Source organism: Rhizobium sp. CRRU65, from assembly GCF_048551595.1.
GTDB classification, from domain to species: domain Bacteria; phylum Pseudomonadota; class Alphaproteobacteria; order Rhizobiales; family Rhizobiaceae; genus Rhizobium; species Rhizobium leguminosarum_J.
The window spans coordinates 1-56262 of the sequence record NZ_JBLYZH010000015.1 but is presented as its reverse complement, the minus strand read 5'-3'; the positions used below and the strand labels follow the sequence as shown (position 1 = coordinate 56262).

Here is a 56262-nt window from a genome sequence, read left to right as displayed (position 1 = left end):
CCTTGAGATCGTCGGGCGTAAAGCCGGCGCGCTGCAGCACCCGGATCGGCCGGTAGGTCAGAAGCTCGCCGACGGCGTCCGCCGCCCCGGAGACCGCGAGATCGATATCGGCCATCAGCGGTTTATCGTAGGTGGCGGGCAGGATGAACGTCCCCTGCCCGAGACCGACCGACCGACCGGAGGGGAAATAGGAGGTGCCGCTCTTGATCGCGATCGTCGCAACCGGGCCTGTCAGGTCGAAATGCGCTGACGTGTCGCGGATCGGCGGAATGTCGCCGGCGACGTTCATCCGCGCGCCCGTGATGTCGAAGCCGATGCGGATCTGGTTGGCGTCGAGCTTCAATCCTTTTCCGCCGGCTGCCTCGTCCAGCCTGCCGAAGGGAATGAAGACGGAAATGGAAGCGTCGGTGACGGTGCCTCCGAAGAGATTGCCGTGCACCCAGGTGCGCACCTTGGGCGCCATCCAGAACGGCCAGAGCTGCTTGATCGCAATCGTCTGCAACTGCGCTGACTGGCCGGCGAAGCTGATCTCCGGCGATTTGTCGCCGAGTTTGACGTGCAGTGATCCGTAGAGCGCGCCGAGCGGGCTGGAAACGGTTATGTTGGGAAACTGGAACTCACGGCCGGCGACCATGTAGCGCCCGGTCGCCTGGATGTCGAAGGAGAGTGGCTCCTCGCCGGAGCCGCCGGGGGCAGCCGTGCCGCCACTGACGAGCAGGTCGATGCCGAAGCCTTTGCCCGCCTGCGGGTCGAGCTTGTCGAGATCAATCAGCGCGCCATTGATGGGAAGCGTAGTCGCGCCGAACCGGGCGTTCGATCGGGCAATCTCGAGCTTCTGCTTGGCGAAATCGTAGACGAGATTGATTTGCCCGCCCGAGAGCTGCTGCGGATCGCCGTCCGCATAGATTTGGCCAGGATTGATGTCGACCGTCGCCGTCAGCGCCGGCTGCGCGCCATCGCGCGCCCGGGTGGCCGACACTGTCAGATCGGCAAAGGCGCTCAGTCCTTGCCGGATCATGCCCTGATCGTTGCGTTTCAGCGCGAAGGGGGTGAGGTCGGCATGTCTGAGCGTCGCCACGACTTTGGACACGTGGCCGTCGTCTTTCTCGGCCCGCACGTCGAGCTCCGCCACTTCGCCGTTGAGCGCGACTTCGCCGGTCAATTGCAGCGAGGACGGGCCGGCATGGGCAAAGACGAGATTGTCGATGACGAGCGACAGCGGACCGTTGGCGGTATCGGCAAGCTTGATGTCGAGGCCGGAGATGCGCACCGAATTGGTCGAGCCGCGCGTCACGATGCTGTCGAACATGTCGAACTGCGAGAAGATCTTTTCCATCGCCGCCGGCATGGCGTCGATGCGCAGATCGTCGAGCTTGACGGCATTGCCGGAGGGCAGAAGCGCGGTATCGAGCGCAATATCCTCCGCTTCGATGTCCGCGACGGCGATACGGCCGCGGAAAAGCTGCAGCGGATCGAGCCCCAGGCGCACCGAACCCGTCGTCGACAGGTGCTGGCCGCTCTCCTGGTCGATCATGTTGACGTTGCGCGCTTCCAGCGCCAGCCGGAAATCCGAGGTGAAGCGGATGACGGTGGAACCGACCTCGGCGCGATAACGCGGTCCGGCTACCCCGTTCAGCGCCGCCTGCGCCTGCTGCGACAGCGGCTTGTCGAACATGCCGCTCTCGACGGTGAAAACGATGCCAGCGAGAATAACGAGGATCAGCCCCAGAAATCCGCAGGTCAGCTTCGCCGTGCGGCGCATCGGCGAACGCGGCGGCGGGCAATGGACGATGATCGGATCCTCGGCCTGGGCGGACGGCAAGCGGTCCAGCGCAACGATATCCTTCTTGCGAAACGTGACCTTTTCGCCGCGGATGGCTGACATGCGCCCTCGGGCTCTCCCTTTAAGTGAAGAATTGAACCCGGCCATGCTGGACGGGTATCCGTCCACTATATAATTCGGGGAGAGAAAGTGTCATCCACAAACCCGGCAAAAGAAAGGTTTTCCTAATGGCGGTTCCCGGCATCGGCGTTTCGGCCCCTGATTTCAACCTTCCCCGCGACGGCGGCGGCCGCGTTTCGCTGGCCGAATTCCACGGCAAGCCGCTGGTGTTGTTCTTCTATCCCAAGGACGACACGACGGGCTGCACCGCCGAATCGCTGGCTTTCACCGCGTTAGCAGCCGAGTTCGAAGCGGCGGGTGCTGCCGTCATCGGCATGTCACCCGATTCGGCCGCTTGCCATGACAAGTTCATCAAGAAGCACCGTCTTTCGGTGGCGCTCGCCTCGGACGAGGAAAAGACGACGCTGCAGGCCTATGGCGTCTGGAAGGAAAAGAGCATGTACGGCCGCAACTTCATGGGCGTCGAGCGTACCACTTTCCTGATCCGCCAGGACGGCACGATCGCCACCATCTGGCAGAAGGTGAAGGTGCAGGGCCATGCCGAAACCGTGCTCGAGGCCGTGAGGAACCTGGCAGCGTGATAGGGGATCTGACGATAACCTCGCTGCGCGGCGGCGCCATCGATGCAATCTCGTCCGCCGATCTCGACCGCAAGACGGCACTTGCACAGGAAAGCGCCACCCGCTGGTTTGCGCGCCGGGTGTCGCTGCGCTCCCCGCTCGATGCAGCCCTGCCCGACAGGCCCGGCCGTCCTGAGAAACCGGTGCTGACGCCGCCGACCCAGGTGGAGAAGCGCTCGCTGCATACGCTCAAAGGCCGGATCGCCCTGCTCCATGCCATCGCCCATATCGAGCTCAACGCCGTCGATCTGGCGCTCGATATCGTCGCGCGATTCGCGACCGAGCAGGTGCCGAATTCCTTTTTCGACGGCTGGATGCTGGTCGCCTTCGAGGAGGCGAAGCATTTCCGCATGGTGCGCGCCAGGCTCAACGATCTCGGCGCCGATTACGGCGATCTTCCCGCCCATGACGGGCTCTGGCAGGCAGCCCATTCGACGCGCAACAATCTGACGGCAAGGCTCGCCGTCGTGCCGCTGATTCTGGAAGCTCGCGGCCTCGACGTCACGCCGTCGCTGCAGGCGAAAATGCGCCAGACAGGCGATCTCGAAAGTGCTGCGGTGCTCGACGTCATCTACAATGACGAGAAAGGCCATGTCGCCGTCGGCGCCAAATGGTTCCGCTTCCTCTGCGCCCGCGAGAAGCGCGATCCGGCAAAGGCCTTCCAGGAGCTGGTGCGCGCCAACTTCCGCGGACCGCTGAAGCCGCCCTTCAACGATCTTGCCCGCGCCGAGGCCGGGCTGACGCCGTCCTTCTACCGCTCGCTCGCATCGATCAGCTACGCTTGAAGTCACTGAAATTTATGACGCGACGACGACAATGAAAGCATTCATTAACCATAACGGTGTCTAATTTCCGAAAGAGGCGTAGAGCATCAATCGGGAGAGCCTGCGTGAACAGCGGACATCAGCACCGGGTATTCGGCAGGCGGGCGCAGGAACATATCCTCATCCTCGCAAGCGGCGACAAAGTCCGCCATATGACGGTCCGGCCGTGGATGGCCGCGCTTGCCTTCTGCTTCGTCGGCGTCTTCTCGATCGGCTACCTCCTGGCCACGTCCTATCTCGTGCTGCGCGACGACCTGATCGGCGCCACCATGGCCCGCCAGGCCCGCATGCAGCACGACTATGAAGACCGCATCGCCGCCCTCCGCGCCCAGGTCGACCGCATCACCTCCCGCCAGCTTCTCGACCAGCAGGTGGTCGAAGACAAGGTCGACAAGCTGATGGAGCAGCAGATGGCGTTGACCTCGCGCCATGGCAAGCTCGACAATCTGCTCGACCGGGCCGAAAGCTCCGGCCTGACGGAAAAGGACGGCGCCCTGCCTGCGCCGTCTTCGCCCGTTCAGTCCTATGCGCCCGATGTCAAGGACAAGCGTGCTTCGCTCTCCGGTAGCGGCATCGAGGCGATCGAGAAACAGCTGGCGAACGGCGCCCCCGCCGATGCGACGCCCGACAATTCGACGCTTGCTTATGTGCCGGCCACCGACACCGTCGGCGATCGTGCCGACCGCATCTTCTCCAAGGTGACGCTGTCGCTTAAAGATGTCGAACAGGATCAGCGCAGCCGTGTCGAACAGCTGACGAGCGATGCCGGCAATGCCGCCAATGCCATCGAGACCGTGCTGACCCGCTTCAAGATTCCGGTACCGGAAGAGACCGCTGCCAAGAAAGACGATGACGATGCCGTCGGCGGCCCCTATGTCGAGCCCGAAAGCAACGACGACTTCAACAATTCTCTGGTGGCGCTCGACGGCGCGCTGACTCGTCTTGAGGAGGTCCGCAGCACCGCCGAATCCCTGCCCTTCCGCAATCCCGCTATCGGCAAGGACGTGACCAGCCCCTTCGGCAATCGCCGCGATCCCTTCCTCGGCCGCCTCGCGCTCCATTCCGGCATCGATTTCCGCTTTTCGCCCGGCGAACGAATTCGCCCGGCGGCACCTGGAAAGGTAGTTTCGGCCGGCTGGACCGGCGGCTACGGCAACATGGTCGAGGTCGATCACGGCAACGGCATCTCGACGCGCTACGGGCATATGTCGGAGGTTCTGGTCAAGGTCGGCGACACGGTCGGCCGTAACGATGTCATCGGCCTCGCCGGCAGCACCGGTCGCTCGACGGGCACGCACCTGCACTATGAAGTGCGCCAGGACGGCCATGCCGTCGATCCAGTATATTTCATGAATGCCGGCCTTAAACTCGCCACCTATATCAAGTAACTCCTGCCCGGTAACCAACGCTTCACTCTGCAATGGGTGCGGCGTCTCTATTTCTTGACTTGCCGGCCATTCGGGGCTATGTCGCGCTGCATTGCGGCATGCAATCCCGCCGACTCGTTCAGAGCTCGGCCGAACGGAATGGAAACAGTTTTCCCTTTGACGACATTTGCTGACCTTGGCTTAAGCCAAAAAGTGCTATCCGCTGTTACGGACGCGGGCTACACGATCCCCACGCCTATTCAGGCGGGAGCCATCCCGTTTGCGCTTGAGCGCCGCGATATTTGCGGTATCGCGCAGACCGGCACTGGCAAGACGGCATCCTTCGTGCTGCCGATGCTGTCGCTTCTGGAGAAGGGCCGTGCGCGTGCGCGCATGCCCCGCACGCTGATTCTCGAACCGACGCGCGAACTCGCTGCCCAGGTCGCCGAGAATTTCGAGAAATACGGCAAGAACCATCGCCTTAACGTCGCCCTTCTGATCGGCGGCGTTTCCTTCGAGGACCAGGACCGCAAGCTCGAACGCGGCGCCGATGTACTGATCTGCACCCCCGGCCGCCTTCTTGACCATTTCGAGCGCGGCAAGCTGCTGATGAGCGGCGTCGAGATTCTCGTCATCGACGAGGCCGACCGCATGCTCGATATGGGTTTCATCCCCGATATCGAGCGCATCGCCAAGATGATCCCGTTCACCCGCCAGACGCTGTTCTTCTCGGCAACCATGCCGTCGGAGATCCAGAAGCTCGCCGACCGTTTCCTGCAGAATCCCGAACGTATCGAGGTCGCAAAGCCGGCTTCCGCGGCCGAGACCGTGACACAGCGTTTCGTCGCCTCCCACGGCAAGGATTACGAGAAGCGAGCGGTTCTGCGAGAACTCGTCCGCGCCCAGACCGAGCTCAAGAACGCCATCGTCTTCTGCAACCGCAAGAAGGATGTCGCCGATCTCTTCCGGTCACTCGAGCGTCATGGCTTCTCGGTCGGCGCCCTGCATGGCGACATGGACCAGCGTTCCCGCACGATGACGCTGCAAAGCTTCCGTGACGGCAATCTCCAGCTTCTGGTCGCTTCCGACGTCGCCGCCCGCGGCCTCGATATCCCTGATGTCAGCCACGTCTTCAATTTCGACGTGCCTATTCATTCCGAGGATTACGTCCACCGCATCGGCCGCACCGGCCGTGCCGGCCGCTCGGGTGCCGCCTTCACGCTCGTCACCAAGCGCGACACTAAGTTCGTCGATGCCATCGAGAAGCTGATCGGCGAAAAGGTCGAATGGCTGAGCGGTGACCTGACGTCGCTGCCGCCGCCGGCAGAAGACAGCCGGGACAGCGAACGCCCGCGCCGCAACGGCCGCGAGCGTGGCGCCAGAGATGGTGCAGGCCGAGATCGTGCGCCGAGAGAGAATGGCGACAAGGATCGTGGACGCGGACGAGGCAATCGCGCCGCCGCGAGTCATAAATCTGATAACGACATACAGGATAATGGCGTCGACGTGATTGAAGCAGCACCAGTAAAGGCCGACATCGTGAAGAACGAGCGCAAAGCAGAGCAGAAGCCGCAGAACAACGCGCGCAACAGTCGGCCTTACCCGGCAAACGACGACAGCCGCGACCGCCGCCGTCATCGCGACCACGACGATGGCCCGACCCCTGTTGGATTCGGCGACGATATCCCCGCCTTCATGCTGATCGCCGGCAGCGCCAAGGTCTAAGCATTATCATGGGTAGGCCCGGCATTGATTTTCCGGGTCTCGGCGTTGGCCTGGTGATTCTGCGCGACGCCAGGATCCTTCTTTACAAACGCATGCGACCACCTGAAGCCGGCTATTGGAATATCGTTGGCGGCAAGGTGGATCACATGGAGCCGGCTGAGACTGCCGCGCGCCGCGAGGCCGAAGAAGAAACCGGTCTGACGATCGGCCGCATCGAACGAATCGGCATGACCGAACAGATCATCGATGCCGACCGCCAACACTGGATCTCGATTCTCTATCTCGCCCGCGACGTCAAGGGCGAGCCGCAGCTGACCGAACCGGACAAGCTTTCGGATTTCGGCTGGTTTCCGCTGACGGATTTACCCGAGCCACTGTCGGCCTTCACCAAGGCGGCGATCGCAGCCTTGTCGCCCGCTGAACGCGGCTAACTATTCGGCGCGAAGCGACGCCTCATAGGCAAGCCTCACCCATTTCGCCATCAGATCGGGATCGTCGTAGGCCTCGTCGGGGATCGACCAATAGGGCATTTTTACCGGCTTGCCCTTCTTGCCCTCATAAGTCCATTGCGTGGCGCCGGCAGCGGCAAATTCCGGGGCGCTCGTCTCATCGGCCTTCAGCAGCATCTCGTCGCGCACTTCAAGCGCGATGATCCGCCCGAGATGATAGATACCTTTGCCGCCAAACATGCGCTTGACCGTGACGGGGCCGAGCCCCTGAAACATTTCCTCGATCCCGGCATTGTCCATTCTCTACTACCCTCGAAATGCTTCCGAAAGGATGCACGGCGCTCTTATCACAGCGCGTGATAATCCCGGTTCATATAGATGAGCGCCGGGTGCTTTTCGCTGAAGCGGACAGCCGCGACCTCGCCGAAGATGACATTGTGCGTCGGCATTTCCTTGATATCGATCACCCGGCAATCGAAGGCGGCAAGTGCGTCGGCTAGCACGGGCGCACCGGTGGCAAGCATCTCGAAACGGGCGCTGGCGAAACGGTCGTCATTGGCAAGCGACGTGCGCCCGGAAAAGGCATCGGCAACACCCTGATGGTGGGCGCCGAGCGTGTTCAGCGCGAAAATGCCGCTGCGAAAGAAGATCTCGTTCTTCGGATTGGTGTTGTTGAGGCAGATCAGCACCGAGGCCGGATTGTCCGAGACCGAGCAGGCGGCGGTGATGGTGACGCCGCGGCGCAGCTCGCCCATCGCCGTCGTCACGAGCTGCACATGGCCGGCATAACGGCTCATGGCATCGCGATAAAGGCCGGGGTCGATATGCTGCCTGTTCAACACCTGCTTCTCCCGTACGCGCTTACTCTGTCTGGATCCACTTGCTATCGCGCCAATATGGCGAGCATCGGTTACCTTTTCTACAATAGGACCGGTGAAAAGCGCTGTGTTGCGCTTGTTTTTCTTTGACGATCGCGGCCTTGCGGATAAAAGGGCATGGACGATGGCTAGGGATCTCCGCCTTTCATGATCAACCTGCGTGGCATAGCAGCTTTTCTGGCGCTGCTGGGAGCGGCGGCTGAAAGCCATGCGGCCGGCTTGACGATCGGTGTCGTCGCCCCTCAGAACGGACCGCTCGCCCTCCTCGGCGCCCAGATTGCCGCCGGCGCCGGTTTCGAGATCCAGCAATCCGGAAATACCCTCGTCGCCATCAACGAGACCTGCGAGGACAATAGCGGTGCCGCGATCGCCGATGCGCTTGTCAATGCCAAGGTGCAGGTCGCGGTCGGCTTTCTCTGCAGCGAAACGCTGGAAGGCGCGCTGCCGAAGCTGAAGGACGCCAATATTCCCGCGATCACCGTCTCCGTGCGCTCCCGCATCCTGATGGAGGATGCGCTGAAGAACGGTTGGCCGCTCTTTCGGGCAGCGCCCGCCGACGGTGCCGAAGCGGCAAAGATCATCGAGGTGATCTTGAAGGACTGGGCCGCCGATCCGATCGCCTTGATCGAGGACGGCACCATCCATGGTCGCGAACTGACGGAAGCGGTGCGCAATGCGCTGGAGCAGAACGGCCTGAAGCCGGTCTTTACCGACACCTACCGGCCGGGACAGGAACAGCAGATCGCCCTCGTCCGCCGCCTGAAACGAGCCGGCGCCACCAGGGTCTTCATCGGCGGCGACCGCAACGATGTCGCCGTCATCGCCCGCGACGCCAAGGTCGAGAACATCCAGCTATCCATCCTCGGCGGCGATGCCATGCGCGCTGCCGACCAGCCGCTGCCGCTGGATGCCGGCGTGCGTGCCGTCGCCCTGCCCGAATACGCCATCCTGCCGGAAGGCACGGCTGCGGCCGACGCGCTACGCGCCAAAGGCATCGAGCCGGAAGGTTATGTCCTGCGGTCGCTGGCCGCAGCCCTCATTGCCGGCCAGGCCGGGCAAGCCGCCGCTGCGGCGGGCAAGCCCCTCCAGGAGACGCTTCTCGGCACGACATTCCAGACAGCGGTCGGCACCATTGCCTTCACCGGTGCGCATGAACTTTCGCAAAATCCCTACCGCCTGCTCGAATGGCGGGGCAACGGCTTTTTTCCACCGGCCGCGCCGACGCAATGAGCGGCGCGCCAGCCTTGAATTCGGGCCCGGCGCTCAAATGGCGGCCCATACGGAGTAAGATTTGATGACGCTGCCCATTCGCATTGCCCCCTCGATCCTCGCGGCGGATTTCGCCAGGCTCGGCGAGGAGGTGCGCGACGTGACGGCCGCCGGCGCCGACTGGATCCATCTCGACGTGATGGATGGGCATTTCGTGCCGAACATCTCCTTCGGCCCCGATGTCATCAAGTCGCTGCGCTCCTATACATCGGCCACCTTCGACTGCCACCTGATGATCTCGCCGGTCGACGACTATCTCGAAGCCTTCGCCAAGGCCGGCTGCGACCGTATCACCGTCCATGCCGAAGCCGGACCGCATCTGCACCGCTCGCTGCAGACCATCCGCAATCTCGGCAAGAAGGTCGGCGTGACGATCAATCCGGCGACGCCGCTCAGCGCTATCGAAAACGTGCTCGACGATGTCGATCTCATCCTGATCATGTCGGTCAATCCAGGTTTCGGCGGGCAGAAATTCATTCCGGCGATGGCGAACAAGATCGCGGCGGCGAAATCACTGATCGGTGACCGGACGATCGAACTCCAGGTCGACGGCGGCGTCACGGTGGAAACGGCGCCTGCGATCGCGCGGGCGGGCGGCAACGTTCTCGTCGCCGGCTCGGCAATTTTCAAGGGCGATACGGTCGAGGATTATCGCCGGACTGTCGCCGATCTGCGTCAGGCAGCCGAAGGGGCACGAGCATGAACAAACGTCTGATCATCGGTGGCATGCTTGCTGCCGCATTTGCCGGCCTGCCCGGCCTGTCACTTGCCGGCGACATCGCCAATATCCAGCCGATCGGCTTTTCCGCGGACGGCAAGGTCTTTGGATTTCAGGAGTTCGGCATCGAGGAGAGCGGCAACCTTCCCTACTCCAACACCTATTTCATCGATACCGAAGACGGCCACTATCTCGAGGGCACGCCCTTCCATACCGAACTGACCGATAAGGACGCCAATCTCTCCAAGGCGCGGCGGCAGAACCTGACGGCGGCGCGCAGCCAGATGGACAAATACGATCTCCTGACCAATCCCGGCCTGATCGCCGCCTTCAATCCGCCGACCGAACTCGGCTCCCCTTCGAAGACGATCCGCTACACGACGCTTGCGACCGACGGCCCGCCGAAAGCGCCTTACACGCTCTCGCTCGGCGAGATGCCGGTGCCGACGCCGAAGGATTGCGCTGCAGTCGACAAGCGGGTCATCAGCTTCAGCCTGCAGATGATCGAGAAGGAAGGCGCTCCGAACCGGCAGGCGGCGCGCCAGGCCACCGCAGTTCCGGCCGAGCGCGTATGTTCCGTCGAATACCGGATCGGCGGCGCCGTGGTCTATCAGCCGGAGGCCGGAAACCAGGTTCACATCGCCCTCGTCCTGGCCTTCGATGCCGACAGGAACGGACGCTGGATTGCCGTTCCGGTTCATCCCTGAGCATGGATCGCCCGAGGACGGATCGCCCCAGGATGGATCGTCTAAGAGCTGCACGGCCGCCCTATCCCGATCTGATTGCCGGTGCGTTGCTTTGGGGCATGCAGATGCTTGCCGCCGCAATGCTCGGCCTTTACCTGCGCAACGGCCTGCAGACGAGCCGCCTTGCCGAGATCGCCGCACTCTATTTCGCCGGCGGCCTGTTCGCCTGGCCGTTCGCCCTGCCGGTCGCCCGCTTCCTCGCCTATGGCAGGCAGCCGGAAGCACGTTTTGCCGCTTTTTTCGTAACGCTGACAGCGGCCACGATCCTGATGACCGCCTTCCTCTTCGCCATGGAATACCGGATCTTCTATTCGCGCTGGCACGCCCCCTTCGGCAGTATCGTCTGGGCCTTCCAGTTCGTCTTCACCAGTATCAGCGCCGTCTACCAGTTCCTGGTGATCGGCCTGCGTCTCTTCCTGCCGCTCGGCCTCGTCTGCCTTGTCGCAAGCAGCTATCATCTTGCCAAACGCATGCGTTGAGATTGCCGCCCGTCTTTGCTACAGGGGCCTAAAGCAATTTCAGCAAAAGTGCCCAGCGGTTTTGCGTCCGGAATTGCGTCTTAGACGCTCAAACCTCTTGAAGTGAAGGCAGCCGCCCATGATCCCGCGTTATTCCCGGCCCGAAATGGTCGCCATCTGGTCTCCCGAAACCAAGTTCCGCATCTGGTTCGAGATCGAGGCGCATGCCTGCGACGCGCTGGCCGAACTCGGCGTCATCCCGAAATCGGCGGCAAAGACGATCTGGGAGAAAGGCGGCGCCGCCACCTTCGACGTCGACCGCATCGACGAGATCGAGGCCGTCACCAAACACGACGTCATCGCCTTCCTCACCCATCTCGCAGAGATCGTCGGCCCGGATGCACGCTTCGTCCACCAGGGCATGACCTCGTCCGACGTGCTCGACACCTGCTTCAACGTCCAATTGGTACGCGCCACCGACATCCTGCTTACCGATATCGACCGGCTGCTCGAGGCGCTGAAAAGCCGCGCCTTCGAACATAAGGACACTGTCACCATCGGCCGTTCGCACGGCATCCATGCCGAGCCCACCACCTTCGGCGTCAAGCTGGCGCTTGCCTATGCCGAATTCGAGCGTTGCCGCCAGCGCCTCGTCGCCGCCCGCGAGGAAGTCGCGACCTGCGCCATATCGGGCGCCGTCGGCACTTTCGCCAATATCGATCCGCGCGTCGAGGAACATGTCGCCGAGGCCCTTGGCCTCAAGGCCGAGCCGGTTTCAACGCAGGTCATCCCGCGTGACCGCCACGCGATGTATTTCGCCACCCTCGGCGTCGTCGCCTCGTCGATCGAGCGGCTGGCGACCGAGATCCGCCACCTGCAGCGCACCGAGGTGCTGGAAGCCGAGGAATATTTCTCGCCCGGCCAGAAGGGCTCTTCGGCCATGCCGCACAAGCGCAACCCGGTTCTGACCGAAAACCTCACCGGCCTTGCCCGCATGGTTCGCTCCTACGCCATGCCGGCGATGGAAAACGTCGCTCTTTGGCATGAGCGCGATATCTCGCATTCCTCGGTCGAACGCATGATCGGCCCAGATGCCACGGTGACGCTCGATTTCGCCCTGTCACGGCTTGCCGGCGTCATCGAAAAGCTGCTGGTCTACCCCGAGAACATGGAAAAGAACCTCAACAAGTTCCGCGGCCTCGTCCATTCGCAGCGCGTCCTGCTGGCGCTGACCCAGGCCGGCACCTCCCGCGAGGATGCCTATCGGCTGGTCCAGCGCAACGCCATGAAGGTCTGGGAACAGGGCAAGGACTTCCTGGAAGAACTGCTTGCCGATGCCGAAGTCCGCGCTGCCCTGTCGGAAGAGGACATCCGCGAAAAATTCGACCTCGGCTACCACACCAAACACGTCGACACGATTTTCCGGCGGGTGTTTGGGGCGGCGTGAGCGGGCTTGAGATCGGTGCTTATCGATTGAAGCGAGCGATAAGCTCGACGTCTGCTTCGGAAGTAGCGCTTTGGATCTCAGTGATGATGATATCCCCACGCCCGGCCGACGCATTTCGCGTTTTTGGATTTGATGAGAGGTGAAAGTCGCCCCCTGCTTCACGGTTCGCTATGACCGGATTCAGCCGCTGACGCAGTGACGCCTGCCACCCAAAACACAATATCAACAATGACAACAGAGATTCTCATGAAGAAAGCATTCATTCTGTCGGTTGCCACGATGTGCGCCAGTGCAGCGTTGACTAGTTGCACGACGACCGGTTCGGATGGATTGTCGCGTCATCAAAAAAATGTCACCGCGGCAAGCGGTGAGCGCACCAAGCTTGGTGTCGCCTTCAGCCTCAATCCTGACTGCAGCGCAAAAGCAGTACCAGAGGTCCGCATTCGCGAGTCCCCTAAGCATGGCAAAGTGGAGAGCCTGCGCGAACTCGCGTTCCCCAACGGCAAGGGCGAATATAAGAAGTGCAATGGTACAAAGGTGCTTGCCACGGTAGGGTACTACACCTCTGACAAGGGCTTGGCGGCAAGGACAGAATTGTTGTTCGCACGTCCGATAAAAACGGCCATGTCGACGAAGGTGTGTTGAACATCACCGTTGTCGAATAGTCGTGCTGCGATGGCGGCCCGGCATGGTGATCTGAGGATGCCGCCGGCCCAAGAACCAAACTTCGACTGTGAGAACTCCCGTGAACATGCGACACGGGATTTTCTTTGTTCGGCCCTCCATCTCCTTGCGGGGGGGGGCATGCCCAAGCTCAGGGAGATCAAGACCTCCGCACGCTGATCTCAGGCAGTCGGTAAGCCCAATAAAATTAGTCGACCGATCTCTACCTCTGCTTCACCGGCTTGGCTGAAACCCGTCGTTTGCGCACTTCCGCCTTTTTCGACGGTGTCGCATTTGCTGCTTCGGTTGACTCCTCTGTCCTGCAAGCCTCCGTCTCGCCCCTGCCCTTTGCGGCCTTGGCGACCAGCTCGTCGAGACGTTTCAGCTCCTCCTCGTCGAGATTCTCGATGCCGATGAAACGGTTTTCGGCATGGCTGGTCAGGATGATTTCGTTGAGCTTGGCCTGGATCGCTCGCGTGTCGCGCGTTTGGGCGTTCTGCAGCACGAAGACCATCAGGAAAGTGACGATCGTCGTGCCGGTATTGATGACCAGCTGCCAGGTTTCCGAATAGTCGAAGAAGGGGCCGAGTGCCGCCCAGATGACGACGGCAATCAGTGCCAGGATGAAGATGACAGGCTTGCCCGCCCATTCCGATACCTTGGTTGCGAAGTGGGCAAACAGATGCTTCATCGTCACCTCAAAGATCCTCCCTCGAAGTCTCCAGAGCACGATGCCGACGACATCATGCTCTCGGCTAAACAAACTCCGAGGCAGGTTCGAGGTTCCCCCCGGAATCGAGATTCCTCCCGGTCCGGGATTCCCCGCAGAAAGCGCCGTGGTTACGCTGTGGCTTCCCGCGCAATCAGCTTGCGATAGAGATGCCAGGTCGCATGGCCGAGGATCGGGATGACGAGCGCAAGCCCGGCAAAGACCGGGATCGTGCCGATGAGGAGTAGCGCGGCGACAATCAGGCCCCAGAGCAGCACCGGCACCGGATTGAGAATCGTCGCGCGGATCGACGCCGTGACGGCAGCGACTGCCCCGACATCGCGGTCGAGCAGCAGCGGAAAGGTGATCACGGTCATCGCCAGCACGACGAGCGCAAAGACGAAGCCGGTGAGATTGCCCCAGATGATCAACTGCATGCCCTCTGACGTGCCGAAGACCTGGCGGAAGAAATCCCCCATGCTGCGCGGAAAGACCTCGCCGAGCAGATTGCTATAGAGCGTCTGCGCCGTCACCAGCCAGACGACGAAGAGGCCGCAGAGCATCAGCCCGACCGCGACAATCGACGGCAGCGCCGGTGAATGGCGTACGTCCAGCGCATGCGTCCAGGACGCGTCGAGGCCGGCCTCGCGCCGGCGGCTGATCTCATAGAGGCCAATCGCTGCGATCGGGCCGATCAGCACGAAACCCGCCATCAGCGGGAAGACCATCGGCAAAAGGTTGGCGCCCGAGGTCCACAGCGTCAGGAAGACGCCGGCGATCGGGTACATCAGGCACAGGAACACATAATGGGACGGTTTCTCCATGAAATCTTCGTATCCGCGCTTTAGCGCGTCGAAGACGTCAGCGATACCGATGCGATTGACAACGGGCCGCGCCAAGCTTTCGCTGGCACCCGTCATGACATGAAATGCCGCCATGGTTTTCTCCTCCTCAGCCGAGACCTGATCGGCGGCGGACAGCATCGGCGGGCAAGCCGATACGAATTCCGCAACCGGCACTGGAGCAATATAGCAACTTTCAACGCCTGTGTCGCTCTCTCCCTTGACACTCCCTCTTGACATCTTGGACCAGCTTTCTCACATCGGCGGCACTATGAAAGCCTCAGACGCAGATATCCTCATCATCCCCGGTTACACCAATTCCGGCCCGAGCCACTGGCAAAGCCGCTGGGAGGCAAAGCTCAGCACGGCGCGGCGCGTCGAACAGGCCGAATGGACGAAGCCGGTCCGCGAGGACTGGATCGCCCGCATCGCCGAGGAGGTGAACGCCTCGACCCGCCCGGTCGTCCTCGTCGCCCATTCGCTGGGCGTGCCCTCGGTGATCCACGCCATCCCGCATTTCCGCAATCGCGTGGCGGGCGCTTTCCTCGTCGCCCCGCCCGATGTCGCCAATCCCGACATTCGCCCGAAGCACCTGATGACTTTCGGCCCCTATCCGCGCGATCCGCTGCCCTTCCCGTCGATCACGGTGGCCAGCCGCAACGATCCGTTCGGCAGCTACGAGCATGCCGACGATGTCGCCAGCAGCTGGGGCTCCTTCCTCGTCGATGCCGGCGAGTCCGGTCATATCAATGCCGATTCCGGTCACGGCCCGTGGCCAGAAGGCACCATGGTCTTTGCCCAGTTCCTCGGCCGGCTCTCCCCCTGATCGAGGAAAAGGCGCTATCCCGCTTGTTGAGCAAGTGCTTTCTAAGTCTTTCTTAATGGAATGACAGCAGACTGCGCCGAGGTGAGATAAGCGAGAATGCCCGTGAAGAAAGCCCATCCAGAGGCCGGTGATCCGCATGGCGATGCGGCTGAGGCAGGTATCGGCAATGGGCCGACCGACGATTCCGACCTGGCAGAGCGGGAAACCCGCTGGAACCATGCGCTGGTCGGCTCGGGCCTTGGCGTATGGGATCACAACTACCGTCTCGACCGGAAATATTACTCGCAGACGTGGAAAACCATCCGCGGCATGGCACCCGACGAAGAAGCCGCCGGCGAATACGATACCTGGCTGCAGTTGGTCCATCCCGATGATCGCGATTTCGTCGTCCATGCGATCGACCGGCAGAATGCCGGCGATCCGCATTACCAGATCTTCGAATATCGCGAGCGTCACAAGGATGGCCACTGGGTCTGGATCGAGTGTCGCGGCGCCTGCGTGGAATGGGACGAGAATGGCGTGCCGACGCGCATCGTCGGCACGGATACCGATATCACCGCCCGCAAGCAGGCCGAGGAGACGCTGTCGCGTCTGTCGCGCCGGCTCGATCTGGCGCTGGAGATTTCCCGCATCGGCGTCTTCGAGGCGGATATCGAGCATGATACCGTCGAATGGGACGACCGCCTCATTGCCATTTACGGGCTGCAGGGCGCCTCACGCCAGATCGCCAGCGACGCCTGGGCGAAAAGCCTGCATCCCGACGACCGCGAGCGTGTGCTTGGCTTGTCGGACCGTAGCGTCGAAAGCGGCAGTGATTTCCAGCAGGAATACCGCATCATCCGCGGCGACGGCGCCGAACGCGTCATCCGCGCCCGCTCGGCCTTCTTCATCGACGGCAACGGCCACCGCAAGCTGATCGGCGCCAACTGGGACGTCACCGAGGAAGTCGCACTGCGCAACGAGCTGCGCCGTGCCAAGGATCTGGCCGAGGCGCGCAACCGCGAGCTCGAAGCCGCCAAGGAGAGCATCGAGCATCTGGCGTTGCACGATTACCTCACCGGCCTGCCGAACCGCCGCTATCTCGACAAGATGCTGGACGAGCGTGCGGCCGAATGCCGGGCCAAGGGCATGGCGATGGCGATCCTGCATATCGATCTCGACCGCTTCAAGCAGATCAACGACACGCTCGGCCACCGGGCCGGCGATGCCATGCTGCAGCATGCCGCAAGCGTGCTGAGAACGTCCGTCCGCGCCGTCGACTTCGTGGCCCGCATCGGCGGCGACGAATTCGTCATCCTCTGCATCGTCGATCCCGCATCGAAGAAGATCGCCAGTCTTGCCGAACGTGTCATCCGCGAATTGCGCAAACCCGTCAGATATGAGGGACACGATTGCCGTTTCGGCGCCAGCATCGGCATCGCCATCGATAGCGGACCGACGCTCGACGCCAAGCAGATGCTGCTCGACGCCGATATCGCCCTCTACCGTGCCAAGGGCCTGGGCCGCAACCGCTTCGAATTCTTCTCGGCCGCTGCCCGCCGCGACATCATCTCCGCCAAGCACCTTGCCGACGAGATCTTGATCGGTCTTGAGCGCAATGAATTCGTGCCTTTCTATCAGCTGCAGTTCGATGCCCGCACGCTCGATGTCGCAGGCGTCGAAACACTTGCCCGCTGGCAGCACCCTGTGCACGGGCTGCTGACGCCCGACCGCTTCCTCGACATTGCAGAGGATCTCGACGTCGTCTCGACCATCGACGCCCTCATCCTGGAGCGTGCCATTGCCGACCGGAAGGTGTGGCTGAAGGACGGGCTGGCGATCCCGAAGATATCGGTCAACGTCTCCGCCAGGCGGCTCGCCGATCCCGATCTGGGCAAAAAGCTCCGCGCCTTGAAGATTGAGCCCGGCACCTTCTCCTTCGAGCTGCTGGAATCGATCTCGCTCGACGATTGCGACGAGGCGGTGGTCGCCAACCTGAAAAAGCTGCGCAAGCTCGGCATCGACATCCAGATCGACGATTTCGGCACCGGCCATGCCTCGATCGTCAGCCTGCTGCGCCTGAGCCCGAAGACGCTGAAGATCGACCGCGAGCTGATCCGCATGCTGCCGCAATCGGCAGAGCAGCGCAAACTGGTCGGCTCGATCATCGATATCGGTCGCTCGCTGAACATCCTCGTCATCGCCGAGGGCGTCGAGACGGCGGAGCATATCCGCATTCTCGAAGAACTCGACTGTGACACGCTGCAGGGCTATGCGCTCGCCCGGCCGATGCCGGCCATGCAGATCCCCTCCTTCATCCGCGCCGGAAGCTGGCGCCACGGGCAAATCGCCGCTCGCGCCTTGCAGGCGCAGCTTCGCCGCGCCCTGCCAGGCAGAGCCGCCAAATAAAAACCTGCATAAGCGGCCCGCCATTTCGCCTTCATTCCACCGTAGAGGAAAAGGCGCTAAACTGGTCTTGCGAATTCATTCGATTCTCTTGGCAGTATTCCGTAAAATCGGGAACCGGGCCGCGAAATCCGGAAACCAGGGAAGGAGCGACAGGCGGATTGTGAAACCATCTCTTTTCCTTTAAGGGGACGCCACGAGATCGATCCACTCGCGCTATCCCAAGAGCGCCAACAATAGAGAATGACCACGATGAACCGTCGCCGCCGTATCTACGAGGGCAAGGCAAAGATTCTGTATGAGGGCCCGGAACCGGGTACTTTGATCCAGTTCTTCAAGGACGATGCCACTGCCTTCAACAAGAAGAAACACGAAGTCATCGATGGCAAGGGCGTCCTCAACAACCGCATCTGCGAATATATCTTCAGCCATCTGAACAAGATCGGCATCCCTACTCATTTCATCCGCCGGCTCAACATGCGCGAGCAGTTGATCAAGGAAGTGGAGATGATCCCGCTGGAGATCGTCGTGCGCAATGTCGCGGCCGGTTCTCTTGCCAAGCGCCTCGGCATAGACGAAGGCGTCGTGCTGCCGCGCTCGATCATCGAATTCTATTACAAGTCCGACGCGCTCGACGATCCGATGGTCTCCGAAGAGCACATCACCGCCTTCGGCTGGGCAAACCCCGCCGAGCTCGATGACATCATGGCGCTTGCCATTCGCGTCAACGACTTCATGACCGGCCTCTTCCTCGGCGTCGGCATCCAGCTCGTCGATTTCAAGATCGAATGCGGCCGCCTCTTCGAAGGCGATATGATGCGCATCATCCTCGCCGACGAGATCTCACCGGACAGCTGCCGGCTCTGGGATATCGAAACCCACGAGAAGATGGACAAGGACCGCTTCCGCCGTGACCTCGGCGGGTTGCTCGAAGCCTATTCCGAAGTCGCGCGCCGTCTCGGCATCATCAATGAAAACGAGCCTGTGCGCGGCACCGGCCCGGTTCTCGTCAAGTAAGGCAGGAAAGACAAAGTGATCAAGGCTCGTGTCACCGTCACGCTGAAAAACGGCGTTCTCGATCCGCAGGGCAAGGCTATCGAGGGTGCGCTTGGCGCCCTCGGCTTCTCGGGCGTCGGCCATGTAAGACAAGGCAAAGTCTTCGACCTGGAATTGGAAGGCGCCGACAAGGGCAAGGCCGAGGCTGACCTCAAGGCCATGTGCGAAAAACTGCTCGCCAACACGGTGATCGAGAACTACGCAATCGCGATCGACTGATGATCACAGACCCGTCGTCTGGCGGACTTTGAGGATTTGGCGTCATGATGAAAGCAAAGCTGGAGACGGAAGTCTCGAAATATATGAGCTATGTTTTGCGTCATGCGCCTGATGTCGCGGGCTTGACGCTTGATAGCGAGGGTTGGGTGTCGTTTGACGAACTCGAAAAAGCGTTGGCGTCGAAATACGACGTTTCCCGCGCCGATATCATCGAGATTGTCGAGAACAATCCGAAGAAGCGCTTTACGCTTACCGATAACAGAATTCGCGCAAACCAAGGTCATAGCGTCGACGTCGATCTCGCATTGAACCAGGTTGAACCGCCCGCCGCTCTTTTTCACGGCACGTCTCTGACGAACTGGCAGTCGATCGAGCGCGAAGGCTTGAAGAAGATGCAGCGGCACCACGTTCATCTGTCGGCGGATGTCGAAACGGCGAAAATCGTCGCAACGCGCCGCAAGGGTGAACATATCATCCTAGGTGTGGACGCGGCCCGCATGTTTTCAGAAGGTCATTCTTTCTTTGTCTCCGACAATGGAGTATGGCTCGCCGAAAGCGTTCCAGTTCAATATCTTTCGCGAAACGCAGGGACCCCATGAAATCAGCCGTCGTTCAACTTCCGGGCCTCAACCGCGACCGCGACATGATCGCCGCCCTGACCAAGATCTCCGGCCAGGCACCGGTAACGATCTGGCAGACGGAAACCGAGATCCCCGATGTCGACCTGATCGTCATCCCCGGCGGCTTTTCCTATGGCGATTATCTGCGTTGCGGCGCGATCGCCGCCCGCATGCCGGTCATGCAGGCGATCATCGACAAGGCTGCAAAGGGCGTGAAGGTGCTCGGCGTCTGCAACGGCTTCCAGATCCTCGTCGAGGCTGGCCTGTTGCCCGGCGCGCTGATGCGCAATTCCTCGCTGAAATTCGTCTGCCGCGAGATCAAGCTCGAAGTCGTCAATGCCGAGACGGATTTCACCCGCGCCTATGCGCAGGGTCAGGTCATCCGCTGCCCGGTCGCCCATCATGATGGCAATTATTTCGCCGACGATGCGACGCTGGCTGCGATCGAAGGCAATGGCCAGGTGGTCTTCCGTTATGCCGAGGGCACCAACCCGAACGGCTCGATCAACGATATCGCCGCCGTCATGAACGAAAAGGGCAACGTGCTCGGCATGATGCCGCATCCCGAGAACCTGATCGAGGCTGCCCATGGCGGCTCGGACGGTCGCGGCCTCTTCGCCTCGGCGCTCGACGTCATCGCCGCCTGAACCTCGGCCCACGAAAATCCTTCTGTTCGGACCTGGAGCAATCGATGCGCCCTCGCCTCTCCGTCGCACACGCCGCCCTGTTGACCGCTATCGCAGCCATGGTGGCAGCTTGCCAGACGCCGGCGCCGACAGGCCCGAACCGCGCCGCACTGCCGACGATGGAACGCGTGGCGCTCGGCGCCAATGCCTGCTGGTTCAAATCGGGCGATCCGGCCTTTGCAGCCTACAAGCTCGCGCCGGAACTCAATTCCTTCTCCGGCCGTCCGCGCATCCTGCTCGTCCATAAGGGCAGCCCGGAAAGCCGGCCGCTGCTCGTCGTGCAGGCGGAGGGAAGCCCGTCGCGCCTTCAGGCCTTCGGTCCGATGATGCAGGAACCGGTCGCCGGCCGCATCACCACCGACGTCAATCGCTGGTCCAGCGGCAACAAGGCCTGCAGCTGATTGTCCCGCTGACGGCGCCGCGCGTCTTCCAAGACGCACAAAGGGCGCTGCAACACTTTGAATGCCGGATATTTTTGCTGAAATCGATTCCGTTTTAAGGAATTGTGCAGCAGCTCGAAAGCACGTTCAGTCCCAGAAAAACGACTTGCCGACTTCGCGCGCGGCGTCGGACTGCGACACGCCGATATCCTTGAGCGCGGTCGCAGTCAGCTCCCTCAGCGCGCGCCGGCCTTCCCGCTTCTGATGCCAAAGAAGAATGGCAGCCCAGATCCGGCCCCGGCGTGTCGTCACCTCGGCAGGCGCGGCGGGAAGGATAATCTGCCTCCTGTCTTCGTAAGAGACAATCGGTACAATCGGCATTTTGATCTCAGGTAAGGCAGACATTCCAGGAATCCTCTCGGCTTGCCATTAGAATTGACTCATACTCTTGACCGATACAATGTGCCAATATATACAATTGTCACCATGACAAATTGGCTTCCCGATATTTCCCGCGGTTCCGGGCCGGTCTATCTCCGGCTTGCCGACAGCATCGAATCCGCCATATCAAGCGGCGCCCTGCCCGCCGGCAGCAAACTGCCGCCGCAACGCAACCTCGCCTATGATATCGGCGTGACGATCGGCACGATCGGCCGCGCTTATGCGCTGGTACATGAGCGCGGCCTGGTCGCCGGCGAAGTGGGGCGCGGCACCTACGTGCTGAACCGCTCCGAGACGCAGCCCGGCGAACAGATCGATCCGCTGACTGTCTCGCTCGGCGGCACCCGCGTCCAGGATGCGCCTGCGGACAAGATCCGCTTCGACACGACAGCCGCGCCCGATCTCGGCCAGGGCAAGATCATCGCTGGCATCCTCGCCGAGATCGGTGAGCAGCACCTTGCCGAAATCTCTTCCTATTCCCGGAGTTTCCCGCGCAACTGGTTCGAGGCCGGCCGCCTATGGCTTGCCCGCAGCGGCTGGACGCCGGAGGTCGAAAATATCGTGCCGACGCTCGGCGCCCATGCGGCAGCGATCGCTGTCATCGCCGCCGTCTCAGCGCCGGGCGACAAGATCGTCTTCGAGGATCTCACCTATACCCAGGTTAGCCGCAGCGCCCGCCTTCTCGGCCGCCGCACGCTGACGGTCGATTCCGATGAGCTCGGCGTGATCCCCGAGGATTTCGAGCGGCTCTGTCAGCAGCAGCATCCGAAGATCGCGTTCCTGATGCCGACCGTCCACAATCCAACGCTGGCGATCATGCCCTATGAGCGGCGCGTGGCCATCGCCGCAATCGCCAGAAAACACAGTGTCTGGTTGATCGAGGACGACCTCTACGGCGGCATGGCCGACGACGATACGCCGTTGCTCGCCTCCATTGCGCCCGATCGCACCTTCCTCGTCAACGGCCTGTCGAAATCGGTCGCCGCCGGCGTGCGCGGCGGCTGGGTCGCCTGCCCGCCGCATTTTGCCCAGCGCATCAAGGTAACGCACAGGATGATCACCGGCGGCCTGCCCTTCATCCTGGCGGAGACCTGTGCGCGCCTCGTCGAAAGCGGCGCGGCGCACGAGATTCGCAAGGCAAGTGTCGAGGAACTCTCCCGGCGCGTCCGTCTGGCCCGCGAACAATTGCAGGGCTTCGATTTCGAATCGCACGTACACGCGCCCTTCCTCTGGCTGAAACTGCCGGAGCCCTGGATGTCCGGCACCTTCAAGAATGCCGCCTTCCGCGACGGCGTGCTCGTCGACGACGAGGACGAGTTCAAGGCGGCGCGCGGAGAGAGGCCCTATCATCGCGTTCGCATCGGTTTTTCCTCGCCGAAGACCGGGCAGGAACTGATCTCGGGCCTGATGATCCTGCGCCGTCTGCTGGAAAACGGCGGCTCCGCCTATGATGGCGAAATATGACGTGTTGCAAATACACGCCATAAATCGGAAAAAACGCTGACGCCTATTCGGAGCGCTTTACCGACTCAACCTCCATGTTACCTCTTTGTTGTTCCCGTCTGACGCGAATCAAAGGACAGCAAATGAGGGTCGACTTCGGAAAGATCGCGTTGCGTTTTTTGGGTATGGCATCATTAGCAGCGGCAGCCGCCATCTCGGTTGCGGGCTCGGCAACTGCCGGCGAGCAGATATTTGATGAATTACGCTTCGGCGTCTCGGCCTCGGTACAATCGGGCCATTCCAGAGAAGACGGCGTCTTTCCGGAGATTACCGCTCTCTTCGATCCCTTCGGCTACGATACGGCGGTCGGCTGGCAGCAACAGCTGCTGCATCCTCGTGTGCATCTCGGCACCTCGATCGGCACGTCAGGCGAGGCCACCCAGTTCTTCACCGGATTCACCTGGACGGTCGATTTCAACGAGAAGCTTTTTGCCGAAGCCGGCTTCGGCGGCGTCATTCATACCGGCGAGCTCGACGGCGATGATGACGGCCCGGAACTCGGCTGTCGCGTCCTTTTCCACGAATATCTGGGCGCCGGCTATCGTTTCAACGCCCACTGGAATGTGATGGCCCAGGTCGCCCATTCCTCGCACGCCAATCTCTGCGACGGGCCAAACGACGGCATGACGCGCGCCGGCTTGCAGGTCGGCTACAAATTCTGAGAGTCCGTTCGACAATTTCAGCGGGTTGGCCGACGGATGATTGAACTGCTCATTACGGCCGTCTGATCGGCCATCGGCAGGCGGGAACCGTTCAGTCCCATGTGGGACGAACAGGCTTCAACTCGCCCTGACAAGCAGCAGCGACGCAGTCCGCCAGGCTGCCAAACCGAAGCGCCTTACCCGTCAATCCAGGACCGTAGTGAGCGAACTTCGCGGAATTGGTGATAATTGTATCGACCGATTTTGGGATGACAGGCTCCGCAAGTGTGCACCAGCACGCATCGGTTACGAATTCTACGCCGAAGTCCGACAATTTGCCGACGAGATTCGCAGCGGAAGCCCTTTCGAACGTCGCACGGTTGCAGGTAACCAGAACCTTGACGTCGGGATGTTTCGCCAAGCCTTCGCAGAGCGCGGCCAGCCGCTCGCATTCGTCGAAAGAGAAATGGGGATTGCCCAGCGCAACGAACTCGATGGCATCCACAGACCCGCCGTTGAGTTTCCTCCACTCCGCAACGACGTCCTTGGGACAGATTTCGTAGCTCGCCTTGATGTTGCTTCCGACAATGCTCTCAAGGCTGTCGGCCTCCGGCGTGACACCGACGATATGGAACATCGGAGAGCCTGATGTCGTCGCAAAACCCGCCCCGAACGCCTTTAGGTCGTCCAGATTCGGCTTCCAAGTCTCGAGGCCGATCACGACCGGAATTTCATCTCCGACAAGCTTGCCGATGTGGTAGCCGAGAATGGGGTAGACCATGTCATCCCACGACACGAAGCCCGACACATTGACCACGAGGCTGGCGCGCCTGTTGTCGGCGATATGCGGCCCGGTCAGCGGCGCGCGCCCGGTGAGAGCGATGCACAGATCCAGGTAGTCAGGATACTTGGCAGTGCGAGCACCCAAAACACTGTTCGCGAATACGACGGCGTTCGACTCCGCCCAGGCCACCTGCTCACCCTGCCTGGGTGCGGACGACAGCTGATAGGGCGCGCAGGTGAACGTCTTTCGTGCTCCCATGGAGGCGTAAGCCTCACCCAATTCGGATGCGGGTCCGGCGACGCCGGGAGACACGCCCTGCTCCCGCCAACGCATCTGGTCCACCGATATCGAGTTCAGGGTCGTTGGAACGACAACCCTACCCTCCCAGTCCCGCATGCGTTTCGCGAATTCCAGGCTGGTCGGCCCGGTGTAGATGCAGCCATCGATGTGGACCTGGGAGATGTCGATAAGTTCCGTCGCTCCCTGAATTTCAGCCATGCGCGTCGTGGCCCTCATTGCCACCTGCACAGCCTTGCCCATCTCCCCGTTCAAAGCCGACCGATCCCTCGATGTCAGCGCTATCGAATTTCCATAGGTGCGATCGGCGGCATCGAAACCGGGGGCGGTTTCGATCCGGCTCGCGATGACCTTGTCGCCGATGAGGGTGACTTCAGGGATAGAGTGCAGCTCGGCGAAGTCGTCTTCGGAGAGCTGGACAACGGGGATCGATCGGCCGAACACTTCGTCAGCGACGATCACTCCGAGCGACAGTATTTCCTCCTGGCGCGAGACCACGATGCCGGCGGGAGCGTGCCCGTTCATGATCAGCTCCATAAGCACGCTGCTGCCCGTACACGAACCGCGTCCGCCGGGGATGGCGAGAATCTTTCCTGTCAGGACCTGTGTCGACAGGGGATGGTGACGGTCGATGACTTCTCCCGTCTGGGAGTCGACGCCGCCCCAGAAGCTGAGCGCCGTGTCGCTGAATACGATCGACCCCGTAGCGAAGCCAGCGACAAGCGCGCGCCCGGCAAACACCTTTTCGTCTGCCTGTTGTTGTATGTCCGGCATTGTATCTCGATACCATCAACCAAGAAGAAAAGTTTCCTATAGGAAACATCAGCGGCACACAAAAGCTGAGGCCGGAGCCTTGCCCCATTGCTATCGATCGACAACCGAAAGCAAGTTGTCAAACAGACTTTGAGAAGCAGCCGCCTTTACCCAAGACAAAGAAGTCGCCCGCCCTCTGTTGACGGCGGGCATTTTCCTGTCGCGCGCCGTCGCTACATAAGCTAAAGACAGCGCAAAACGCGCCAGGGACTTTCCGCTCATGACCATTTCAAACACCATCCCGATCACGCCGGAACTCATCGCACGCCATGGCCTGAAGCCTGACGAGTACCAGCGTATTCTGGATCTGATCGGCCGCGAACCGAGCTTCACCGAGCTCGGCATCTTCTCGGCCATGTGGAACGAGCACTGCTCCTACAAATCCTCGAAGAAATGGTTGCGCACGCTGCCGACCAAGGGGCCGCGCGTCATCCAGGGCCCGGGTGAAAATGCCGGCGTGGTCGACATCGATGACGGCGATTGCGTCGTCTTCAAGATGGAGAGCCACAACCACCCCTCCTATATCGAACCTTATCAGGGCGCTGCGACCGGCGTCGGCGGCATCCTGCGCGACGTCTTCACCATGGGTGCGCGCCCGATCGCCGCGATGAACGCGCTGCGCTTCGGCGAGCCGGATCATCCGAAGACCCGCCATCTCGTTTCCGGCGTCGTTTCCGGCGTCGGCGGCTACGGCAATTCTTTCGGCGTACCGACGGTCGGCGGTGAGGTCGAGTTCGACGCCCGCTACAACGGCAATATCCTGGTCAATGCCTTTGCCGCCGGCATCGCCAAATCCAACGCCATCTTCCTGTCCGAAGCCAAGGGCGTCGGTCTTCCGGTCGTCTATCTCGGCGCCAAGACCGGCCGCGACGGCGTCGGCGGCGCGACGATGGCGTCGGCCGAATTCGACGAATCGATCGAGGAGAAACGTCCGACCGTTCAGGTCGGCGACCCCTTCACCGAGAAGTGCCTGCTGGAGGCCTGCCTCGAGCTGATGCAGACCGGCGCGGTCATCGCCATCCAGGATATGGGTGCAGCCGGCCTCACCTGCTCCGCCGTCGAAATGGGCGCCAAGGGTGATCTCGGCATCCTGCTGGAGCTCGACAAGGTGCCGGTGCGCGAAGAGAGAATGACGGCCTACGAGATGATGCTGTCGGAAAGCCAGGAGCGCATGCTCATGGTGCTGCAGCCGGAGAAGGAACAGGAAGCCAAGGCGATCTTCGTCAAGTGGGGCCTCGATTTCGCTATCGTCGGCAAAACGACCGACGACCTGCGCTTCCGCGTCATGCATCAGGGCGAGGAAGTCGCCAACCTGCCGATCAAGGATCTCGGCGACCAGGCGCCGGAATATGATCGCCCCTGGCGCGAATCCGGCAAGCATGGCCCCCTGCCCGCCAATCTCGTCGCCGCACCCGAGGATTACGGCCAGGCGCTGCTGCAACTCGTCGGCTCCGCCAACCAGTCGAGCCGCCGCTGGGTCTATGAGCAATACGACACGCTGATCCAGGGCAATTCGCTGCAGCTTCCGGGCGGCGATGCCGGCGTGGTGCGCGTCGACGGCCATCCCTCCAAGGCGCTCGCCTTCTCTTCCGACGTCACTCCGCGTTATGTCGAGGCAGACCCCTTCGAAGGCGGCAAGCAGGCGGTCGCCGAATGCTGGCGCAACATCACCGCGACAGGCGCCGAACCGCTCGCCGCTACCGACAACCTCAATTTCGGCAATCCCGAAAAGCCCGAGATCATGGGCCAGTTCGTTCAGGCGGTGAAGGGCATCGGCGAGGCCTGCCGTGCGCTAGATTTCCCGATCGTTTCCGGCAACGTCTCGCTTTACAACGAGACCAACGGTGTCGCCATCCTGCCGACCCCGACGATCGCAGGCGTCGGCCTGCTGCCGGATTGGCGCAAGATGGCCCGCATCGGCAGCGCCAACGATGGCGATAAGGTCATCATGATCGGCGTCGACGGCAGCCATCTCGGCCAGTCCGTCTATCTCCGCGACGTGCTTTCCAGCCGCGAAGGTCCGGCACCGGAGGTGGATCTGTTTGCCGAGCGCCGCAACGGCGATTTCGTTCGCTCCGTCATCCGCAACGGCCAGGCAACCGCCTGCCACGACATTTCCTCCGGTGGCCTTGCCGTGGCGCTCGCCGAAATGGCGATGGCCTCAGGCAAAGGCCTGACGATCGATCTGAGCGAAGGCAAGGGTGAACCGCATGCGCTGCTCTTCGGCGAGGATCAGGCGCGCTACGTCCTGACCTTGCCTGCCGATGTCGCCGATTTCGTCTGCGTCAATGCAGAAGGTGGCGGCGTTCCCTTCCGCCGTCTCGGCACGGTCGGAGGAACGGCGCTCGTCGTTGGCGATCTCATCTTGCTGCCGATTCAGCAATTGCGCGATGCCCATGAATCATGGTTCCCTGATTTCATGGAAGGCCGCGGCGAACTTGCCGCTGCGGAATGATGCGCAAGGAGTAACGATCATGGCCATGAAACCCGGCGATATCGAAGACATGATCAAGGCTGGGATTCCCGGTGCCAAAGTGACTATCCGCGATCTGGCGGGCGACGGCGATCACTACGCCGCCGAAGTCGTCGCCGAAGCCTTTCGCGGCAAGAGCCGTGTGCAGCAGCACCAAATGGTCTACGAGGCGCTGAAGGGCAATATGGGCGGCGTACTGCACGCTCTGGCCCTCCAGACCTCCGCGCCGGAATAGAGCCAGACGCAATCCGGATGACGATGCCCGGCCCTCAGCCGGGCATTCTCTTTTCGTCGGGATCGGCAAAGACCGAGGCCGGCATCGGTCCCGCGGTCATCAGCGTGAAATCAAACGATGCCTTGAGGTCCGGCCCAAGCACATATTGCCGGTGGACACGCAGCTGGTCCTTGCGGATCTTGCGGTAGTGTTCGCGCGTCAGCATCTGCTTGACGCGGATCAGGATCATTTTCGCGTGAGGTGCATCCGGATGGCCGGAGACGGCAACGACCGGCACCTTGTAGAAATTGATCGAATCCGTCAGGCACTGCACGTCGAGCCAGGAAATCTCGGGACAGCGGGCGATCAGCCCGACGCGGGCGCGAAGCAGCGTGGCCGATGACATGAGCGCACATTGCAGGATGGCGCTACCGAGTGTGGCAAACACCACGCGCTTGCCTTTGAATATCTCCGGCTCTCTTTCCAGCAATATGCCGATGACATGGGCGGCGACGCTCGATCCCATACTGTGCGAGGAGATCACATATTCGTCCGCCTCTTCCTCAAGCGCCTTGCGCACCGCAATGGCCTGGTCTTCCAGCCAGCCGTTGAAATCGGCTTGGTCCATGCGGCCGAGCGCCACGGCCATTTTCCAATCGGCAAAGAGATGCAGCGTATGGAAGCGTTCGGAAAACGGCAGGAAGGCGAAGATGAAGAAACAGAGCGCCAGCGGCCCGCTCCAGAGCATGTGCCATGGCGAAAAGCTAAGAGCATAGGGCAAGATGGCGATCTGCGCCGTCAGCGCGATCGCCAGCGCCGTCAGCAGGAACGGGAAGAGGAAGAACAGGCCGAAGCGCCAGGCGTGGTGGAAATATCCCCGCATCCCGCCTTCAAGCATGATCTCGGCGCAGCTTCGGAAGCCTGCAATGATCTGGCTCAGCGTGTTGCCGGCACGCAGCTTGCGCACCAGTGTGTCGTGATCGACCATGTGAATCCGGCTCTTCGTCTGCCAGCCGGGGGAACCGGTCTCTGATTCGGGCGCCGCCAACGCCCCAGCCGTCATCACCTCGAAACTGACCGGATCGCTCCCCTCGTCTGCTGCCCCCGTCTCGACCGAATAGCCCCAGACGGCGGCACTCTGCCTGGCCGAGCGCTCGTAGCGTGCCCTGTGGGCAACGCCGTCGAGCGGCTCGAAGCCCGTGAAATGCAGGACGACCCGCTTCTCGATCAGTTTCATTCCACTCTTCCGGCCGGGCGAATAGCCGGCATGTTGCTGCGCCACTGATATCAGCAAAAAAGCAGCTATGGTCTCGAAGCCGTCTTGCTAACCGAACTCTTCCAGAATTCAATAGCAGCCATGTCGTTTCCATCACGAACGGAGGGGTTTTGTGGCCGACCTAGTCAAAGAATTGATATCAGGCGTCGTCGACAGCGTGCTGAAGGAGATCCTGAAGAAGACCACCGGCCGCGTCACGACGAAGCGCAAAAGGCGTAAGACACGCCCCGCCGCGACAACGAAGGTTGCGCGCAAGACGACCTCGGCCAAGTCCAAGCCCGCTCGCAAACAGATGAGCAAGCGCCGCACCGCCGCCGGCCGCAGCCGCCAGCGACGCAGCTAAGGCACGATCAAAAGTGAGCGGTTTCGGACGAATTCTGCGGCGCTATTGAGGGCCTGAACCGATGATGCGCATTGTGAAAATCATTCTCGCGGCAGTCGTCGCGATCTGTCTCATCGCCGTTGCCGGCGTCTATGCCCTGTCGGAGATGCGTCTCTCCAGGACCTATGATGTCGCAGCGACCGATTTCACCGTCAAGACGACGCTGTCTGCGGAAGAATCCGAACGCCGCGCCCGCACGCTGATGTGCGGCGGCTGCCATCACGACGCCGGTTATGTGCTGCTCGATGAGCCGGGCGTCGGCCGGATCGTCGCGCCGAACATGACCCGCTTCGTGCCGATGTACAGCGACGCCGAACTCGTTCGCCTCATCCGCCATGGCGTCAAGAAGGACGGCACCGGTGCCGTCATCATGCCGGCGAGCAACTTCGCCAATATCAGCGACGACGACATGGCGGCAATCATCACCTGGCTGCGCAGTCTGAAGAAGCTGCCCGACGCCGTCGAGGGAACGACACAGTGGGGGCCGCTCGGACGCATCGGCCTGGCGCTCGAGAAGATCCCTTTCGAAGCCGATCTGGTACCGGCTGTCATCACCCCTGCCGCCACCCGTCCGGCCGATATCGGCGAATATGCCTTCAAGACGGGTTGCGGCCATTGCCACAATCTCGATACGGCAAAGCAGTCGGAAGCCTTCCTGGCGCCGGCGCTTAAGCCACTGGCACAATCCTATTCGACTGCCGATTTCAAAACGCTGCTGCGCAACGGCAAGGGTGTCGGCGGCCGCGATCTCGGCGTGATGACGGAGGTTTCCCAATGGGACTTCAGCCATTTCACCGATGTGGAAATCGAACAGATTCAGATCTATCTCGCCCGTCGACCGTAACGCGACGGCAACAACCCGGCAGCGGCCTGCCCGAACTGGTCTTTTTTTGGTTCGGGCGGCTGGAATTCCTGCTGTCGCATGCTATCTAAAGGCAACGATTGAAACGGTGGGCCTTTAACCCGCCTGTTGAAAGGATTAGGTCCCATGAGCGGCATTCACGAATTCATCGGCAACGAAATCAAGAGCAACGACGTCGTCCTCTTCATGAAGGGCACGCCGCAGTTTCCGCAGTGCGGTTTCTCCGGCCAAGTCGTGCAGATTCTCGATTACATCGGCGTCGATTACAAGAGCGTCAACGTGCTCGCCGATTCGGAAATCCGCCAGGGCATCAAGGAATATTCCAACTGGCCGACGATCCCACAGCTCTACGTAAAGGGCGAGTTCGTCGGCGGCTGTGACATCGTCCGGGAAATGTTCCAGGCTGGTGAACTGCAGCAGCATCTCCAGGAAAATGGCATCGCCGTGCGCGCCGCCTCCTGACCGGTCACCGGACGTCCGCCCGGTTTCCAAATCTGTTTCTTGAGTTCGAGGCGCTGCGGCTAGCAGCGCCTTGACCTGTTTATGGGAATTTCATTGTGACAGATTCTTCACAAGCCGTGTCCGCGGGCCGCCTGCCCATGGGCAAGCGAGAATTCATCGCGCTCGCCGCCTTCCTGATGGCCATCAATTCGCTGGCGATCGACATCATGCTCCCGGCCTTGCAGCAGATCGGCGCGAGCCTCGGCGTCGAGAGCGAAAACCACCGGCAATTCGTCGTCTCCTCCTATCTGCTCGGCTTCGGCTGCGCCCAGCTTTTCTACGGACCGCTTTCCGACCGCTTCGGCCGCCGCACGCCGCTGTTGTTCGGCCTCGTCGTCTATATCGTTTCGGCCATCGGCATCGTCTTCGTTCCCTCCTTCGCCGGTCTGTTGGTGCTGCGTTTCGTCCAGGGCATCGGCTCGGCGGCCACCCGCGTCATTACCATCTCCATCGTCCGCGATATCTATGGTGGACGGCAGATGGCCGAGGTCATGTCGCTGATCATGATGGTCTTCATGATCGTGCCGGTGATTGCGCCCGGCACCGGCCAGATCGTCATGTTCTTCGGCAACTGGCACCTGATCTTCCTGTTCATCGCCACCATGGCGACCGCTATCGCCGTCTGGGCCTATCTGCGCCTGCCGGAAACCCTGCATCCCGCCAATGTCAGGCCCTTCACCGCCCGCTCGATCTTCGGCGCCTTCAAGCTGGTCCTGACCAATCGCGTCGCGCTCTGTTACACCATCGCCAGCACCTTCATCTTCGGCGCGCTGTTCGGCTTCATCAATTCGGCCCAGCAGGTCTATGTCGGCATCTACGATCTTGGCGTCTATTTCCCCTTCGCCTTCGCCGGCGTGGCGATCTTCATGTCGCTGTCGTCCTTCTTCAATTCGCGCTTCGTCGGCAAGCTCGGCATGCGCCGCCTGTCGCACGGCTCGCTCATCGGCTTCATCGCCATCAACACCATCTGGCTGATTGTCCAGCTGGCCAGCACCGAGCCGATGCCCTTCGCTCTGTTCATCTCCTTCTTCGGCCTTTCCATGTTCCAGTTCGGTTGGATCGGCTCGAACTTCAATTCGCTTGCCATGGAGCCGCTCGGCCACGTCGCCGGCACCGCCTCCTCGGTCCTCGGCTTCATGAGCACGGTCGGCGGCGCCATTATCGGCGCCGGCATCGGCCAGGCCTTCGACGGCACTGCGCTGCCGATGGTCGCCGGTTATTTCACCGTGTCGATCATCGGGCTCGTCTTCGTGCTGATCGCCGAAAAGGGCCGCCTCTTCCAATCGCAGAACCCAGCCGTCTGAACGGCGGGCCTCATTCGCATCCGGGATTTCACCACATGACGCCGCCGCATAAACCGCACCAGGAAAACCAGGGCTCCCGCCGCATCGGCATGGGCTTTGGCGAATTCGTCGTCACCATCGCCATCATGACCGCCAGCGTCGCTATGGCGATCGACAGCATGCTACCGGCATTGCCCAATATCGGCAATTCCCTCGGCGTCACCAATACCAACGACGCGCAGCTGATCATCGGCGTGTTCTTCTTAGGCTTCGGCGTCTCGCAGATCTTCTTCGGCAGCCTTTCGGATACGTTCGGCCGCCGCAACATCCTGCTCGGCGGCTTGGCCTGCTATATTGTCGGAATGTTTGCCGCTGCAGCGACCGGCAGCTTCGAAATGCTGCTCGTCATGCGTTTCGTTCAGGGTGTGGGCGGTGCTGCGGTGCGCATCACCACCATGGCCATGGTACGCGACTGCTTCGGCGGCCGCGAAATGGCCCGTGTGATGTCCTATGTGATGATCGTCTTCATGATCGTGCCGATCGTTGCCCCCTCCGTCGGCCAGCTCATCATCCGCTATGCCAACTGGCACTGGATCTTCATCCTGCTCGGGATCATCGCTACCATCCTGTTCGTCTGGGCTTTCCTCCGGCTGAAGGAATCGCTGCCGCCGGAAGAGCGGCTGCCGCTGTCGGTCGGCTCTGTCGTGGATGGTTTTAAGACCGTGCTCACCAACCGCATCACCTGCGGCTACATGATCGGCCTCACCATGTTCACCGGCGTCATCAGCGCGTATGTGATCTCGGTGCAGCAGGTCTTCGGCGAGGTCTATGACCTTGGCGACTGGCTGCCGATCGCCTTTGCGGCCACCGCCGGCGGCATCGCCGTCGCCAATTTCGCCAACGGATTCTTCGTCCGCAAATTCGGCATGCGCCGCATCTCGCACGCCGCTCTGCTGATCTTCACGGCGCTGTCGGCTGCCGGCTTTTTCTATTCGCTGGCCGGCAAGCCGGATTTCGCCATTGCCTACGGCATCTTCACCATCGTGCTGATGATGTTTGCCCTGATCGCCACCAATTTCACCGCCATCAGCCTCGAGCCAATGGGTAATCTCGCTGGCACGGCGACCGCCATCACCGGCTTCGTCTCGACGACGGCCGGCGCCATCCTCGGCGGGCTGGTCGGCCAGATGTTCAATGGCACGGTACAGCCGCTCTTCGGTGGCTTCGCGCTCTTCGGCGCGGTGACGATCGCAGCCACCCTCTGGGCCGAAAACGGCAAGCTGTTCACCCATCCCGGCGACAGCCCGCAGCTCGATCCGGGTGCAGCCCATTTCTGAAATGGGAAATCTGCCTGACCGACTGGTCTCCGGCGGCATTGCATTAAGTGGTAAACTCTGCCGTTTCTGAATCTGGAAGTCCCTGGACGAAGGAGCCTGATTTTGGATGCAGAATATCAACGTCTCCCTCCGCCATTGCAGGGCGAGATAATTCAAGTCAAACCGGATACCAGCACCGGCGTAGTGGTGCTCGGCGGCTCCAGTGGCCGGGTCGATGTGGTCCGCGCGAGGTTGTTTGCAAGCCAGGGGGCAACGGTCATAGCGCTTCGCTGGTTCGGCGGCGAAGGCCAGGTGCCAGGCATTTGCGAGGTGCCGCTGGAAACGTTTTTCTCTGCCACGGACTACCTGGTGGGACTCGGCTGTAAACGCATCGTCCTGGTGGGAACATCGAAAGGCGCCGAAGCTGCACTGCTCACGGCCGTATACGATCCGCGCATCAGCGCGGTCGTCGCGATGAGCCCTTCGTCGGTCGTCTGGGGAAATATTGGTCCGGGGCTTGATGGCCTGAGCTGGCCCGAGCGCTCGTCGTGGACATTGCGAGGCACACCGCTTCCTTTTGTTTCGTCGGACCCAGAATGGGTGCGAGAATACAGAGACGGGCTGGTCGCCTATCGGGGCCTGTTCGAAAGATGCCTCGATATGCACGAGTCTGAGATCGATGCAGCGGCTATCCCTTTGGAGAGAACGAATGCCGAAATTCTGCTCGTAGCGGGATGCGATGACGCGCTTTGGCCATCAGACGAATTTGCCGCATCACTTGTTCGGCGGCGCGCAGATTCGGGCTTACTTACCCAGCTTGTGTTGGGAGAAGATGCGGGCCATCGAATTCTGCTTCCGGGCGAAACGACTCCTCGATCATCGCTGCATGCGCACGGTGGAAGTGACGAATCCGACACAGAGCTGGGACGACTGGCGTGGGAGCACATTCTCGCTGTCCTATAGCGTGAGGGCGGCAGCAAGGCTCTACGCTTTAAGGGCGGTGTTCAGACCGTGAAAACCTCACGCCGCAGCACGTCCCACGAGGCCTTGTCAGGGGTAATCAGCAGCCCGCCATCGAGATGGTGCGGCAGGTAGGGCGAGCCGTCGAAGCGCGCCGCATGGGCACCCGCCTCCTGCGAGATCAGCGTGCCGGCAAGGTGATCCCAGGGCATCAGCTTGTTGTACATGAGGTAATGCACATGGCCGCCGGCAAAAGTGCGGTATTCGTGGGCCGCACAGCGGTAATTGGTGAGAAAGCGCACCTTGGCGAGATTGGCGAGCACCTCGGCGCGCTTCTCCTTCGGCAGGTAGCCGGTCGAGGCCATGCCGACCATATGCTCCAGTCCCACGGGAGCTGCAACCGAGAGCCGCTCGGCGCCGCCATCCGGCCGCCGCAGCCAGGCGCCGCCGCCCTTTTCGGCCATCACCCAGTCGTCGCCCATCGGATCGTAGATGATGCCGGCAACCGTCTCGCCGCCGGAGATGACGGATGCCATGACGCCGAAGGCCGGGATGCCGGCGGCGAAATTGAAGGTGCCATCGACCGGATCGACGACGATCGCGAGATCGGCATGTTCGAGGCTGCCGAGCAAATCAGGATCGGCCGCGACCGATTCTTCGCCAAGGAACAGCGCGCTCGGCCAGAGTTGCGCAGCTTCCGCTTTGATCATCCGTTCGGCCTGCTCATCAGCCTCGGTGACGAGATCGGTCGCCTCGCTCTTGGCGCGCACGTCGGCCTGGCCGAGCCGGCGAAAGCGCGGCAGGATCTCCGCCTTTGCCGCGCGGCGCAGCAGATCGGCAAGAATGGTCACGTCGACAGTCGAAGTCATCTCAAATCCTCACGCTTAGGTCTCTCAGGAAAACCTTGAATCAGATGCCGACGATCTCGCGCCGAATGAGCTGCCAGCTCTCCTTGTCGGGCGCGGAGATGATCCCGCCCGTGGTCTCGCCGGGGCGATAGGGCGTGCCGTCGAATTTCGCCGTATGGCCGCCGGCCTCCTGATGCGCGAGCACGCCGGCCAGGTGATCCCAGGGCATCAGTTTCGTATGACCGATGAAATGCAGCTTGCCGGAGGCGACCATCCAATATTCGTAGGCCGAGCAGTTGAAGGCGAAGGTCATCCGGATCTTTGCCATGTTGGCGCAGATACGCGAGCGGTCCGGCTCGTCCATCTGCCCCCACGACATGCCGCCGACCATCTGGTTCAGGCTGGCAGGCTCCGCCACCTTCAGCTTTGTCGATTGCCCGTTCTGGCGCATCAGGACGGTGCCCGCCCCTTTGATCGCCGTCACCGTGTCGCCGAGAACGGGATCATGAATGATGCCGGCGACCGTCTCGCCCCTGACCGTCACCGCCAGGATCGTGCCGAAGACAGGAAGCCCAGCGGCAAAATTGAACGTGCCGTCGACAGGGTCGATGACGAAGGCGAGCTCGGCATCGGCAAGTGCCGGCACGACAGACCGGTCGGCGTCATAAGCCTCCTCGCCGACGATGAGCGCTGCGGGAAAGCGCTCCCTCAGCGCCGCGGTGATCCGGTGTTCGGCAAGCAGGTCAGCCTGCGTCACCAGATCGATTGCCGAAGTCTTCTCCGAAACATCGGCAGCGCCGAGATTGCGGAAACGCGGCATGATCTCGGCTTGCGCCGCCTCTCTGACGCAATCGCCGAGAAAGAGAATATCCTGATCTGAAATAGTCATGCGAAATCCTGTCCTTGATGCAATAGCCAGCCTGCTTAGCCGGCCTTTCATGAAGGATCGGTGACACCAAGGGTGGAAAAGTCGAACAGTTTCGGGTCGAGCAGATGCGACGGGTTCACATGCGAAAGCGCCCGCAGCATCGTATCCTTGCGGCCCGGCATGCGCCGTTCGATATCGGCGAGCATGTCCTTCATCGCATTGCGCTGCAGCCCATCCTGCGAGCCGCAGAGATCGCATGGGATGATCGGAAACTGCATGGCGGCGGCGAATTTCGCGAGGTCGTCCTCTGCGGCATAGGCAAGCGGCCGGAGCACCATCAGGTCGCCCTCGTCGTTCAAAAGCTTCGCCGGCATCGAGGCGAGCCGGCCGCCATGGAAGAAATTCATGAAGAAGGTTTCGAGAATGTCCTCGCGGTGGTGGCCGAGCACCAGCGCATTGCAACCCTCTTCCCGCGCCACTCGATAGAGATTGCCGCGCCGCAGCCGCGAACAGAGCGAGCAATAAGTGGCGCCTTCCGGCACCTTCTCCTTCACGATCGAATAGGTATCGCGATACTCGATCCGATGGCGGACGCCGATCTTGGTGAGATAGTCCGGCAGCACGTGCTTCGGGAAGTTCGGCTGTCCCTGGTCGAGATTGCAGGCGATCAGTTCGACCGGCAGCAGCCCGCGCCATTTGAGATCAAGCAGCAGCGCCAGCAGCCCGTAGGAATCCTTGCCGCCGGAAAGGCCGACCAGCCAGCGCTTCTGGCCCTTCAGCATGTCGAAATCGTCGAAAGCCTGGCGCACTTGCCGCAGCAGCCGCTTGCGCAGCTTGTTGAAGGAGACTGAGCGCGGCGCATCGGCAAACAGCGCATGGCCGATGTCATCCCCGGCCTCGACGGCTTCCAGATCGTCGGCGATATTGGCTGCGATATTCATTGCTTCGTCCTACAGAAATTCCACACTTGCTCTAGCAGAAACCCGCCTGGCAACACAGCGTCAATCGCCGAAAACCGACCAGCCGGTGCGCGCCGCAAGCATCTCCAGCGCTGCGGCGCCGAGCTGCGAATTGCCAACCTTGTTCAGCCCCGGCGACCACACCGCGATCGAGGCGATGCCAGGCGCCACCGCGAAGATGCCGCCGCCGACGCCGCTCTTGCCGGGCAGGCCGACATGATAGGCGAAATCGCCCGAGCCGTCGTAATGGCCGCAGGTCAGCATCAGCGCATTGATGCGCCGCGCCCGTTTCGGCGAGACCACCGAATGGCCGGTCGTCGGATTGCTGCCGCGCGCCGCCAGGAACAGCCCGGCGCGGGCGAGTTGCTCGCAGCTCATCGACAGCGCGCATTGATGGAAATAGACGCCGAGCACATGGTCGACGGGATGGTCGAGATTGCGGTAGGCGCGCATGAAGTTGGCAAGCGCGAAATTGCGGTATCCCGTCTGCGTTTCCGAGCGCGCCACCTTATCGTCGATGGTGATCGACTCGTCATCGGCGAGATAACGCACGAAACGCAGCAGCTCGCCGATTGCCTCGCGCGGCGCATGGCCGGCCATGACGACGTCGCTGACGGCGATCGCGCCGGCATTGATGAAGGGGTTGCGGGGGATGCCGCCCTCATGCTCGAGCTGGACGATCGAGTTGAAAGCCGATCCGGAGGGTTCGCGTCCGACGCGCTTCCACAGCCCTTCGCCGACCTTGCCGAGCGCCAGCGTCAGCATGAAGACCTTCGATATGCTCTGGATCGAGAAGGCGGTATCAGCATTGCCGACGCGATAGACTTTGCCGTCGACGGTGACGATCGCCATGCCGAACTGCTGCGGGTCGACCTTCGCCAACTCCGGAATATAGTCCGCGACCTTGCCCTCGCCGATCCGCGGCTGGATATCGGCGTAAATGCTATCGAGGGTCGCTTGCAAATCTGCCATCGCTTCTCTCCAGATCGCAAAAAAGCCGCTCGAAAGAGCGGCTTTCCGTATATCGACGCATGCTGTTGTCTCGCAATCGGTTTCGACTGCGAGACGAATGCATTAACGCGAATAGAATTCGACGACCAGATGCGGTTCCATGACGACCGGGAACGGAACGTCGCTGAGCGTCGGGACGCGGCCGAAGGTTGCGACCATCTTGTTGTGATCGACTTCGATATAGTCGGGAACGTCGCGCTCTGCGAGGCTGACGGCTTCCAGAACGATCACCAGCTGCTTCGACTTTTCGCGAACTTCGATGACGTCGCCGGCCTTGCAGCGGTAGGAACCGATGTTGACGCGCACACCGTTGACCGAGACGTGGCCATGGTTGACGAACTGGCGGGCAGCAAAGACCGTCGGAACGAACTTGGCGCGATAGACGATCGCGTCGAGGCGCGATTCCAGCAGGCCGATCAGGTTTTCAGACGTATCGCCCTTGCGGCGGTCGGCTTCGGCGAAGATCGCGCGGAACTGCTTTTCGCGCAGGTCACCGTAGTAGCCCTTGAGCTTCTGCTTGGCGCGCAGTTGCACACCGAAGTCCGAAAGCTTGCCCTTGCGGCGCTGACCGTGCTGGCCCGGGCCGTATTCGCGGCGGTTCACCGGGGACTTCGGACGGCCCCAGATGTTTTCGCCCATACGGCGGTCAATTTTGTACTTGGACGATTCGCGCTTGCTCATCGTATTTCCTTTCAAAGGTTTATGACGGTTTGTTGCCAAACCGCACGAAGGAAACACGCCCTCCTCTGGTCTCTTCCGAGACCTGACAGGATGTTCCAGTTAGCGAACAGGAACGATCCACGGGACATGTCAAATGAAACACCGGGCATTGCTGCCCGGTGCTTGCGGCGGTCTTTAGAGGCCCGTCATGAAAATGTCAACAGCAGCAAACCCCGAAAGCGCCACTATTCCGCCGCCAGCGGTTGGTCGCCCGTGTCGGGTGCGTTGGCGTCGCCCGGCGCCGTCTGGCAGTCCATATCAGGGAAAGCGACGATACGCTTGCCGGAAAAATCGGAGTGCACGACGATAATACCCTGCTCCTCGAAATAGCCAAGCAGGCGGCGGGCACGGCGGGCGGAATGGGTGCCGTAGGCGCGGGCGATGCGGGCGTCCGACGGACACGGCTCACCGCAGACAGCGGCCTTGGCGAGCATCAGGAAAACGCCCTGCAGGTCGTCGGTGACACCTGAAGACAGCGACAGCGCCGTCGCCCAGGCATCGGTTGCAGCCGTTGTCGCATCGACGCCGGAACGCGAGATTGCCACGCGCCGGCGGAAATCCGGCAGCGCGATCGGCGGCCCCGGCACCCGGCGCATGCGCAGCCTTACCAGAAAGTCCTGGTAAAGCACCGAATCGGTGCGGAAGGCGGATGCCGGATCGTCCAGTATCTCCGCCAGCACACCGGCGAGGCGCTCTTCCCGCTCCTCGACGGAGACTTCCACCTGGCTCGCCCTCGTCTCCGCAGGTACGGCCGATGCCCCCGGCGTCGAGCGCGAGAGTTCGGCCAGAATATCGGTCGTCGGCCGCGGCGTCGGCGGGGCGCGGCGCACCAGCGGGCGCTGGAATTCCTCCGGATCGGGCGTGAAGATCAGGTCTTCGACATCCTGCGGCGCATCCGGCAGCGGCATCAGCTTCGGGCTGGAGGAGCGCGCCGAGGTCTCCACCGCACCGATCTGGATCGGCAGCGGGCGGCGCGACAGCGCCGGTCCGAGAGCGACGAAATTGCCGCGCTTCAGATCGCGGAACATCTCGGCCTGGCGCCGGTCCATGCCGAGCAGGTCGGCGGCGCGCGCCATGTCGATATCGAGGAAGGTGCGGCCCATCAGGAAGTTCGAGGCCTCGGCCGCGACGTTCTTGGCGAGCTTGGCAAGCCGCTGCGTCGCGATCACGCCGGCAAGGCCGCGTTTACGCCCGCGGCACATCAGGTTGGTCATCGCGCCGAGCGACATCTTGCGCGCATCTTCCGAGACATCACCGCCGACCGACGGCGCAAACATCTGCGCCTCGTCGACCACGACGAGAACCGGATACCAGTATTCGCGATCGGCATCGAACATGCCGTTGAGGAAGGCGGCGGCAGCGCGCATCTGGTCTTCGAGATCGAGACCTTCGAGCGTAAGCACGCAGGAAACGCGATGCTGGCGAATGCGGTTGGCGATGCCGGCAAGCTCCGCCTCGGTCCGCTCGCCGTCGACCACGACATGGCCGAACCTGTCGCTAAGCGTGACGAAATCACCCTCGGGATCGATGATGACCTGCTGCACCCATTGCGCCGATTGCTCGAGCAGGCGGCGCAGCAAATGTGACTTGCCCGATCCGGAATTGCCCTGCACGAGCAGACGGGTCGCCAGCAGCTCCTCGATATCGAGCGTCGCCGGGCTGCCGGACGCCAATCCCATATCGATGCCAACCTGCACGTCCAATTCCCCTTACAAATTCCCGGCCCGTCTTTAGCAGATTCGCAGGCACTGTTGTCGTCAAACCTTTAAGAACCCACAGGAAAGCCAGCCCTGGGAAAAGAGTTTCACACTGCCTCGCGTTCGACGAGGTCGCCCGCCATGTCCTTCTGCGTCGGAATCAGCAAACGTGTGCAGAGCAGGCTGACGAAAAGCGGTACCAGCAAGACCGCAAGCCCCGCGCGCAAGCCCAGGAATTCGCCGAGAAAGCCGATGATCGGCGGCCCGATGAGAAAACCGGTCAGGGCTGCGAAGGAGAGCGTCGCAACGCTTGAAGCGGGCGGGCGGTCAGTCAGCGAAGCGACGGCCGTCACCGCAAGCGGAAACCCGACCGAGACGCCGACACCGACTGCGGCAAAGCCGAGCAGCGCAAGCGGCGTCGCCGGTGCAAGGAGAACGATGAGCATGCCGGCAAGCGAGGCGATGCCGCAGCCACGGGCAATGGCAACCGCGCCGAAACGGCCTTTCATGTAATCACCGCTGAAGCGCCCCGCCGCAACCATGAAAGCGAAAACCGAATAACCGAGGCCGGTTTGCGCGCCTTCTGCATTCATGACATCGCGGAGATAGACCGCCGACCAATCGGCGATCGCACCTTCGGTCATCGTCACGCCGAAGACGAAGGCGCAGATCCCGAGCAGAGCAAGACTGGGTAACTTGAAGCCGGTCATTGCCTGCGAATTCTCCGCATGGTGACTTTCCGGCAATTTCGGCAAGCGCAGGCTGGCAATCAGCGCAGCCGGCAGGATAACGATCGCCGTGATCAGGATCGACCAGTGCGGCGAAAGCCCGAGGGCTATGGCACCAACGCCGATCAGGCTGCCGGCCATGATACCGAAGCTCCAGAAGCCGTGGCAGCGGCTCATGATGATCAGCCCCGTCGCCTTCTCCGTCACATCGGCCTCGACATTCATGCCGAGTTCCACCGTCGAAAGCGCAACCCCAACGACAATCAAGGCGAAGAATAGAAGCATGACGCTGGGGGCGAAGGCTGGAAGCGAAACCACGGCAAGAAAGAAGATGAAACCATAGATGATCGCCATGCGCCCGCCGATGCGCGAGACGAGGCGGCCGGCAAACGGCAGGGTGATCAGCGTGCCGATCGGCAATCCCAGAAGTGCGACGGCGAGATCGGCGGTGCCGAGTTCAAGCTTCGCCTGGATATCAGGAATGCGCGGCAACCAGGCGCCAAAGGCTATCGGCTGCAGAAAGAAGATCAGCATGACAAGTCTTTGCAGCGGCACGGCGCATCCCTTTATGTCTTGAGCGGCAAACACCCGCCCGCGATTCCCCACAGAGATGTTGCGCGATGACATCGGTGAAATAAAGCGCGCAGTGCCTTATCGCGTGCTGAGACCGAAACCCTGCATCAGTCGGCGCGTCGCAAAATCGGGATTGCCGGATGTAAAGACGGCAAAGTCGAAATTATCGGGGTGAACGGCATCGGCGATCTGCGGAATGAGTGTGCGCGCCCGCCGGGCAATGGCTTCTGCCGGATCCAGCCAGTCCACCGGCCAAGGCGCCAGTCTGCGGAATAGATTGGCCATGAAGGGATAATGCGTGCAGGCGAGCACGACGATATCGGTCTTGCGGCCTTCCTTCTCGACGAAACATTGGTCGATCTCGGTCAGCACCGCCTCATCGGAAACCGCGTCGCCCCGGATATAGGCCTCCGCCATGCGCGCCAAGTTTTCCGAGCCGACGAGCCGCACATGACATTGCTGCGCAAAGGACTGGATGAGATCGCGCGTATAGGCGCGCTTGACCGTGCCCGGCGTCGCGAGCACCGAGACCAGGCCGGAGCGCGTGCGCTCCGCCGCCGGTTTGATCGCCGGCACGGTGCCGACGAAGGTCATCTGAGGAAAGGCGGCGCGGAGATCGGCACCAACAAGCGTGAAGGCGGTGTTGCAGGCGATGATGCAGACTTCGGGATCGTGCTCCTCGAGCAGCCGGCCGAAAAGGCCGATCACCCGCTCCTTCAGCGCCTGTTCCTCCCAGCCGCCATAGGGAAAGCCGGCATCGTCGGCCACATAGATGAAGCCGCGTTCCGGCATCAGCACGCGCACCTCGCGCAGCACGGTCAGCCCGCCGATGCCGGAATCGAAGACGAGGACGGGTTTCAGCTCATGCGTCGGCGATGTCATCGGGCGGTGTTTCCTTGGCCGCTGTCGGGAACCGGCCGCCGCGCGGGCTCTTGCGCGAGAAGCGGTCGAGGGAGGAGATGACGCCGCGCAGCACGCTGATTTCCTGCTCCGTGAAGGCCCGGCGGGAGAGTACGGCACGGAGATTGTCGACCATTTTTGGCTTTTTCCCGGCAGGGTGGAAATAACCACGCGCATCGAGCGCCTCCTCCAGCTGGTCGAACAGGCCGAACAGCTGGTCCTTGGTCGAGGGCGTCTGCCCCATTGCCTGGAAGGGCACCGCGCCGAGATCCTCCATGCCTGATTTCATCCACTCATAGGACATCAACAGCACCGCCTGGGCGATGTTCAGCGAAGCAAAGGCCGGATTGACGGGGAAAGTGACGATCTCGTCCGCAAGCGCCACCTCCTCGTTGGTCAGCCCCCAGCGCTCGCGCCCGAAGAGGATTCCGGTGCCCTCGCCGGCACGAAACCTCGCCCGGAGCGTCTCGGCGGCAATGACCGGCGAACGCACCGGTTTGTAGCCGTCGCGCTCGCGCGCCGTCGTCGCATAAACGAAATTAAGATCGGCGACCGCCTGTTCCAGCGTGTCGTAGACCTTGGTCGCCTCGATGACGTGATCGGCCTTGGAGGCGGTCGCCAGGGCTTTCTCGTTCGGCCAGCCGTCGCGCGGATTGACGAGGCGGAGTTCAGCAAGGCCGAAATTCGCCATGGCACGCGCCACCATGCCGATATTCTCGCCCATCTGCGGCTCGACCAGAATGATGGCCGGCCCTTCGGCCAGAAGTTGACGCTCGCTGTTCGTGCCTGCCATCGTTCTATCCCTGTTTCGAGCGCGCAATAACCTCGCCCGGCGCAAACGGCAAGACATCAGCCTGCGGATAGAGCCTTTCTAGTGCCGAACCGATCATTTCGAGCCCGAGTCTGGCGCCCTCGCGCGACAGCGGCAGGTGCCGCCCTGTCGTCCGCGACGCCTTGCGCTCAATGAAGAAACAGGTCGAGCCACGCGGGGCCGCATCCTTCATCAGCGCTAGATCCGACGCGATCAGCCTCTTCAACTCGTCGGCCTCGGCCGATGCTGCGTAGCTCTTCGCCAGGATGCGCGCCCAGTAGGTGCAGGAGAGGAAGATCGCCAGCGTCTGGCGAATCTGGCCAGGCCGTGTCACCACCGACCAGGACGAGCCGAGCGGCTTGGCAGCCACCGTCACGTCGCGGTAGCAGGCATCGATCTTCTGCGACAGCGCGATCAGCGCAAAACCGCTCTTGCCTTCGCCGATCGCGCTCAACAACTCGTCCAGCGCCTGGAACCAACGGGCGAGTGCGGCATCAAGCGCGCCACGCGTGCGTGCGGGAAAGACCAGGAAGGCGACCGCCGTTCCGGCCACCGCGCCGATCAAGGTCTCCCCGATGCGGAGTTGCAGGAGATCGAGCGTCAGCACCCCGGTCATGCCGTAGACCAGGCAGAGCACGATCGAGATGAAAAAGGTCATCGTCGCGTAGGAGACCTGCAGGAAATAGAAAGCGAGGAAGATGCAGATGCCGGCGACCGGAATGGCGATGACAGGCTCACCCGAAATCAGCGTCGCCAGCAGGAGGCCGATGGCGATCCCGAACACCGTGCCCAACGAGCGCGACAGCGCTTTCATCGCCGTGTCGCCGCGCGAATTGGTGTTGGTGAAGACGAGGAAGGCGGCAAGCACCGCCCAGAACCAGCGGTCGCGCGACAGAAGCAGGCCGAAGCCCATGGCAAGCGCCGAGGCGAGCGTGATCTGCAGCGCCGAGCGCAGCAGGGGATTGGCGAAAGAAAAGTCGATCGGCTGAGGTTGCGCCGTATCCATGGCGGCATCAATGCCGGAGAAACCGGACGCCTGCCCCTCGCCGATCGCCTGCGTCAGTTGCTGCCGGGCCTTACCGAGCCATAGAAGCGCACGCACGGTCTCGCCCTGCGGCTGGTCCTTGATGGTTTCGGCCATTTCCTCATATCTTCCAAGCTCAACCGCATCCGCCTCGATCACGGCATGCACCAGCGCAAAGGGCGGCGGGCTCTGGAAGCTCAGCACGATCGCGCTCTCGGCAGCAAGATGCGCATCGAAGAGCCGGATCGCCAGCTCTGCGGCGGGATCGGCGGAGGCATCGAAAACCCCGCCGGGCGGCCGTGGAATGAAGGTCTCCGCCATCAGCACCACTTCCTTCAGCCGGTCCTCCAGCTGGCGCAGCTCCTGCCGGTCGGCTTCGCCGATCTCGCCGCCGCCGGCAAGGGCGGCGAGCTTGAAGAGGATCTGGTTGATCCGGCCACGCACGCTTTCGAGCGAGCGCAGCAGGTCGCGCCGCCAATCGTCCGGCAGTAGCACGGCTCTCACCAGATGGCCGACGAGCACCGAGACGACGGGGCCGATCGCCACATCAGGCAGCTCGGCAAGGGAAGGCCGGAAATAAGACCCCATGAAGTAGGAGGTGAACGCGAACATGCCGATCGCAAAACCGCGCGGCCCGAACACGCGGCCCGCCGATGCGAGCGCGATTACCACCAGGAAGACGAGATCGGAGAGAAAACGGTGATCTTCGAGGCCCGCCGCGATGGCGACGACGCCAAGGCTTGCGGCACAACCGAAGAGCCGCGTCACCAGTTGTCGCGCATTGCCCTTGTCGCGAACCGCCACCCCGCCCTCGATCGACAGCACGATGCCAAGGCCGAAAGCCGCCGTCGGCAAAGGCAGGATGAACATCTGGATGGCGAGGAGGACTAAAAAGGAGAAAGCGATCGTCAGCGTCACCCGCGAGGCCATCCGCAGGCGCGATAGCGCCGGATCGTTGGCAAGCAGCCAGTCGCGGAACTGAAAACCGGAAAACAAGTGCAAGAGCCCCTCATGCTGCCCAGGGATCGACAGATACCGCCGCAAGAGCGGAAATCAAACCACCCGAGATCGAATCCAGATGCTCTCGAATGTCGCGCGCCTATTGGCCCTTGGCAATCAGCGCCATCGTTGCCTTCAGGGAATCGCGCGCCTGCGTTTCGATATTTTCGGTGACGATATCGTCGATGACGGTTTTGCCGCCCTCTTCGACCACTTGGAAATGAACAGTCGTATAATCCTTGGCGTCAGCAGCGTCCGAGCAGGCGGATTTCTTGAAGCTCACGGTCACCTCGGCCACGCCGTCGACCACAGGCGCTGCCGCCATCGTCAGATCCTCCAGCGGGCAGGCATCCTGGCCGTTGACGATGACGTCGTAGTCGAAGGGCGAAATGCCGTCGTCGTCGATGGCGGGAAATTGCGCCGCCGCCTGGTATTTCGCGACGAAATCGCGGCTGTAGAGATGGTCGAGCCGGCTCGCATCGAAGATGTCGGTCCAGTCGCTGTTATTGTCGGCCCAATTGCTCTTGGTCGCGTCCATGATCTCCTTCACGGGAGCGATGATATCGGCGGCATGGCCGGTGCCGGAAAAGGCGATAAGACATGCGATAACAACGGCGATTGTCTTCATGGTCGAATGTCCGGGGCGGCAGATCGTGGCGGACAATAACCAAATTCCAGCACTTGGCAATGGCGGCAAAAACGCATTCTGAAACCCGTTGCAGCTTTGCGTTCCCGGTTCACAATGCTATAGCGCTCCTCATCACATCACCCACCCGGGACCCCGTCCCCATTCAAGCTCGAACGAGGCAGATACATGAACAAGATCAAGGTCGCAAATCCCGTCGCCGATCTCGACGGCGATGAAATGACGCGCATCATCTGGCAGCTCATCAAGGATAAGCTGATCCATCCGTATCTTGACCTCGACATCGACTATTTCGACCTCTCGGTCGAAAACCGCGACGCCACCAACGACCAGGTCACCGTCGACGCCGCCAACGCCATCAAGAAATACGGCGTCGGCATCAAGTGCGCGACGATCACGCCGGATGAAGACCGCGTCAAGGAATTCAATCTCAAGCAGATGTGGAAGAGCCCGAACGGCACGATCCGCAACATTCTCGGCGGCGTCATCTTCCGCGAGCCGATCATTTGCCAGAACGTGCCGCGCCTCGTTCCCGGCTGGACCAAGCCGATCGTTGTCGGTCGTCATGCCTTCGGCGACCAGTACCGTGCCACCGACTTCCGCTTCCCCGGCAAGGGCAAGCTGACGATCAAGTTCGTCGGTGAAGACGGCACGGTTATCGAGAAGGACGTCTTCGACGCCCCCGGCTCCGGCGTTGCCATGGCCATGTACAATCTCGACGAGTCGATCCGCGAATTCGCCCGCGCCTCAATGATGTACGGCCTGATGCGTAAGTGGCCGGTTTATCTGTCGACCAAGAACACCATCCTCAAGGCCTATGACGGTCGCTTCAAGGACATCTTCGAAGAGGTGTACCAGACCGAATTCAAGGATCAGTTCAAGGAAGCCGGCATCACTTACGAACACCGCCTGATCGACGACATGGTCGCCTCGGCGCTGAAGTGGTCGGGCGGCTATGTCTGGGCCTGCAAGAATTATGACGGCGACGTCCAGTCCGACACCGTAGCCCAGGGCTTCGGCTCGCTCGGCCTGATGACCTCGGTTCTCTTGACGCCCGACGGCAAGACGGTCGAAGCCGAAGCCGCCCACGGCACGGTGACGCGTCACTATCGCCAGCACCAGAAGGGCCAGGAAACCTCGACGAACTCGATCGCCTCGATCTTCGCCTGGACCCGTGGCCTGGCGCACCGCGCCAAGCTCGACGACAATGCCGAGCTCGCCCGCTTCTCCTCGACGCTGGAAAAGGTCTGCGTCGACACCGTCGAATCCGGCTTCATGACCAAGGACCTGGCGCTGCTGATCGGCCCCGACCAGCCGTGGCTGTCGACCACCGCCTTCCTCGACAAGATCGACGAGAACCTGCAGAAGGCCATGGCGTAAGCCGGTCTTTTCGGTATAGCATTGAAACGGCGGGGCTTTCCCCGCCGTTTTCATTTGCGAGGATGAACCGATGACAGCAACCGTGCGCCCGCTCGAAGCCTCTGACCGTGCCGCCTGGGAACCTTTATGGGCTGCCTATCAGCACTTCTATGAAGTGGTCATCCCGCCTGAAACCACCGATCTCACCTGGGCTCGCTTCCACGACCCTGACGAACCGATGCATGCGCTCGGCGCCTTCGACGAAGACGGCCGCCTCGTCGGCATCGTCCATGCCATCTTTCACCGTTCCTGCTGGCTGCCGCAATGGACCTGCTATCTGCAGGATCTTTATGTCGAGAGCAGCCAGCGCGGGCTCGGCACCGGTGCTGCACTCATCGACGCCGTCGCAGATCTCGCGCGCGGAAACGGCGCAGGCAGGCTCTATTGGATGACGCACGAGGCCAACGCGACGGCGCGCCGGCTCTATGACAGCATCGCCGAGCGCTCCGGCTTCATCCAGTATCGCAAGGCGCTCTGACTGCTGCCGAAATTTGACATCAAGGGTTGATAAGTGTTGATTCTAGAAGGGGTGGTTCCGCAAACATAGGAACAACAGGAGGATCTCATGACCGAAGAACTGGTATTCTATACCAACCCGATGTCGCGCGGCCGCATCGCGCGCTGGATGCTGGAAGAGATCGGCCAGCCCTACCGCACCGAATACCTGACCTTCGGCGAGACGATGAAGGCGCCGGAATATCTCTCCGTCAATCCGATGGGCAAAGTGCCGGCGATCCGCCACGGCGATACCGTCGTTACCGAATGCGCGGCGATCTGCGCCTATCTCGCCGAAACCTTTCCCGACAAGGCGCTGGCGCCGAGGCCGGAAGAGCGCGCGGATTACTACCGCTGGATGTTCTTTGCCGCCGGTCCGCTCGAATCGGCGGTGACCATGAAGGCTCTCGGCTTCGAAATTCCGCAGGAACGCCTGCGCATGGCCGGCTGCGGCGGCTTCGGCGACGTGATGAACACACTCGAGAAAGCCGTCTCCGGTTCGACCTACGTCACCGGCGAGCGCTTCACCGCCGCCGACGTCTATGTCGGCTCCCATATCGCCTGGGGCCTCGGCTTCGGCTCCATCGAGAAGCGCCAAGCCTTCATCGACTATTTCGGCCGCATCAACGAGCGCGAGGCCTACAAGCGGGCGAACGCCCTCGATGACGAAGCCATCAAGACCATGCAGGCCGCTTGAGAGCTCGGGGACGCGGCAGATCCGCCGCCCCCCCAAAATAGCGACCTCAGACGAGCGGCATATGAATATCCGTCAGAAGCTCGGTCGGCGACACCTCGCGCGGGTTGTTGAGGTATTCCTCGAACATCACCCTGTCCTTCAACTGCCGGCCGGATTTCGGCAGCCATTCGGCAAAGAGCCACTGATAGGACTTCGGCATATTAGCATAGGGACCCTTGTGGCGCAGCACCGCATAATCGCCGCCGTCGATGGTGCGCCGCTCGAACGGCGCCTCGACCGGCACGTCGGAAGCGCCGGTGACGCAGGCGATCGACCGCAGCTTTTCTTCAGGCACGATGTCGGGATCGTCGAGATAGACGCCGATCATCCGCATGTCGGGCCTCGCGAGGCCGCGAGCATAAAGCGTGCCGAACAGCGTCTCGAAGGCCTTGTCGATATGCATGTAGGAACCGGTATGGGCAACGCCGATCAGCTCGATCGGTCCGATCTCGCGTATGGTAACGTCTAACATTGCTTTGGTCTTTCCGTTGGGTGAGGGTTCAAAGGCTGTATGGCTTCCCTCTTTCCGGTAGCGCGCCGGCGGCATGCCGTAGACCGACTTGAAGATACGATTGAAGGATTGGAGATTGGGATAGCCTGATCGCTTCGCAATTTCACTGACGGCAAGTTCCGTGCGGACGATCTCGCCAGCCGCGTGATGCAGCCTGAGCCGCTTGACGGTGGCCGCCAGCGTCTCGCCGTAAATCACCCGGTAGATCCTGTGCCAGTGATAGCTCGACATGCAGGCGATTTCGGCAAGGCGTTCCATATCCAGCTCCTCGTCGAGGTGGTCGTGAATATAGGCCGAAACCCGTCTCAGACGGTTTTCATAAAGTGCCCATGCCGTTTCGCCATTCATCTCGGAACCTCGTGCAAATCGATCGGCTTGAGAGAACCATATCCCGATTTGACAAATCCTGCTGACTTGCCCTCGGCAGTGAGCCGATGAAATGAGAAAGGCGGAAGCCAAGCCTCCGCCTTTTCGAAACGCATTGATTAGCCGGCTAATCAGCCGGCGAGTGCTACGGCAACAGCCTCGATCGCCTCGTCGGCCTTCGACCCATCGGGACCGCCGGCCTGGGCCATGTCGGGGCGGCCGCCGCCGCCCTTGCCGCCGAGGGCGGCAGAGGCGATGCGGACGAGATCGACGGCGCTGTAGCGTTGCACCAGATCCGGTGTCACCGCCACAACAGCACTTGCCTTGCCGTCGTCGGAAACGCCGACGAGGGCAACGACGCCCGAGCCGATGCTGGTCTTGCCGTCATCGGCCAGTCCCTTCAAATCCTTGGGATCGACACCCGAAATCGCCTTGCCGAGGAACTTGACGCCAGCAACTTCGCGCACGGCATCGACCGAGCCGCCCTGCCCGCCGCCCATGGCGAGTTTGCGCTTGGCGTCAGCCAATTCCTTTTCGAGCTTGCGGCGCTCGTCCATCAGCGCTTCAACACGTGACAGCACTTCGCCCGGCTGCACCTTCAGCGAGGCGGCCAGTGTCTTCACGCGTTCGTCCTGTTCGGCCAGATATTCGCGCGCCGATTCGCCGGTGACGGCCTCGATGCGGCGAACGCCGGCGCCGACGGCACTTTCACCGAGAACACGGATCAGGCCGATCTGGCCTGTGGCCCCGACATGCGTGCCGCCGCAGAGTTCGATCGAATAGGCCTTGCCGGCCTTGGCGCCGCGCACACCCTCACCCATCGCCACGACCCGGACTTCATCGCCATATTTTTCGCCGAACAGCGCCATCGCGCCTTCGGCGATCGCATCGTCGACGCTCATCAGCCTAGTTGTAACCGGCGAATTCTGCAGCACGATCTCGTTTGCCATGTCCTCGACGATCTTCAGCTCCTCGGCCGACATCGGCTTCGGATGCGAAACGTCGAAACGCAGGCGCTCGGGCGCAACCAGCGAACCCTTCTGCGCCACATGGGTGCCGAGCACTTCGCGCAAAGCCTCGTGTAGCAGGTGGGTCGCTGAGTGATTGGCGCGCAGCCGCGAACGGCGAGCATGATCGACCGTCAGCACGACTGCATCGCCATCCTTGAACACGCCGTCGATGACAGTACCCTGATGCACGAACAGGCCTTCGCCCCTCTTCTGCGTATCTGAAATCTCGATCTTGCCGTGGTCGGACGAGATTACGCCGGTATCGCCCATCTGGCCACCGGATTCGCCGTAGAATGGCGTCTGGCTGACGACGATCTGCACCTTGTCGCCGGCCTTGGCCGCGGTCGAAACCGCGCCCTCTTTGACGATCGCCTGCACGACGCCTTCAGCCGTTTCGGTGTCGTAGCCGAGGAATTCGGACGCACCGTGTTTTTCCTTGAGCTCGAACCATATGGTTTCCGTCGCCTTCTCGCCGGAACCGGCCCAGTGCGAGCGGGCTTCGGCCTTCTGGCGCTGCATCGCATCGGTGAAACCGGAGATGTCGACGCCGATCTCACGGGCACGCAGTGCATCCTGCGTCAGATCGAGCGGGAAGCCGTAGGTGTCGTAGAGCTTGAAGGCGGTCTCACCATCCAGCATATCGCCCTTGGAAAGATTCGTCGTCGCGTCTGACAGAAGCGACAGGCCGCGTTCCAGCGTCTTGCGGAAACGGTTTTCCTCCAGCTTCAGCGTTTCCGAGATCAGCGCCTCGGCGCGCACCAGTTCCGGATAGGCGCGGCCCATCTGCTGCACCAGCGTCGGCAGCAGCTTGTAGACCAGCGGTTCCTTGGCGCCGAGCAGTTGTGCATGGCGCATGGCGCGGCGCATGATGCGGCGCAGCACATAACCGCGGCCCTCATTCGACGGAAGCACGCCGTCGGCGATCAGGAAGGCTGAGGAGCGCAGATGGTCCGCAATGACGCGGTGGCTGGCGCTGCCTTCCGCCTTGACGCCCATCGTGTCCTCGATGGTGCCGATCAGCGTGCGGAAGAGATCGGTGTCAAATACGCTCTGAACGCCCTGCAGAACGGCGGCCATGCGCTCCAGGCCCATGCCGGTATCGATCGATGGGCGCGGGAGCGGCGAACGCTCGCCGGGTGCGGTCTGCTCGAACTGCATGAAGACTAGGTTCCAGAATTCCAGGAACCGGTCGCCATCTTCCTCCGGGGAGCCCGGAGGACCGCCCCAAACATTCTCACCCTGATCGATGAAGATTTCCGAGCACGGGCCGCAGGGGCCGGTATCGCCCATCTGCCAGAAATTGTCGGAGGTTGGAATGCGGATGATCTTATCGTCGGAAAAGCCAGCGATCTTCTTCCACAGCGTCGCAGCTTCTTCGTCCTCGGAATAGACGGTCACCAGCAGGCGGTTCTTCGGAAGGTCGAAGCCCTCGGTGACGAGCTTCCAGGCAAGCTCGATCGCATTCTCCTTGAAATAGTCGCCGAAGGAGAAGTTGCCGAGCATCTCGAAGAAGGTCAGGTGGCGTGCAGTATAGCCGACATTGTCGAGATCGTTGTGCTTGCCGCCGGCTCGCACGCATTTCTGCGAAGTCGTCGCCGTCGAATAGGGACGCTTTTCGAGGCCGGTGAAGACGTTCTTGAACTGCACCATGCCGGCATTGGTGAACATCAGCGTCGGGTCGTTGCGCGGCACGAGCGGGCTCGACGGAACGATCTCATGGCCGTTCTTCTTGAAATAGTCGAGGAAGGTCGACCGGATATCGTTCACGCCGCTCATGCTATGCCCTTCAATGCTGCCGGAGGCAGGTAAATACAAATCCATCGGCTTTTAACGTTCGCCCCCGCCACTGTCCAGCAGACAAACAAAACCGACCGAATTCTCATCAGGAATGCGGCCGGTTGGAACTGTCCGATGAGTTTAAGCGCGAAAATTACATTTCCGCGGAGGCATCGCCATCGCCGTCATCGGGCTCCGGTCCGCCATTCTGCAGGAAGCGGTCGGCGATCAGGCCGGCATTCTGGCGCAGCGACAGTTCGATCTCGCGGGCGAGGTCCGGATTATCGCGCAGGAAGGTCTTGGCGTTTTCGCGGCCCTGGCCGAGGCGCTGGCTGTTATAGGAGAACCAGGCGCCCGACTTTTCGACGATACCGGCCTTGACGCCGAGATCGACCAGTTCGCCGGTCTTGGAAACACCCTCACCATACATGATGTCGAACTCGACCTGCTTGAAGGGCGGCGCCATCTTGTTCTTGACGACCTTGACGCGGGTCTGGTTGCCGATCACCTCTTCGCGCTCCTTGACCGCGCCGATGCGGCGGATGTCGAGGCGTACGGAGGCGTAGAATTTCAGCGCATTGCCGCCCGTCGTCGTTTCCGGCGAGCCGAACATGACGCCGATCTTCATGCGGATCTGGTTGATGAAGATCACCATGGTGTTCGACTTCGAGATCGAAGCGGTGAGCTTGCGCAGCGCCTGGCTCATCAGTCGTGCCTGCAGGCCGGGAAGGCTGTCGCCCATCTCGCCTTCGATTTCGGCACGCGGCGTCAGGGCAGCGACCGAGTCGACGACGAGAACGTCGACGGCGCCGGAGCGCACCAGCGTATCGGTGATTTCGAGCGCCTGCTCGCCGGTATCGGGCTGCGAGATCAAAAGGTTCTGCAGGTCGACGCCAAGCTTGCGGGCATAGACGGGATCGAGCGCATGTTCGGCATCGACGAAGGCGCAGATGCCACCCTTCTTCTGCGCTTCGGCAATCGTCTGCAATGCAAGCGTCGTCTTACCGGAGCTTTCCGGCCCGTAGATTTCGATGATGCGGCCCCTCGGCAGGCCACCAACGCCGAGTGCAATATCGAGGCCAAGCGAGCCGGTCGAGATCGTCTCGATCTCGACAACATTCTCGTTGGAGCCGAGTTTCATGATCGAGCCCTTGCCGAACGACCGCTCTATCTGTGAGAGTGCCGCTTCAAGCGCCTTGCTTTTGTCCACCGATTTGTCCTCTACCAGCCGCAATGAATTCTGAGACATCCGATCCACCTTTAGGTTATTGAAGCCGCTCTAGCAATGTCGAGTTTGTACCCTATTTGTTCCATTTTCGCAATAGGCGATCAAATAATTGAAAGAAAAAGGTAAAACGACCCGTGTTCTGTATTTGTTTTATCGATGAAAAGCAACGACTTAGGTTTGAAGTGCTGGCACGAGCGGCACAAGGCGCATCGCATCGATTCGCCTTTCGGGCATCGGGAGAGCGGCTCGGATGAAGAAAAAGATTCTTGTTCTCGGCGGCGCCCATATCGATCGGCGCGGCCGTATCTCCGGCGAGACGGCGCCTGGCGCCAGCAATCCCGGCACCTGGTTCGAGGAGCCGGGCGGCGGTGGCTTCAATGCGGCGCGCAACCTGGCAAGGCTCGGTTTTCAGGTGACGATGATCTCGCCGCGCGGCGGCGATCCGATGGGCGAGACGGTCGGAGAAGCTGCCGATTTCGCCGGCATCGACGACCGGCCCTTCGTCTTCCTCGACCGCAAGACGCCGAGCTATACGGCAATCATCGAGAAGGACGGCAATCTGGTGATCGCCCTTGCCGACATGGATCTTTACCGCTTCTTCGTGCCACGGCGTCTCTCCATCCGCTGGGTGCGGGAGGCCTTCGCCGCCCATGACTTCATCCTTTTTGACGCCAACCTGCCGGAAGAGACGATCGCGGCGATCGTCGCGAAGGCGCACTCGCTAGGCAAGCCCGTCGCGGCAATCGCCATCTCGCCGGCCAAGGTCGTCAGGCTGAAACCCTGCATCGGGGATATCGACTACCTGTTCCTGAATGAGGCAGAAGCTGCCGCCCTTGCCGGTGAGCGGCCGGAAGGGGCTGCAGGCTGGCCGCCGTTGCTGAACGAGATCGGCATCAGGAACGCCGTGGTCACCCGCGGCCGGCGCGAGCTCGTCGCGCTTTGCGGCGGCCGCGCCGTGACGCTACAGCCGCCGATTGCCGACATCGTCGCCGATGTCACGGGTGCCGGCGATTCCCTTGCAGCCGGCACGCTCGCCGCATTGATATCAGGCCTGCCGCTCGAAGAAGCCGTCCGCCACGGCACTGCGGCCGCCATACTGACCGTGCAGTCGCGGCACGCCGTCAACGAAAATCTGACGCCCGATCTCCTGAATGAGGCGCTTGCCCTTGTCCCCAAGGTCAGAATTCTGCATTGAAGCGGCGAATTAAATAGTTGAGCATGATGTCGACCGAAAACCGCTCACCCTTTTCGGCATCATGCTCTGTCGATCACAGGACAAGACCATGACCAAGCCCATCTCCCCTCTTCTGCCGATCGCCTATTCGAAGGAAGTCGCCAGCGCCAAGCAGCGCGGCGCGCCGCTGGTGGCGCTGGAATCCACGATCATCACCCACGGCATGCCTTATCCCGGTAATATCGAGATGGCCCGCAGCGTCGAGGCGATCATCCGCGAACAGGGTGCGGTGCCGGCAACGATCGCCGTCATTCACGGCACGCTGCATATCGGCCTTGAAGCCGCGGAGCTGGAACAGTTGGCCAAGGCCACTGAAGTCATGAAGGTGTCGCGCGCCGATCTCGCCTTCGCCATCGCCGAGCGCCGCACCGGCGCCACCACGGTTGCGGCGACGATGATCGCGGCGGCGCGCGCCGGCATCCGCGTCTTTGCCACAGGCGGCATCGGCGGTGTGCATCGCGGCGCCGAGGAAAGCTTCGATATATCAGCCGATCTCGAGGAACTCGCGCGCACCGGCGTCATCGTCGTCTGCGCCGGCGCCAAGGCGATCCTCGACATTCCGAAGACGCTGGAAGTGCTGGAAACCCGCGGCGTGCCTGTCGTCACTTATGAGAGCGAGGAATTCCCCGCCTTCTGGTCGCGCTCCTCGGGCATCCGCAGCCCGCTGTCGCTGAACAGCCCGGCCGCCATCGCCAACTTCCAGACGGTGCGCGAACAACTCGGCGTCGACGGCGGCATGCTCGTCGCCAACCCCGTGCCTGAGGCCGACGAAATCGCGCGCGAGGAAATGGAAATCTATATCGAGCGGGCGCTCGACAGCGCCGAGCGCGACGAAGTCACCGGCAAGGCGGTCACACCCTATCTTCTGTCGACCATCTTCGACCTGACGGATGGCCAGAGCCTCAAGACCAACATCGCGCTCGTCGAGAACAACGCGCGGCTTGCCGCTGAGATTGCGGTGGCGCTGGGTCAATGAGGATTGACGGGGCCGGCAGGAATCGCCTTTCCAGATAGGTGGTGCCGTTCCAGCCCCCCTCTGCCCTGTGTCCAGCCGATAGATGGGTAACAGATTGAACCGGATAGATGGGTTACAGTTCTCCCCCTTGTAGACCAGTGTCCGCCCCTGCGCCGGCTGGTCGGGGTTGCAGGGCGCTGGGGCGGACAAGC

General features: G+C 61.7%; 55 protein-coding genes (1 of these 55 only partly in view). 33 read left to right on the top strand and 22 right to left on the bottom strand.

Translation table 11 applies throughout. The features are described 5' to 3' along the window. A protein-coding gene (locus ACM5SV_RS26250) for an AsmA-like C-terminal domain-containing protein (protein WP_026157363.1) crosses the window boundary here: on the bottom strand, positions 1-1885 show its 5' portion. It extends 1514 nt beyond the left edge of the window; 1885 of the gene's 3399 nt are visible here — the first part of the coding sequence; the start codon lies at positions 1883-1885; its stop codon lies beyond the left edge, outside the window. 125 nt (positions 1886-2010) lie between these two features. On the opposite strand from ACM5SV_RS26250, the gene ACM5SV_RS26245 reads away from it, so the two are divergent. The 5 genes from ACM5SV_RS26245 (at position 2011) to ACM5SV_RS26225 (ending at position 6870) form a co-directional block, all read left to right on the top strand. Next, a complete protein-coding gene (locus ACM5SV_RS26245) occupies positions 2011-2484 on the top strand; it encodes a peroxiredoxin (protein WP_012757610.1) in 474 nt (157 codons plus the stop codon). Then, entirely contained in the window at positions 2481-3308 is an 828-nt protein-coding gene (locus ACM5SV_RS26240) for a ferritin-like domain-containing protein (RefSeq protein ID WP_012757611.1), read from the top strand. Before ACM5SV_RS26245 ends, ACM5SV_RS26240 begins: the two co-directional genes overlap by 4 nt. A 104-nt stretch (positions 3309-3412) precedes the next feature. Further along, on the top strand, positions 3413-4735 hold the full coding sequence (locus tag ACM5SV_RS26235; RefSeq protein WP_012757612.1) for a peptidoglycan DD-metalloendopeptidase family protein: 1323 nt from the start codon (positions 3413-3415) through the stop codon (positions 4733-4735). A 138-nt stretch (positions 4736-4873) separates the two neighbouring features. Then, the gene (locus tag ACM5SV_RS26230) at positions 4874-6439 is read left to right on the top strand and encodes a DEAD/DEAH box helicase (RefSeq protein ID WP_012757613.1); all 1566 of its coding nucleotides are present in this window, start codon (positions 4874-4876) and stop codon (positions 6437-6439) included. 8 nt (positions 6440-6447) lie between these two features. Next, complete coding sequence (locus ACM5SV_RS26225; RefSeq protein ID WP_017994189.1) at positions 6448-6870, top strand: NUDIX domain-containing protein; 423 nt, start codon at positions 6448-6450, stop codon at positions 6868-6870. Here the strand turns inward: ACM5SV_RS26225 and ACM5SV_RS26220 are convergent, their stop codons facing one another. Then, entirely contained in the window at positions 6871-7188 is a 318-nt protein-coding gene (locus ACM5SV_RS26220) for a TfoX/Sxy family protein (RefSeq protein ID WP_003540033.1), read from the bottom strand. A 47-nt stretch (positions 7189-7235) separates the two neighbouring features. Then, on the bottom strand, positions 7236-7730 hold the full coding sequence (locus ACM5SV_RS26215; protein ID WP_003559728.1) for a flavin reductase: 495 nt from the start codon (positions 7728-7730) through the stop codon (positions 7236-7238). A gap of 183 nt (positions 7731-7913) precedes the next feature. Between ACM5SV_RS26215 and ACM5SV_RS26210 the strand changes: the two genes are divergently transcribed. The 6 genes from ACM5SV_RS26210 (at position 7914) to ACM5SV_RS26185 (ending at position 13049) form a co-directional block, all read left to right on the top strand. Next, positions 7914-8996 (top strand): ABC transporter substrate-binding protein, encoded by a 1083-nt coding sequence (locus tag ACM5SV_RS26210; protein WP_222017225.1) that lies wholly within the window; start codon positions 7914-7916, stop codon positions 8994-8996. Positions 8997-9060: 64 nt separating this feature from the next. Further along, a complete protein-coding gene (gene rpe, locus ACM5SV_RS26205; protein WP_017994191.1) occupies positions 9061-9738 on the top strand; it encodes a ribulose-phosphate 3-epimerase in 678 nt (225 codons plus the stop codon). Continuing rightward, positions 9735-10460, top strand: a complete 726-nt coding sequence (locus tag ACM5SV_RS26200; protein WP_012757617.1) for a DUF2259 domain-containing protein — start codon at positions 9735-9737, stop codon at positions 10458-10460. Before rpe ends, ACM5SV_RS26200 begins: the two co-directional genes overlap by 4 nt. A gap of 32 nt (positions 10461-10492) precedes the next feature. Then, complete coding sequence (locus ACM5SV_RS26195; RefSeq protein ID WP_085989690.1) at positions 10493-10978, top strand: hypothetical protein; 486 nt, start codon at positions 10493-10495, stop codon at positions 10976-10978. Between the two features lie 118 nt (positions 10979-11096). Continuing rightward, entirely contained in the window at positions 11097-12404 is a 1308-nt protein-coding gene (purB, locus tag ACM5SV_RS26190) for an adenylosuccinate lyase (protein WP_017994193.1), read from the top strand. A gap of 246 nt (positions 12405-12650) precedes the next feature. Next, a complete protein-coding gene (locus ACM5SV_RS26185) occupies positions 12651-13049 on the top strand; it encodes a hypothetical protein (RefSeq protein ID WP_260690390.1) in 399 nt (132 codons plus the stop codon). A 241-nt stretch (positions 13050-13290) separates the two neighbouring features. On the opposite strand, the gene ACM5SV_RS26180 is transcribed toward ACM5SV_RS26185, so the two are convergent. Then, entirely contained in the window at positions 13291-13758 is a 468-nt protein-coding gene (locus ACM5SV_RS26180) for a low affinity iron permease family protein (RefSeq protein WP_017994195.1), read from the bottom strand. A gap of 149 nt (positions 13759-13907) precedes the next feature. Then, positions 13908-14714 carry a DUF2189 domain-containing protein gene (locus tag ACM5SV_RS26175; protein ID WP_012757623.1) on the bottom strand — a complete coding sequence of 269 codons (807 nt, stop codon included), beginning with the start codon at positions 14712-14714 and terminating at the stop codon, positions 13908-13910. 175 nt (positions 14715-14889) lie between these two features. On the opposite strand from ACM5SV_RS26175, the gene ACM5SV_RS26170 reads away from it, so the two are divergent. From ACM5SV_RS26170 to ACM5SV_RS26140, 7 genes are all read left to right on the top strand, one after another. Further along, a complete protein-coding gene (locus tag ACM5SV_RS26170; RefSeq protein ID WP_012757624.1) occupies positions 14890-15444 on the top strand; it encodes an alpha/beta hydrolase in 555 nt (184 codons plus the stop codon). 96 nt (positions 15445-15540) lie between these two features. Further along, a complete protein-coding gene (locus ACM5SV_RS26165) occupies positions 15541-17832 on the top strand; it encodes a putative bifunctional diguanylate cyclase/phosphodiesterase (protein WP_017994197.1) in 2292 nt (763 codons plus the stop codon). A 249-nt stretch (positions 17833-18081) separates the two neighbouring features. Beyond that, positions 18082-18846: a phosphoribosylaminoimidazolesuccinocarboxamide synthase gene (gene purC / locus ACM5SV_RS26160; RefSeq protein WP_003540062.1), complete on the top strand. Its 765-nt coding sequence runs from the start codon at positions 18082-18084 to the stop codon at positions 18844-18846. 15 nt (positions 18847-18861) lie between these two features. Then, positions 18862-19104, top strand: coding sequence for a phosphoribosylformylglycinamidine synthase subunit PurS (purS, locus tag ACM5SV_RS26155; RefSeq protein WP_012757626.1), 243 nt, complete (start codon positions 18862-18864; stop codon positions 19102-19104). A 44-nt stretch (positions 19105-19148) separates the two neighbouring features. Next, the gene (locus ACM5SV_RS26150; protein ID WP_017994198.1) at positions 19149-19703 is read left to right on the top strand and encodes an RNA 2'-phosphotransferase; all 555 of its coding nucleotides are present in this window, start codon (positions 19149-19151) and stop codon (positions 19701-19703) included. Further along, on the top strand, positions 19700-20371 hold the full coding sequence (gene purQ, locus ACM5SV_RS26145; protein ID WP_017960637.1) for a phosphoribosylformylglycinamidine synthase subunit PurQ: 672 nt from the start codon (positions 19700-19702) through the stop codon (positions 20369-20371). The genes ACM5SV_RS26150 and purQ overlap by 4 nt, the downstream gene beginning before the upstream one ends. A 44-nt stretch (positions 20372-20415) precedes the next feature. Continuing rightward, on the top strand, positions 20416-20811 hold the full coding sequence (locus tag ACM5SV_RS26140; protein WP_017994199.1) for a hypothetical protein: 396 nt from the start codon (positions 20416-20418) through the stop codon (positions 20809-20811). A gap of 126 nt (positions 20812-20937) precedes the next feature. Here ACM5SV_RS26140 and ACM5SV_RS26135 read toward each other — a convergent pair whose 3' ends face one another. After that, the gene (locus tag ACM5SV_RS26135; RefSeq protein ID WP_012757630.1) at positions 20938-21195 is read right to left on the bottom strand and encodes a DUF1127 domain-containing protein; all 258 of its coding nucleotides are present in this window, start codon (positions 21193-21195) and stop codon (positions 20938-20940) included. 81 nt (positions 21196-21276) lie between these two features. Here ACM5SV_RS26135 and ACM5SV_RS26130 point away from each other — a divergent pair, with 81 nt between their 5' ends. Both ACM5SV_RS26130 and ACM5SV_RS26125 read left to right on the top strand, forming a co-directional pair. Beyond that, positions 21277-22695: a PLP-dependent aminotransferase family protein gene (locus tag ACM5SV_RS26130; protein ID WP_017994200.1), complete on the top strand. Its 1419-nt coding sequence runs from the start codon at positions 21277-21279 to the stop codon at positions 22693-22695. Positions 22696-22817: 122 nt separating this feature from the next. After that, positions 22818-23396: an acyloxyacyl hydrolase gene (locus ACM5SV_RS26125; protein ID WP_012757632.1), complete on the top strand. Its 579-nt coding sequence runs from the start codon at positions 22818-22820 to the stop codon at positions 23394-23396. A gap of 91 nt (positions 23397-23487) precedes the next feature. On the opposite strand, the gene ACM5SV_RS26120 is transcribed toward ACM5SV_RS26125, so the two are convergent. Next, complete coding sequence (locus ACM5SV_RS26120) at positions 23488-25230, bottom strand: aconitase X (protein WP_222017227.1); 1743 nt, start codon at positions 25228-25230, stop codon at positions 23488-23490. A gap of 259 nt (positions 25231-25489) precedes the next feature. Here ACM5SV_RS26120 and purL point away from each other — a divergent pair, with 259 nt between their 5' ends. Further along, positions 25490-27724, top strand: coding sequence for a phosphoribosylformylglycinamidine synthase subunit PurL (purL, locus tag ACM5SV_RS26115; protein ID WP_017994202.1), 2235 nt, complete (start codon positions 25490-25492; stop codon positions 27722-27724). A gap of 19 nt (positions 27725-27743) precedes the next feature. Then, on the top strand, positions 27744-27977 hold the full coding sequence (locus tag ACM5SV_RS26110; RefSeq protein WP_003540079.1) for a BolA/IbaG family iron-sulfur metabolism protein: 234 nt from the start codon (positions 27744-27746) through the stop codon (positions 27975-27977). A gap of 34 nt (positions 27978-28011) precedes the next feature. Here the strand turns inward: ACM5SV_RS26110 and ACM5SV_RS26105 are convergent, their stop codons facing one another. Next, positions 28012-29193: a hypothetical protein gene (locus ACM5SV_RS26105; RefSeq protein ID WP_221974227.1), complete on the bottom strand. Its 1182-nt coding sequence runs from the start codon at positions 29191-29193 to the stop codon at positions 28012-28014. 151 nt (positions 29194-29344) lie between these two features. Between ACM5SV_RS26105 and ACM5SV_RS26100 the strand changes: the two genes are divergently transcribed. The 6 genes from ACM5SV_RS26100 to ACM5SV_RS26075 all read left to right on the top strand — a co-directional run bounded on the left by ACM5SV_RS26100 (position 29345) and on the right by ACM5SV_RS26075 (position 34539). Next, the gene (locus tag ACM5SV_RS26100) at positions 29345-29575 is read left to right on the top strand and encodes a hypothetical protein (RefSeq protein ID WP_221974228.1); all 231 of its coding nucleotides are present in this window, start codon (positions 29345-29347) and stop codon (positions 29573-29575) included. A gap of 61 nt (positions 29576-29636) precedes the next feature. Further along, entirely contained in the window at positions 29637-30458 is an 822-nt protein-coding gene (locus ACM5SV_RS26095) for a c-type cytochrome (protein WP_222017229.1), read from the top strand. 144 nt (positions 30459-30602) lie between these two features. After that, the gene (grxD, locus tag ACM5SV_RS26090; protein WP_012757638.1) at positions 30603-30938 is read left to right on the top strand and encodes a Grx4 family monothiol glutaredoxin; all 336 of its coding nucleotides are present in this window, start codon (positions 30603-30605) and stop codon (positions 30936-30938) included. Between the two features lie 137 nt (positions 30939-31075). Further along, complete coding sequence (locus ACM5SV_RS26085; RefSeq protein WP_012757639.1) at positions 31076-32281, top strand: multidrug effflux MFS transporter; 1206 nt, start codon at positions 31076-31078, stop codon at positions 32279-32281. A gap of 35 nt (positions 32282-32316) precedes the next feature. Next, on the top strand, positions 32317-33597 hold the full coding sequence (locus ACM5SV_RS26080) for a multidrug effflux MFS transporter (RefSeq protein ID WP_419425447.1): 1281 nt from the start codon (positions 32317-32319) through the stop codon (positions 33595-33597). Positions 33598-33699: 102 nt separating this feature from the next. Next, positions 33700-34539 carry an acyl-CoA thioester hydrolase/BAAT C-terminal domain-containing protein gene (locus ACM5SV_RS26075; protein ID WP_221974231.1) on the top strand — a complete coding sequence of 280 codons (840 nt, stop codon included), beginning with the start codon at positions 33700-33702 and terminating at the stop codon, positions 34537-34539. Between the two features lie 41 nt (positions 34540-34580). Here the strand turns inward: ACM5SV_RS26075 and ACM5SV_RS26070 are convergent, their stop codons facing one another. The 11 genes from ACM5SV_RS26070 to ACM5SV_RS26020 form a co-directional block, all read right to left on the bottom strand. Beyond that, positions 34581-35405, bottom strand: coding sequence for an inositol monophosphatase family protein (locus ACM5SV_RS26070; protein ID WP_017994209.1), 825 nt, complete (start codon positions 35403-35405; stop codon positions 34581-34583). A 40-nt stretch (positions 35406-35445) separates the two neighbouring features. Continuing rightward, on the bottom strand, positions 35446-36273 hold the full coding sequence (locus ACM5SV_RS26065; RefSeq protein WP_222017231.1) for an inositol monophosphatase family protein: 828 nt from the start codon (positions 36271-36273) through the stop codon (positions 35446-35448). Between the two features lie 47 nt (positions 36274-36320). Beyond that, positions 36321-37193 carry a tRNA 2-thiocytidine(32) synthetase TtcA gene (gene ttcA / locus ACM5SV_RS26060; protein ID WP_017994211.1) on the bottom strand — a complete coding sequence of 291 codons (873 nt, stop codon included), beginning with the start codon at positions 37191-37193 and terminating at the stop codon, positions 36321-36323. Positions 37194-37253: 60 nt separating this feature from the next. Further along, a complete protein-coding gene (locus tag ACM5SV_RS26055) occupies positions 37254-38183 on the bottom strand; it encodes a glutaminase (RefSeq protein WP_017994212.1) in 930 nt (309 codons plus the stop codon). Between the two features lie 102 nt (positions 38184-38285). Next, positions 38286-38903, bottom strand: a complete 618-nt coding sequence (gene rpsD, locus ACM5SV_RS26050) for a 30S ribosomal protein S4 (protein WP_003540107.1) — start codon at positions 38901-38903, stop codon at positions 38286-38288. Positions 38904-39127: 224 nt separating this feature from the next. Continuing rightward, the gene (locus ACM5SV_RS26045) at positions 39128-40639 is read right to left on the bottom strand and encodes an ATP-binding protein (protein WP_222017232.1); all 1512 of its coding nucleotides are present in this window, start codon (positions 40637-40639) and stop codon (positions 39128-39130) included. 107 nt (positions 40640-40746) lie between these two features. Further along, complete coding sequence (locus ACM5SV_RS26040; RefSeq protein WP_222017234.1) at positions 40747-41994, bottom strand: MFS transporter; 1248 nt, start codon at positions 41992-41994, stop codon at positions 40747-40749. Between the two features lie 24 nt (positions 41995-42018). Next, positions 42019-42822, bottom strand: a complete 804-nt coding sequence (gene murI / locus ACM5SV_RS26035) for a glutamate racemase (RefSeq protein ID WP_222017235.1) — start codon at positions 42820-42822, stop codon at positions 42019-42021. Next, the gene (locus ACM5SV_RS26030) at positions 42803-43633 is read right to left on the bottom strand and encodes an RNA methyltransferase (protein ID WP_222017237.1); all 831 of its coding nucleotides are present in this window, start codon (positions 43631-43633) and stop codon (positions 42803-42805) included. The genes murI and ACM5SV_RS26030 overlap by 20 nt, the downstream gene beginning before the upstream one ends. A gap of 4 nt (positions 43634-43637) precedes the next feature. Further along, a complete protein-coding gene (locus ACM5SV_RS26025; RefSeq protein ID WP_222017239.1) occupies positions 43638-45677 on the bottom strand; it encodes an FUSC family protein in 2040 nt (679 codons plus the stop codon). A 97-nt stretch (positions 45678-45774) separates the two neighbouring features. Then, entirely contained in the window at positions 45775-46302 is a 528-nt protein-coding gene (locus ACM5SV_RS26020; RefSeq protein ID WP_221970125.1) for a hypothetical protein, read from the bottom strand. A gap of 186 nt (positions 46303-46488) precedes the next feature. Here ACM5SV_RS26020 and ACM5SV_RS26015 point away from each other — a divergent pair, with 186 nt between their 5' ends. From ACM5SV_RS26015 to ACM5SV_RS26005, 3 genes are all read left to right on the top strand, one after another. Next, positions 46489-47700 (top strand): NADP-dependent isocitrate dehydrogenase, encoded by a 1212-nt coding sequence (locus tag ACM5SV_RS26015; protein WP_012757653.1) that lies wholly within the window; start codon positions 46489-46491, stop codon positions 47698-47700. A 70-nt stretch (positions 47701-47770) separates the two neighbouring features. Then, positions 47771-48217, top strand: a complete 447-nt coding sequence (locus ACM5SV_RS26010) for a GNAT family N-acetyltransferase (RefSeq protein ID WP_012757654.1) — start codon at positions 47771-47773, stop codon at positions 48215-48217. A gap of 87 nt (positions 48218-48304) precedes the next feature. After that, entirely contained in the window at positions 48305-48931 is a 627-nt protein-coding gene (locus tag ACM5SV_RS26005; protein WP_012757655.1) for a glutathione S-transferase family protein, read from the top strand. Positions 48932-48977: 46 nt separating this feature from the next. Here the strand turns inward: ACM5SV_RS26005 and ACM5SV_RS26000 are convergent, their stop codons facing one another. The 3 genes from ACM5SV_RS26000 to recA form a co-directional block, all read right to left on the bottom strand. Further along, positions 48978-49829, bottom strand: coding sequence for an AraC family transcriptional regulator (locus ACM5SV_RS26000; protein ID WP_221974233.1), 852 nt, complete (start codon positions 49827-49829; stop codon positions 48978-48980). Positions 49830-49978: 149 nt separating this feature from the next. Next, positions 49979-52633 (bottom strand): alanine--tRNA ligase, encoded by a 2655-nt coding sequence (alaS, locus tag ACM5SV_RS25995; protein WP_419425446.1) that lies wholly within the window; start codon positions 52631-52633, stop codon positions 49979-49981. Positions 52634-52787: 154 nt separating this feature from the next. After that, positions 52788-53882: a recombinase RecA gene (recA, locus tag ACM5SV_RS25990; protein WP_113545002.1), complete on the bottom strand. Its 1095-nt coding sequence runs from the start codon at positions 53880-53882 to the stop codon at positions 52788-52790. A gap of 229 nt (positions 53883-54111) precedes the next feature. Here recA and ACM5SV_RS25985 point away from each other — a divergent pair, with 229 nt between their 5' ends. Beyond that, positions 54112-55056, top strand: a complete 945-nt coding sequence (locus tag ACM5SV_RS25985; protein WP_222017244.1) for a carbohydrate kinase family protein — start codon at positions 54112-54114, stop codon at positions 55054-55056. Positions 55057-55144: 88 nt separating this feature from the next. Further along, positions 55145-56071, top strand: a complete 927-nt coding sequence (locus ACM5SV_RS25980) for a pseudouridine-5'-phosphate glycosidase (RefSeq protein ID WP_026157368.1) — start codon at positions 55145-55147, stop codon at positions 56069-56071. The last annotated feature ends 191 nt before the right edge of the window (positions 56072-56262 follow it).

Excerpts from the sequence above, each read along its gene's own strand:
- ACM5SV_RS26245 (WP_012757610.1), top strand. The coding sequence starts at position 2,011 with ATGGCGGTTCCCGGCATCGGCGTTTCGGCCCCTGATTTCAACCTTCCC.
- ACM5SV_RS26230 (WP_012757613.1), top strand. The coding sequence starts at position 4,874 with ATGGAAACAGTTTTCCCTTTGACGACATTTGCTGACCTTGGCTTAAGC.
- ACM5SV_RS26225 (WP_017994189.1), top strand. The coding sequence starts at position 6,448 with ATGGGTAGGCCCGGCATTGATTTTCCGGGTCTCGGCGTTGGCCTGGTG.
- ACM5SV_RS26220 (WP_003540033.1), bottom strand. The coding sequence starts at position 7,188 with ATGGACAATGCCGGGATCGAGGAAATGTTTCAGGGGCTCGGCCCCGTC.
- ACM5SV_RS26210 (WP_222017225.1), top strand. The coding sequence starts at position 7,914 with ATGATCAACCTGCGTGGCATAGCAGCTTTTCTGGCGCTGCTGGGAGCG.
- rpe (WP_017994191.1), top strand. The coding sequence starts at position 9,061 with ATGACGCTGCCCATTCGCATTGCCCCCTCGATCCTCGCGGCGGATTTC.
- ACM5SV_RS26200 (WP_012757617.1), top strand. The coding sequence starts at position 9,735 with ATGAACAAACGTCTGATCATCGGTGGCATGCTTGCTGCCGCATTTGCC.
- ACM5SV_RS26195 (WP_085989690.1), top strand. The coding sequence starts at position 10,493 with ATGGATCGTCTAAGAGCTGCACGGCCGCCCTATCCCGATCTGATTGCC.
- purB (WP_017994193.1), top strand. The coding sequence starts at position 11,097 with ATGATCCCGCGTTATTCCCGGCCCGAAATGGTCGCCATCTGGTCTCCC.
- ACM5SV_RS26185 (WP_260690390.1), top strand. The coding sequence starts at position 12,651 with ATGAAGAAAGCATTCATTCTGTCGGTTGCCACGATGTGCGCCAGTGCA.
- ACM5SV_RS26180 (WP_017994195.1), bottom strand. The coding sequence starts at position 13,758 with ATGAAGCATCTGTTTGCCCACTTCGCAACCAAGGTATCGGAATGGGCG.
- ACM5SV_RS26175 (WP_012757623.1), bottom strand. The coding sequence starts at position 14,714 with ATGGCGGCATTTCATGTCATGACGGGTGCCAGCGAAAGCTTGGCGCGG.
- ACM5SV_RS26170 (WP_012757624.1), top strand. The coding sequence starts at position 14,890 with ATGAAAGCCTCAGACGCAGATATCCTCATCATCCCCGGTTACACCAAT.
- ACM5SV_RS26165 (WP_017994197.1), top strand. The coding sequence starts at position 15,541 with ATGCCCGTGAAGAAAGCCCATCCAGAGGCCGGTGATCCGCATGGCGAT.
- purC (WP_003540062.1), top strand. The coding sequence starts at position 18,082 with ATGAACCGTCGCCGCCGTATCTACGAGGGCAAGGCAAAGATTCTGTAT.
- ACM5SV_RS26150 (WP_017994198.1), top strand. The coding sequence starts at position 19,149 with ATGATGAAAGCAAAGCTGGAGACGGAAGTCTCGAAATATATGAGCTAT.
- purQ (WP_017960637.1), top strand. The coding sequence starts at position 19,700 with ATGAAATCAGCCGTCGTTCAACTTCCGGGCCTCAACCGCGACCGCGAC.
- ACM5SV_RS26140 (WP_017994199.1), top strand. The coding sequence starts at position 20,416 with ATGCGCCCTCGCCTCTCCGTCGCACACGCCGCCCTGTTGACCGCTATC.
- ACM5SV_RS26135 (WP_012757630.1), bottom strand. The coding sequence starts at position 21,195 with ATGTCTGCCTTACCTGAGATCAAAATGCCGATTGTACCGATTGTCTCT.
- ACM5SV_RS26130 (WP_017994200.1), top strand. The coding sequence starts at position 21,277 with ATGACAAATTGGCTTCCCGATATTTCCCGCGGTTCCGGGCCGGTCTAT.
- ACM5SV_RS26125 (WP_012757632.1), top strand. The coding sequence starts at position 22,818 with ATGAGGGTCGACTTCGGAAAGATCGCGTTGCGTTTTTTGGGTATGGCA.
- ACM5SV_RS26120 (WP_222017227.1), bottom strand. The coding sequence starts at position 25,230 with ATGCCGGACATACAACAACAGGCAGACGAAAAGGTGTTTGCCGGGCGC.
- purL (WP_017994202.1), top strand. The coding sequence starts at position 25,490 with ATGACCATTTCAAACACCATCCCGATCACGCCGGAACTCATCGCACGC.
- ACM5SV_RS26110 (WP_003540079.1), top strand. The coding sequence starts at position 27,744 with ATGGCCATGAAACCCGGCGATATCGAAGACATGATCAAGGCTGGGATT.
- ACM5SV_RS26105 (WP_221974227.1), bottom strand. The coding sequence starts at position 29,193 with ATGAAACTGATCGAGAAGCGGGTCGTCCTGCATTTCACGGGCTTCGAG.
- ACM5SV_RS26095 (WP_222017229.1), top strand. The coding sequence starts at position 29,637 with ATGATGCGCATTGTGAAAATCATTCTCGCGGCAGTCGTCGCGATCTGT.
- grxD (WP_012757638.1), top strand. The coding sequence starts at position 30,603 with ATGAGCGGCATTCACGAATTCATCGGCAACGAAATCAAGAGCAACGAC.
- ACM5SV_RS26085 (WP_012757639.1), top strand. The coding sequence starts at position 31,076 with ATGGGCAAGCGAGAATTCATCGCGCTCGCCGCCTTCCTGATGGCCATC.
- ACM5SV_RS26080 (WP_419425447.1), top strand. The coding sequence starts at position 32,317 with ATGACGCCGCCGCATAAACCGCACCAGGAAAACCAGGGCTCCCGCCGC.
- ACM5SV_RS26070 (WP_017994209.1), bottom strand. The coding sequence starts at position 35,405 with ATGACTTCGACTGTCGACGTGACCATTCTTGCCGATCTGCTGCGCCGC.
- ACM5SV_RS26065 (WP_222017231.1), bottom strand. The coding sequence starts at position 36,273 with ATGACTATTTCAGATCAGGATATTCTCTTTCTCGGCGATTGCGTCAGA.
- ttcA (WP_017994211.1), bottom strand. The coding sequence starts at position 37,193 with ATGAATATCGCAGCCAATATCGCCGACGATCTGGAAGCCGTCGAGGCC.
- ACM5SV_RS26055 (WP_017994212.1), bottom strand. The coding sequence starts at position 38,183 with ATGGCAGATTTGCAAGCGACCCTCGATAGCATTTACGCCGATATCCAG.
- rpsD (WP_003540107.1), bottom strand. The coding sequence starts at position 38,903 with ATGAGCAAGCGCGAATCGTCCAAGTACAAAATTGACCGCCGTATGGGC.
- ACM5SV_RS26040 (WP_222017234.1), bottom strand. The coding sequence starts at position 41,994 with ATGTCATCGCGCAACATCTCTGTGGGGAATCGCGGGCGGGTGTTTGCC.
- murI (WP_222017235.1), bottom strand. The coding sequence starts at position 42,822 with ATGACATCGCCGACGCATGAGCTGAAACCCGTCCTCGTCTTCGATTCC.
- ACM5SV_RS26030 (WP_222017237.1), bottom strand. The coding sequence starts at position 43,633 with ATGGCAGGCACGAACAGCGAGCGTCAACTTCTGGCCGAAGGGCCGGCC.
- ACM5SV_RS26020 (WP_221970125.1), bottom strand. The coding sequence starts at position 46,302 with ATGAAGACAATCGCCGTTGTTATCGCATGTCTTATCGCCTTTTCCGGC.
- ACM5SV_RS26015 (WP_012757653.1), top strand. The coding sequence starts at position 46,489 with ATGAACAAGATCAAGGTCGCAAATCCCGTCGCCGATCTCGACGGCGAT.
- ACM5SV_RS26010 (WP_012757654.1), top strand. The coding sequence starts at position 47,771 with ATGACAGCAACCGTGCGCCCGCTCGAAGCCTCTGACCGTGCCGCCTGG.
- ACM5SV_RS26005 (WP_012757655.1), top strand. The coding sequence starts at position 48,305 with ATGACCGAAGAACTGGTATTCTATACCAACCCGATGTCGCGCGGCCGC.
- ACM5SV_RS26000 (WP_221974233.1), bottom strand. The coding sequence starts at position 49,829 with ATGAATGGCGAAACGGCATGGGCACTTTATGAAAACCGTCTGAGACGG.
- alaS (WP_419425446.1), bottom strand. The coding sequence starts at position 52,633 with ATGAGCGGCGTGAACGATATCCGGTCGACCTTCCTCGACTATTTCAAG.
- recA (WP_113545002.1), bottom strand. The coding sequence starts at position 53,882 with ATGTCTCAGAATTCATTGCGGCTGGTAGAGGACAAATCGGTGGACAAA.
- ACM5SV_RS25985 (WP_222017244.1), top strand. The coding sequence starts at position 54,112 with ATGAAGAAAAAGATTCTTGTTCTCGGCGGCGCCCATATCGATCGGCGC.
- ACM5SV_RS25980 (WP_026157368.1), top strand. The coding sequence starts at position 55,145 with ATGACCAAGCCCATCTCCCCTCTTCTGCCGATCGCCTATTCGAAGGAA.